At 59.2% G+C, this 57,671-nt stretch carries 41 protein-coding genes, 1 tRNA gene and 2 pseudogenes (2 of these 44 only partly in view); 20 read left to right on the top strand and 24 right to left on the bottom strand.

The window, feature by feature from the left end:
• Together EPB08_RS02815 and EPB08_RS02820 are read right to left on the bottom strand one after the other, a co-directional pair.
• Nucleotides 1–400, bottom strand: the 5' portion of a protein-coding gene (locus EPB08_RS02815) for a M90 family metallopeptidase (protein WP_130617531.1). It extends 368 nt beyond the left edge of the window; the window shows 400 of its 768 coding nt (coding positions 1–400); it begins with the start codon at nucleotides 398–400; its stop codon lies beyond the left edge, outside the window.
• A 12-nt stretch (nucleotides 401–412) separates the two neighbouring features.
• Nucleotides 413–679 carry a hypothetical protein gene (locus EPB08_RS02820; RefSeq protein WP_229238185.1) on the bottom strand — a complete coding sequence of 89 codons (267 nt, stop codon included), beginning with the start codon at nucleotides 677–679 and terminating at the stop codon, nucleotides 413–415.
• 297 nt (nucleotides 680–976) lie between these two features.
• Here EPB08_RS02820 and EPB08_RS02825 point away from each other — a divergent pair, with 297 nt between their 5' ends.
• The 9 genes from EPB08_RS02825 (at nucleotide 977) to EPB08_RS02865 (ending at nucleotide 9,331) form a co-directional block, all read left to right on the top strand.
• Nucleotides 977–1,948 (top strand): biotin--[acetyl-CoA-carboxylase] ligase, encoded by a 972-nt coding sequence (locus EPB08_RS02825; RefSeq protein ID WP_130617532.1) that lies wholly within the window; start codon nucleotides 977–979, stop codon nucleotides 1,946–1,948.
• The gene (locus tag EPB08_RS02830) at nucleotides 1,945–2,703 is read left to right on the top strand and encodes a type III pantothenate kinase (RefSeq protein WP_130617533.1); all 759 of its coding nucleotides are present in this window, start codon (nucleotides 1,945–1,947) and stop codon (nucleotides 2,701–2,703) included. The genes EPB08_RS02825 and EPB08_RS02830 overlap by 4 nt, the downstream gene beginning before the upstream one ends.
• Nucleotides 2,704–2,739: 36 nt before the next feature.
• A complete protein-coding gene (locus EPB08_RS02835) occupies nucleotides 2,740–3,474 on the top strand; it encodes an SPOR domain-containing protein (RefSeq protein ID WP_130617534.1) in 735 nt (244 codons plus the stop codon).
• A gap of 35 nt (nucleotides 3,475–3,509) precedes the next feature.
• Nucleotides 3,510–3,585, top strand: a tRNA-Thr gene (locus EPB08_RS02840).
• Between the two features lie 261 nt (nucleotides 3,586–3,846).
• Entirely contained in the window at nucleotides 3,847–4,422 is a 576-nt protein-coding gene (locus EPB08_RS02845; RefSeq protein WP_130617535.1) for a hypothetical protein, read from the top strand.
• A gap of 399 nt (nucleotides 4,423–4,821) precedes the next feature.
• Nucleotides 4,822–5,385, top strand: a complete 564-nt coding sequence (locus EPB08_RS02850) for a hypothetical protein (RefSeq protein ID WP_130617536.1) — start codon at nucleotides 4,822–4,824, stop codon at nucleotides 5,383–5,385.
• 899 nt (nucleotides 5,386–6,284) lie between these two features.
• Nucleotides 6,285–6,602: a hypothetical protein gene (locus EPB08_RS02855; protein WP_130617537.1), complete on the top strand. Its 318-nt coding sequence runs from the start codon at nucleotides 6,285–6,287 to the stop codon at nucleotides 6,600–6,602.
• Between the two features lie 803 nt (nucleotides 6,603–7,405).
• Nucleotides 7,406–8,770 carry a sterol desaturase family protein gene (locus EPB08_RS02860; RefSeq protein ID WP_229238186.1) on the top strand — a complete coding sequence of 455 codons (1,365 nt, stop codon included), beginning with the start codon at nucleotides 7,406–7,408 and terminating at the stop codon, nucleotides 8,768–8,770.
• A gap of 249 nt (nucleotides 8,771–9,019) precedes the next feature.
• Nucleotides 9,020–9,331 carry a fimbrial protein gene (locus EPB08_RS02865; protein ID WP_130617538.1) on the top strand — a complete coding sequence of 104 codons (312 nt, stop codon included), beginning with the start codon at nucleotides 9,020–9,022 and terminating at the stop codon, nucleotides 9,329–9,331.
• A gap of 444 nt (nucleotides 9,332–9,775) precedes the next feature.
• Here the strand turns inward: EPB08_RS02865 and EPB08_RS02870 are convergent.
• From EPB08_RS02870 to EPB08_RS02895, 6 genes and pseudogenes are all read right to left on the bottom strand, one after another.
• Nucleotides 9,776–10,081: pseudogene (locus EPB08_RS02870) on the bottom strand (integrase core domain-containing protein); the annotation flags it as partial.
• 1,373 nt (nucleotides 10,082–11,454) lie between these two features.
• On the bottom strand, nucleotides 11,455–11,973 hold the full coding sequence (locus EPB08_RS02875) for a tetratricopeptide repeat protein (RefSeq protein ID WP_165418373.1): 519 nt from the start codon (nucleotides 11,971–11,973) through the stop codon (nucleotides 11,455–11,457).
• 593 nt (nucleotides 11,974–12,566) lie between these two features.
• Complete coding sequence (locus EPB08_RS21395; RefSeq protein ID WP_130617540.1) at nucleotides 12,567–12,785, bottom strand: HP1242/YdcH family protein; 219 nt, start codon at nucleotides 12,783–12,785, stop codon at nucleotides 12,567–12,569.
• A gap of 1,430 nt (nucleotides 12,786–14,215) precedes the next feature.
• The gene (locus tag EPB08_RS02885; RefSeq protein ID WP_130617541.1) at nucleotides 14,216–14,551 is read right to left on the bottom strand and encodes a hypothetical protein; all 336 of its coding nucleotides are present in this window, start codon (nucleotides 14,549–14,551) and stop codon (nucleotides 14,216–14,218) included.
• A gap of 52 nt (nucleotides 14,552–14,603) precedes the next feature.
• Complete coding sequence (locus tag EPB08_RS02890) at nucleotides 14,604–14,951, bottom strand: DUF805 domain-containing protein (RefSeq protein WP_130617542.1); 348 nt, start codon at nucleotides 14,949–14,951, stop codon at nucleotides 14,604–14,606.
• Nucleotides 14,952–15,348: 397 nt separating this feature from the next.
• On the bottom strand, nucleotides 15,349–19,659 hold the full coding sequence (locus EPB08_RS02895; protein WP_165418374.1) for an ATP-binding protein: 4,311 nt from the start codon (nucleotides 19,657–19,659) through the stop codon (nucleotides 15,349–15,351).
• A gap of 708 nt (nucleotides 19,660–20,367) precedes the next feature.
• On the opposite strand from EPB08_RS02895, the gene EPB08_RS02900 reads away from it, so the two are divergent.
• The 4 genes from EPB08_RS02900 to EPB08_RS02915 all read left to right on the top strand — a co-directional run bounded on the left by EPB08_RS02900 (nucleotide 20,368) and on the right by EPB08_RS02915 (nucleotide 29,575).
• The gene (locus tag EPB08_RS02900; protein ID WP_130617544.1) at nucleotides 20,368–21,252 is read left to right on the top strand and encodes a hypothetical protein; all 885 of its coding nucleotides are present in this window, start codon (nucleotides 20,368–20,370) and stop codon (nucleotides 21,250–21,252) included.
• Nucleotides 21,253–21,319: 67 nt separating this feature from the next.
• Nucleotides 21,320–27,808, top strand: coding sequence for an ESPR-type extended signal peptide-containing protein (locus EPB08_RS02905; RefSeq protein WP_130617545.1), 6,489 nt, complete (start codon nucleotides 21,320–21,322; stop codon nucleotides 27,806–27,808).
• Nucleotides 27,809–27,907: 99 nt separating this feature from the next.
• Entirely contained in the window at nucleotides 27,908–28,762 is an 855-nt protein-coding gene (locus tag EPB08_RS02910) for an OmpA family protein (protein ID WP_165418375.1), read from the top strand.
• A gap of 174 nt (nucleotides 28,763–28,936) precedes the next feature.
• Nucleotides 28,937–29,575, top strand: coding sequence for a response regulator (locus EPB08_RS02915; protein ID WP_130617547.1), 639 nt, complete (start codon nucleotides 28,937–28,939; stop codon nucleotides 29,573–29,575).
• A gap of 257 nt (nucleotides 29,576–29,832) precedes the next feature.
• On the opposite strand, the gene aqpZ is transcribed toward EPB08_RS02915, so the two are convergent.
• On the bottom strand, nucleotides 29,833–30,528 hold the full coding sequence (gene aqpZ, locus EPB08_RS02920) for an aquaporin Z (RefSeq protein WP_130617548.1): 696 nt from the start codon (nucleotides 30,526–30,528) through the stop codon (nucleotides 29,833–29,835).
• Between the two features lie 812 nt (nucleotides 30,529–31,340).
• Between aqpZ and EPB08_RS02925 the strand changes: the two genes are divergently transcribed.
• The 3 genes from EPB08_RS02925 to EPB08_RS02935 all read left to right on the top strand — a co-directional run bounded on the left by EPB08_RS02925 (nucleotide 31,341) and on the right by EPB08_RS02935 (nucleotide 36,271).
• A complete protein-coding gene (locus EPB08_RS02925) occupies nucleotides 31,341–32,324 on the top strand; it encodes a hypothetical protein (RefSeq protein ID WP_130617549.1) in 984 nt (327 codons plus the stop codon).
• Between the two features lie 390 nt (nucleotides 32,325–32,714).
• On the top strand, nucleotides 32,715–33,491 hold the full coding sequence (locus tag EPB08_RS02930; RefSeq protein WP_130617550.1) for an iron-containing redox enzyme family protein: 777 nt from the start codon (nucleotides 32,715–32,717) through the stop codon (nucleotides 33,489–33,491).
• A 149-nt stretch (nucleotides 33,492–33,640) separates the two neighbouring features.
• Nucleotides 33,641–36,271, top strand: a complete 2,631-nt coding sequence (locus tag EPB08_RS02935; protein WP_229238188.1) for a putative bifunctional diguanylate cyclase/phosphodiesterase — start codon at nucleotides 33,641–33,643, stop codon at nucleotides 36,269–36,271.
• Nucleotides 36,272–36,555: 284 nt separating this feature from the next.
• Here the strand turns inward: EPB08_RS02935 and EPB08_RS02940 are convergent, their stop codons facing one another.
• The 5 genes from EPB08_RS02940 to EPB08_RS02960 form a co-directional block, all read right to left on the bottom strand.
• Nucleotides 36,556–37,290 (bottom strand): hypothetical protein, encoded by a 735-nt coding sequence (locus tag EPB08_RS02940; protein ID WP_130617551.1) that lies wholly within the window; start codon nucleotides 37,288–37,290, stop codon nucleotides 36,556–36,558.
• A 495-nt stretch (nucleotides 37,291–37,785) separates the two neighbouring features.
• Nucleotides 37,786–38,070, bottom strand: a complete 285-nt coding sequence (locus tag EPB08_RS02945; protein ID WP_130617552.1) for a hypothetical protein — start codon at nucleotides 38,068–38,070, stop codon at nucleotides 37,786–37,788.
• 16 nt (nucleotides 38,071–38,086) lie between these two features.
• Entirely contained in the window at nucleotides 38,087–38,290 is a 204-nt protein-coding gene (locus EPB08_RS02950; protein WP_130617553.1) for a hypothetical protein, read from the bottom strand.
• Nucleotides 38,291–38,970: 680 nt separating this feature from the next.
• A complete protein-coding gene (locus EPB08_RS02955) occupies nucleotides 38,971–39,231 on the bottom strand; it encodes a hypothetical protein (protein ID WP_130617554.1) in 261 nt (86 codons plus the stop codon).
• A gap of 2 nt (nucleotides 39,232–39,233) precedes the next feature.
• Nucleotides 39,234–39,572 (bottom strand): hypothetical protein, encoded by a 339-nt coding sequence (locus tag EPB08_RS02960; protein ID WP_130617555.1) that lies wholly within the window; start codon nucleotides 39,570–39,572, stop codon nucleotides 39,234–39,236.
• A gap of 1,812 nt (nucleotides 39,573–41,384) precedes the next feature.
• On the opposite strand from EPB08_RS02960, the gene EPB08_RS02965 reads away from it, so the two are divergent.
• Complete coding sequence (locus EPB08_RS02965) at nucleotides 41,385–41,969, top strand: hypothetical protein (protein WP_130617556.1); 585 nt, start codon at nucleotides 41,385–41,387, stop codon at nucleotides 41,967–41,969.
• A gap of 489 nt (nucleotides 41,970–42,458) precedes the next feature.
• Complete coding sequence (locus tag EPB08_RS02975) at nucleotides 42,459–43,469, top strand: antitoxin Xre/MbcA/ParS toxin-binding domain-containing protein (protein ID WP_267873341.1); 1,011 nt, start codon at nucleotides 42,459–42,461, stop codon at nucleotides 43,467–43,469.
• Nucleotides 43,470–43,722: 253 nt separating this feature from the next.
• On the opposite strand, the gene EPB08_RS20980 is transcribed toward EPB08_RS02975, so the two are convergent.
• On the bottom strand, nucleotides 43,723–43,893 hold the full coding sequence (locus EPB08_RS20980; protein ID WP_165418379.1) for a hypothetical protein: 171 nt from the start codon (nucleotides 43,891–43,893) through the stop codon (nucleotides 43,723–43,725).
• A 333-nt stretch (nucleotides 43,894–44,226) separates the two neighbouring features.
• Between EPB08_RS20980 and EPB08_RS02980 the strand changes: the two genes are divergently transcribed.
• Entirely contained in the window at nucleotides 44,227–45,087 is an 861-nt protein-coding gene (locus EPB08_RS02980; protein WP_205746258.1) for an alpha/beta fold hydrolase, read from the top strand.
• A gap of 1,047 nt (nucleotides 45,088–46,134) precedes the next feature.
• Here EPB08_RS02980 and EPB08_RS02985 read toward each other — a convergent pair.
• The 9 genes and pseudogenes from EPB08_RS02985 to EPB08_RS03025 form a co-directional block, all read right to left on the bottom strand.
• Nucleotides 46,135–46,269: pseudogene (locus EPB08_RS02985) on the bottom strand (transposase); the annotation flags it as partial.
• Between the two features lie 282 nt (nucleotides 46,270–46,551).
• Complete coding sequence (locus tag EPB08_RS02990) at nucleotides 46,552–47,064, bottom strand: fimbrial protein (RefSeq protein ID WP_130617560.1); 513 nt, start codon at nucleotides 47,062–47,064, stop codon at nucleotides 46,552–46,554.
• A gap of 9 nt (nucleotides 47,065–47,073) precedes the next feature.
• Nucleotides 47,074–48,210: a fimbrial protein gene (locus EPB08_RS02995; RefSeq protein ID WP_165418380.1), complete on the bottom strand. Its 1,137-nt coding sequence runs from the start codon at nucleotides 48,208–48,210 to the stop codon at nucleotides 47,074–47,076.
• 256 nt (nucleotides 48,211–48,466) lie between these two features.
• A complete protein-coding gene (locus EPB08_RS03000; RefSeq protein WP_130617562.1) occupies nucleotides 48,467–48,991 on the bottom strand; it encodes a fimbrial protein in 525 nt (174 codons plus the stop codon).
• Between the two features lie 74 nt (nucleotides 48,992–49,065).
• Nucleotides 49,066–49,560, bottom strand: coding sequence for a fimbrial protein (locus EPB08_RS03005; RefSeq protein WP_130617563.1), 495 nt, complete (start codon nucleotides 49,558–49,560; stop codon nucleotides 49,066–49,068).
• A 165-nt stretch (nucleotides 49,561–49,725) separates the two neighbouring features.
• The gene (locus EPB08_RS03010) at nucleotides 49,726–52,626 is read right to left on the bottom strand and encodes a fimbria/pilus outer membrane usher protein (protein ID WP_130617564.1); all 2,901 of its coding nucleotides are present in this window, start codon (nucleotides 52,624–52,626) and stop codon (nucleotides 49,726–49,728) included.
• 28 nt (nucleotides 52,627–52,654) lie between these two features.
• Nucleotides 52,655–53,398, bottom strand: coding sequence for a fimbria/pilus periplasmic chaperone (locus EPB08_RS03015; RefSeq protein ID WP_130617565.1), 744 nt, complete (start codon nucleotides 53,396–53,398; stop codon nucleotides 52,655–52,657).
• Nucleotides 53,399–53,479: 81 nt separating this feature from the next.
• Nucleotides 53,480–54,046 carry a fimbrial protein gene (locus EPB08_RS03020; RefSeq protein WP_130617566.1) on the bottom strand — a complete coding sequence of 189 codons (567 nt, stop codon included), beginning with the start codon at nucleotides 54,044–54,046 and terminating at the stop codon, nucleotides 53,480–53,482.
• Between the two features lie 1,585 nt (nucleotides 54,047–55,631).
• On the bottom strand, nucleotides 55,632–56,684 hold the full coding sequence (locus EPB08_RS03025; RefSeq protein WP_130617567.1) for a site-specific integrase: 1,053 nt from the start codon (nucleotides 56,682–56,684) through the stop codon (nucleotides 55,632–55,634).
• Between the two features lie 422 nt (nucleotides 56,685–57,106).
• Between EPB08_RS03025 and EPB08_RS03030 the strand changes: the two genes are divergently transcribed.
• Nucleotides 57,107–57,671 carry the 5' portion of a polysaccharide deacetylase family protein gene (locus EPB08_RS03030; RefSeq protein ID WP_130617568.1) on the top strand. 416 nt of this gene lie beyond the right edge of the window, so 565 of the gene's 981 nt are visible here — the first part of the coding sequence; the start codon lies at nucleotides 57,107–57,109; its stop codon lies beyond the right edge, outside the window.

The raw sequence follows: 57,671 nt of genomic DNA on the forward strand, positions 1-57,671 counted from the left end.
CCAGCGGGCCGCGTTCCCACGCTTCGCCGATCAGTGCCTCGTCGCCTTCGGTCACCACGCCGCTGTGGTCGTCATGATGGCTGCGGCGAACCTTGAATTCGCCCGGATACACCAGGATCTCGCGCCAGCCGCGCAACGCACGCGGACCTTGCCGCATGGCAGGCAAGCTGGCCTGCATCGCAATCAACGTTTGATGCAACGGCGTCAGTTCTGCTCCGGCCAAGGCATGGAAGCGCTTGCGGGCGAGAAAGACGCAGACCAGCTCGCGCAGTGCGTTCTGACGCGGACGATCCAGTCGCTGCGCCAGCGGACAGGCGTCCATGGCTTCACGCCAGAGCGGGTCAGGGAGCGGAGGAGGGGTCAGGTAGGCGCGGAAGCGCCGCCACCAGGAGTCCGGCACGGGCCAGGAGCTTTATTGGATGGAGCCGGGCAAGAGCGACTGCCAGCCGAGCGTGGCGCGACGATTGCGGGCCGGCGACACCGGATTCGGACCCGGGCAGTTGTCGCTGCTGGACGACGAAGACGAGGAACCGGACGGCGCAGGCGATTCACGCGACAGGCCCAGTGCATCGCCGCCACTGCTGGTTCCCGCACCCTCGTGACTGCTGGCGCTGTTGTCGAGCGAGCGCTGCATCGAGGACAAATCCTGGCCGTCAGCATCCATGGCCGATGCGGACATGACGCCGCCGACACACAGTACGCATCCGAACAAGACTTTCCCGATAGCCACGGCGGCTCAACCCCTTGATCCGCAATCAGAGATCCCGATGCTGGCAGAAACGGGGGGCTGATGCCAGTGCCCCGGAACCCCGTGAAAAATGTCGCGAGTCCCAGAAGTCATGGGACGGAAGCGATCGCGACACCTGCGGCGCCGTCGCAGGGCAGGCTAGAATTCGCCGATGTCTTGCCTCTATTCCTTGTCCCGCCTTGTCTCCGGCAGCGTCGCGCGCGCTCTGCCCGGCATGGATGTGCCCTGATGCAGGCGCAGGAATTGCTCACGGCATTGGCGGACGGCGGGACCGTGTCGGGCGCCCATCTCGCCGAGCGTGCCGGTGTCACGCGCGCCGCGATCTGGAAGCAGGTGGAATCCCTGCGCGCGCGCGGCGTGCCCGTGCAGTCGCAAGGCACAGCGGGTTATCGCCTGCCATGGCCGCTGCAGTTGCTGAGCGCGCAGGCGATTCGCTCCGCCTTGCCTGTGCCGGTGCGCAAGTCGGTAGGAGAGCTGGAGCTTCACTGGGAGATCGACTCAACCTCCAGTGAGATCCAGCGCCGGGCGGCGACGTTGCCCGACCTGAGCATGATCCTTGCCGAGACGCAGAGTGCAGGGCGTGGCCGACGCGGGCGCAGCTGGCTGTCGCCGCCGGGGCTCAACATTTATCTCTCCTGCCTCAAGCGGTTTGACGCAGGCTTCGCTGCGCTGTCCGGGCTCTCGCTCGCGGTCGGTGTCATCGTCATGCGCACGCTGGAAACACTGGGCATCCAGGGAGCTGGCCTCAAGTGGCCCAATGACGTGCTCAGTGACGACGGCAAGGTCGCCGGCATCCTGGTGGAGCTGAGTGGCGAGTACCAGGGGCCGTGCGCCGCGATCATCGGCGTGGGGCTCAATGTCCGCCTCACGCCGGCCTTGCGCGAGCAAGCCGGCCAGCCCGTGAATGATCTCGTGTCGTTGAGCGGCGGCGTGGGCCCGGACCGCAATCGCGTGGCAGCTGCCCTGATCGGCGCACTGGCCGAAGGGTTGATCCAGTTCGAACGCGAAGGGTTCGCTGTCTTCACCGAGGAATATGCCTCACACGATCTGCTGCGCGGCAAGGCACTGCGAGTGCAGGGCGCACAAGGGGCGATGGAAGGCGTGGGCGCGGGCGTGGATGCGCGCGGCGCGTTGTTGCTCCAGGCCAGCGACGGCCTGCACAGCATCGACAGCGCCGATGTCTCGGTGCGCCGCGCATGAGGCTGCTGCTGGATCTCGGCAATACGCGCCTGAAGTGGGCGCTGCGCGAGGGCGCCGGTTGGCACGCGCAGGGTGCGGTCGGCTGGAACGAAGACGTGGTGCTCGCATTGCATGATGTGTGGCGCCATCTGCCCGTACCGAGCGATGTTTTCGGCGCATCGGTGGTCGATGCCGGACGCGAGGCGCAGGTGGCGGCGGTGGTGTCCGCTTGCTTCGGTCACGACACCGAATGGCTGCGTACGCCTGCGGAAGCATGTGGCGTGCGCAATGCCTATCCGGAACCGGGTCGGCTGGGCGTGGATCGTTTCCTCGCCATGGTGGCCGCGCATGCGGATGATCCCGTGTCGTGCGTTCTCGCCGGCGTCGGTACCGCGCTGACGCTCGATGCGCTCACGGCCGATGGCAGGCATCTGGGTGGCTTGATCGCGCCCGGCCCCCAGCTCATGCAGCAGTCGCTGCTTGGCGCCACCTCACGCGTGCAGGTGGAGCGGCCAGGCCAGGTGCTCGAGGCTGCCGACAACACGCCCGACGCCGTGGCTTCCGGCTGCTGGCAGGCCGCGGCTGCGCTGATCGAACGCTTCGTGTCGCATATGTCTTCCCCGCTGGGCGGTGCTCCGCTGCTGATTCTTGGCGGTGGCGATGCCGAGGCCTTGCTGCCTTTGCTGACGCCGCCTGCGCGGCTCAGTTCCGACAGCGTGCTGCGTGGTCTGGCCGTGTGGTCGGATGCACATTCTCCTTTGGCGCCGGCTCTTTAGAATGCCGGCTCGTGTGGTTTGCCTGACGGATCGACGATGTTCCTGCGCCTGCTCTTCGTTCTGCTGATTGCACTCAATATCGCCGTGGGCGCATGGCTGTTGCTGGGCCAGGACGACGTGCACGGGCGCAGTGCCACGGACGCCGGCGTGCCCGAACTGCAGCTGCTGAGCGAACGTCCGGCGCCGCCGGCCGCCAGTGCCTCCGTGGCCCCTGTGGCGTCTGCTTCGGTCGCCGCCGCCCCCGCAGTGTCTTCATCGGCTCCTGCACCTGCTGCTCCGGTACCCGCTGCTCCGGCACCCGCACCGCCGCCGCGCCAGACCTCGTATACGTGCATGGCGCTGGGACCCTTCGCGACCCAGGCCGACATGCGTAGTGCGCGCACGACGCTCAGCAATCAGGCGGCCCGCATGCGCTCGCGCCAGGAACAGACCACGCAGACCAGCGGCTGGTGGGTCTACCTGCCCGGTGGCGGCAACCGCGATCGGGCGCTGGAGCTGGGGCGCCGCCTCAGTGCCGCGAATGTCGGCGAATACTTCATCGTGAGCAGCGGCGACCAGTCCAACACCATCTCGCTGGGCTTGTTCAAGGACCCGGCCAACGCCCGCCGCCGCCGTGACCAGGTCATCTCGGCCGGTTTCCCCGCCCAGATGAGCGAGCGCACGGAAAGCGTTCCCGAGTACTGGCTGGACGTGGTGATCGCCGACAATGGCCGCTCCGACTGGCGCAGCCGCCTGCACGGCGTGGGCTCGCACAGTACCGGATGTTTTTGAGTCGCGCCGATCGCCTGCTAGACTTCCGCTCCCATGCCGGTATAGCTCAGTTGGTAGAGCAACTGATTTGTAATCAGTAGGTCGCGGGTTCGACTCCTGCTGCCGGCACCAGATAAGCTCGTTAAATCAACAATTTGAAACTTTGTTGTTTCATCGCGTAGTTGGTTGCGAGCGGGGATTTTGAAGGGGTATTCCCCCAGAATTCCCCCACCGTGTCACAGCGTATATCAGGACGCATCCCCCGCGGCTCCCCCTCCTCGCCAGCTCTATGGCAATCACGGGACTCAGCCGATGCGTAAATGTGACGACCTTCTCAGCTTCTCGTTGCGTGCACTTGCGGACATAAGTGCTTCAGGGCGCTGCTCATCACCTATGGGCTACGCTGTTAAAACGATGCAGCATTCTTTGAGCCCTTTCTCGACGTTTCGTCAGACCATTTGGCGTCTGATGTCGGAGCGTCATTGTTGGGTTCATCTCATCCAGGAAAAAGCTGCGCGCATTGCGAGCGCATCACACCGGCAGACCAAGCTCGCGGAGCTCAATAAGGTCATCGCTCCGATGATCATAGCCGGCTTGGTCACATTGAACTGTGCCGGAGTCTTGCCCGTGCACTGTCTGCTCAAGTCGCTGGTTTACGCAGCGATCGGTATTGGTGTCGTTGCAGTCGTGGTCCGTCTGCTGACGGCGCAATCGCGCCGTCTCGGTGACTTCCTACGACAGCATTGGCGCCTGGCCTGGCGGCTGGATCACCAGACGGTGATCAGTTTCGAACGGCCGCCGACGCACGCAATGTCCGTACTCGCCTCAGATGCTGCTTCGAGTCGCGCTAGCCTTGTTGAGCGTGACTCTCAGGAGCAGGCCCGTTTGCTCCGTGAACGAGCAGGCCTCATTGCCTTGATGCTATCGCCACGCGTTCTGCCCATCCCGACTCAGATCCGCGGCGCATAGCGCGGGTTTTCGGCCCCGTCCCGCGCGGGCGCCGCGCCCCAAGTAGGGCGCAGAGGGGTTCCTTCGGGAGCCAACCATGTCGGACTTTCTCTCCCTCGCCGAACACGCGGCGAGTTTAAACCTTCCCCTCAACTCCATCCGGAATCTCATCTCGCGTGGGCAATGGCCGGCGCGCACCGTTCTGCTTGGGAACCGCAGACTGGTACCCAAGCTGGAACACGATCGCCTTGTCGCAACGCTGCTGGAGACCGGGAGAGTCCCATTCACCGGTCCTGAAACCCTTGATCGCATTGCGCTGCAAAGCGAAAAAGCTGAAAGGGGCTTGGAGGCAGCATTGCCTTCCCCGAGGCGACGGGGTCGTCCGCGAAAAGCCGTCCCCATGAGCATGGGAGATGTGGCATGACACATCTCCGTTCCCTAAAAGAAAAAAGCTCGATAGCGGCCGACACCGCTACCGAGCTAGATATAGATACGCGCCCTGTTGAGACGGCATCTCGTGACACCATAGCACAGGAGATCGGGCGAGACGGGTTCTCGGAAGAGCTGTACCTACTTTCGCAAAAGCACCCCGAACCGGTCAGGAATAGGTGGCTCCCTCAGAATGGTTTCATTCGAAGCAGCCACTCTGCATCAGCGTACGCGCGTTCACCTCACCAGCGCGCAGGCGGTTCTCGTAGTCGACAAGCTGTCCATGTGACGGAATTGGAGCTCGACGCGGCCTCTACTGCTTGCGTACAGGGCGAGATTTTCTATCCGCTAGCAATGCTGATTGACGCAGAAGAAGCGGAAGAAGCAGGTGATACATCGTCCGACTTGATACTCGAGCTTGCACGCTCTACAGCCGGTCCTGCAAGGGCGATCCATCGCATTCGCCGTCAGGTACAACAACTGGGCGTCCAGCGTAAACGCACTGTTGGTACAGGGCAGTTGGGTTTCGCTGGCTTTGGCTGGGGCCTGATTTAATGAAGTATGCCTCCCTAAAGGCCCTGGAGTCAGCTCCGAGGGCCGCTGAGTCACGCCCCCATGAAAGCCTGAACCGGGCCTTCATTGATCTATTGAAGAGACTAGCCAAAGCCGACATGAGCGGAGCTGCATTTCGCGTTTTTTGCGACATCGCTGCCCGATTCATGGAGGATGGTTGCTATTCGGAAGCGAGGGATCTTGAATGGACAGCGGAACGCCTCGGGATCCACCGAAACACCGCTGGCAACGCCTACAAGCAGCTCACCACGGCCGGCCTTTGCAAGCGCAAGACTGTTTTCGAGCGGGGAGCACCCACACGTACTGAGCTTGCCGGGCCTGGTTTACATCTGTTGACCGTCACTGACGCTTGCCGTGGCATTGCTCTCAAATCCACAAGTGGTGAGTCAGCTGACTCAGGTCGGCACGAAAGCTTTGGAACCTTATGTGGTGAGTCATCTGCCTCACTCTCCAGGGTCGGCGTTGCAGCGGGCGGTGTTCTCGCGCGTACTGATTCAACTGAATCAGTACAGACGCTAGGCGGCCGATCAGTTGGCTCAACCACTCAAACCGATTCAGTTGAATCAAGGCATGCCACCGTGACAGGCGCTCCGTCAGGTGACTCGCTTCGTCAAGTAACAGGCCAAATTACGTTTCATTCAAATCAGCCATTGCATGGCTCAAGTCTCACCTCGCAACGGAGGTCAGGCGAGGAGCGTCGTGCCATCGAGAGCGACCTCTGCGATGACACGTCTCGCCCAGCAAACAAACTCGCGCAGGAAATTCATCAAGCGATAGCCAAGAAAATACCGTTCGAGGCAATGTACCTTGCGCTTCAGGGACTCCTCGCCGAGAAGGACATAGCCCCAACCTGGGGTCTCACAGAACAAGAGCGTGCATGCTTGATCAAGTTCACCAGGGAGAAGGACATCCCGGTCCAAAAAGAGAAGCCCGCCGCCAAGGCCATGCTCACCTGCGCCCCGCCCGCATTGGCAACGCTGCTATGGAACAGCTACCCCCGTCTGGTCAAGCTCTCAGACAACAAACGTGCACACCAACTGCTCGACGAAATCGCTTTCGAGGTGACGCATGGGATGCTCGGCAACGGGGATTACCCTGGCGGCGTTCGCGCGGCTCTGAGCATCGTGGCCAAGGGTACGTGGTCGCCGCCGAGGGGTTTCACGTCGGACTGGCGCGGATCTGTGTTGCGAAGCTTGTAGGCTTGCACTGCAGGCGGGGCGTAGCACCAGAAAACTGGCGATGCACAAAAAAAGGTGCGCTAAAGCAACCGCTCTTTCCTTTAGATCTTTCTATTACAACCAACTTAACCTCTCCGTAGGGCGCATGACCAAATGGGTTGAGTTGGCTGGATGAAAATGGCGAAAGGCTAACGTCAGCCGGGCAAGTAGGGCAGCGGGACGCGAGGGGTGGCCAGGATGAGCTGCAAGGAATCGGGCAAAACCGCTTCGAAGCAGTTCAATTGCGCAGGTCCGTCAGACGGGGGTTGTCCTTGGCGGAGCCATAAGCGGCACCAAGTGAAGGGCGGGGGTGCTAACGATCCGGCCGCGATGAATACGCTGGGTCGCCGTGCTTGCAAAGAAAGGGTGAGGGCAGGGCCCGGCGCCGATTTAATATCCCAAAACGGCAAAAATATTAATTTAATATTGGCCCCCGGAATGCGGCTTTGTGCCTTTTAATAAATAACAAAAGCAATGACTTGCGTAAGTGTGGCCCTTGGTTTCAGCAAACTAGGTCGCGCGTCGCTCCTTTGCTGCTGACCCACGTTTGCCCCAGAGCCAGAGTGGGAGATCGACGCCAGACCACTGGTCATTCGCGTGGCCCTCAGCCTTGTTATATGCCAGTTCGACAACGGATCTGGAACTGGCGCAACGGGCCTTGCAGGCCATATGTATAGCTGCAACGGCTACATCCCTGGAACACATGCTGTAGGAAGGAGAGTGCCGGGTTGACGCTTAGGGGCTGACATTAGATTAACCGTCGACGAGCCGAAGCAGGTGACTCCGTGTTGCTGACCCCCTGCGCGGCCTTCGGATTCGTCCGATGGTGTCCGGCCAGAGACATTTTGATACTGCATGGTCACTTCGTCAGCGGAGGCTTCGCTCTCCTGCGCAGCCCGCGCGCCTTCCGCATGACCCCTAACGAATTGATCCGGGTGCATGACATGTCGAAGAAGCAGTTAGCTCGCAAGACCATCCCTCGAAGCGTCAAGGCTCCTATCGCTGAAACGCGCGATCTTCTTCGGCGTGACGGGGAGCTCAAGCCGGGCATTGGCCAGATCAGCAGTGTGGTCGCGTTGTCGTTGGGTTTCCTCTGTCTGCTCGGCGTGCTCGCCTTCCATTTTCCGCAATACCTGACCACCCCCGACCTACGCCACAAGTACTCGGTCGATATCCTGCGACAGCTGCTGCTTGTGGCGCTGCTGATCGCGGGGGGCATGTCGCTGGCCAACATTGCGCTAAGGCGCCGGCGCAACATTAGCCTGGTCGCGTTCGCGCTCGTGATGACCGCAGCGGCGCTGGGTGGTTCGCGGGTTCCCGTGGGCGATTTTCCCGACCATACACCGTATATCGGTCTGGACTGGTTCATCCTCGATCTACTCGGTTCCACGTTGATGTTCGTCGTGATTGAGAAGTTGTTTCCGCTCTACAAGGGTCAGATGCTGTTTCGAAAAGAATGGCAAACGGACCTCAAGCATTTTGCTGTGAACCACTTCATTGTTGGCCTGGCGTTGCTGGTGGTGAACTTCCTGCTGCACCACTTGTTCGGATGGATCATTCGTGGTGATTTCCAGCTGTCACTGCAGAGCATATGGTTCGTGCCGCAATTGATGTTGTGCATTCTCGTCGCTGACCTCGCGCAATACTGGACGCACCGGTGCTACCACGAGGTGCCCTTCTTGTGGCGCTTCCATGCCGTGCACCACTCAGTGAAAACCATGGATTGGCTGGCCGGGTCACGCCAGCACATGCTGGAGCTTATCGTCACGCGCGTCGCCGTGTTGGCTCCTCTCTACATCCTCGGTTTCAGTGAGGGCGTAATGAATGCCTACATTATCGTGGTCGGCTTCCAGGCCGTCTTTAATCACGCGAACGTGCACTTGCCGTGGGGGCCTCTTAAGTACTTGGTCGTGACACCAGACTTTCATCACTGGCACCATGCTTCGGACAACGAGGCTATCGACAAGAATTACGCGGCTCACTATGCCTTCTTGGACTACCTATTCGGGACGGCGGTGAAGTCGACGAAGAAATTTCCAGACCGCTACGGTGTCGTCGGAGACTATGTGCCGGAAGGGTTCACGGCGCAGCAGTTCTTTCCATTTCGTCGTCAAAGAGATATGCGCGAGAAAAAAGGGGGCGCCCCTTAGGGCTCCTCGGATAGAGGGCCTCCTCGCACGAGTTTGGATCCCTAGTCTGGCCGAGTCACCACTACGGCAGGAGCAAAGAGAGACCCTCCCGGTTTTCATCAACAACGGAACTTGATTAGGCGCCGCTTGACGCGGGTTTTGTTGTGTCCGTACAGCATGATTCAAAGCGCGATGTTGGTCACACCGTCGGTTGATGGGATTAATCGATAGTTTCCCCCGCAGCAATCGCTGCGAAATAGGGGGAATATCATGATTTACCGCAGTAAATTCGCATTATTCATCTTTGGCCTGGTAGTGCTCGCACCGATAGAAGCGGGTACGGCGGGAACGATCCGCTTTACCGGTAGCGTGATCGCTCCCACATGCAGGCCAGACCTGGTTAGTGGCGCATGCGTAGCCTCAGTGGCTGAGCATCGCTTCATGTCCTATGCGTCGCAGACCGCCGCCTTAGAACGGAGCCCGGTGGCCACCAGTGAGGTTGCGACCTACTTTGTGAAGTCAGTTCGTGAGCCAGCAGCTCATCCTGCCAAGGTCATGCTTACGACGTCGACCTTTGACTGATTCGAGGAATCGGCGTTTGAGGTGAGGCTCGCAACTGCTCCACCTCAACCGTCGTCGTGTTTGCATTCCATCATGAAGAAGTTTCCGTGAATCACTCCGGTTGGATGGCTGGGTGAAAGGATAAGTTGGTGACGAACTGACCGAGGTTTCGTGTCGGTGCTTACGCGAATAGATCGGGTCATCCAAAGCATGACAGTCGCAGCGTTCCTCAAAGGGCCGGCGGTCACTCTTTTGCAGCGTTTTAGTCTTTCATGCTTGTTTGCGTGATGCACATCGATTAAGGCTTGCATGTCGCAGCGGTACGGGACGACAGCATGGGAACAGGGCTTTGGCTGCGCGCCGTCTTGCGGCATGACAGCCTTTGTCGCGTTGGCCAGTTCGCGCTATAGGCGAGGGACCCATCTGCTGTAAGCATCGTCCTCCGCCGTTCTGTCATTCCGCTCTCTAGCTGTAGGAGACCAGGACGTTGTTGACGCGAGTTGGAGTTAGTGAGGCAGGTGGATTACCGTTCGCCCCGCTGTGGGGCCGGTGGTAGTTATAGTGCAGGTTCCAGACTGCAAGCGCCTCATGGCGTTGTTTCTCTGAAGCCCATGTGTGGGCGTAGAGGAACTCCTCGGCGAGTATTCGGTTATAGCGCTCGATTTTGCCGTTATGCCTGGGCGTGTATGGCGCGATTCGCTGGTGTCGCGTGCCACGCAGCGCTTCGACAAAGGCTACAGAGCGGTAGTACGCGCCGTTGTCGGTGACGATGCACTCGGAAGTTTCCTATATGACAGATCGTATCTGATCAATACATTGACGTTGTCATTTGACGGTTGCAAATCGATGGCGCCGCACCTTGAGTCGTCAACTGGCGTCTGTCCATAGGCAAGGGCTTTCAGCCATACGAGGCATCATTCTCCTGTCGGAAGTATTTCGCGCCCTTTCCGTAGTTCGGTTCCGCGTGTTCATCCGTAAGTGAGGAGGCCGGACGGATCTCGACAAGGTCGTCGATGTCTCAAACGGTAGCGGCGCCATTGGATGGTCAGGCATGGGTAGACGCTCAACTGGCATGAGGCTTTCGGTCAAAGATCAGAGTGCATATCGCAATTTCAAGGCTTTCTCTTGAGGGCATCTCTAGCGGTGCCGCTGGGGCTACCGCACACATGGAGCGACGTCTGATGTCTGGAGTTACTTCTATCGCTAACCTCACGGCTAGTGCAGCAAAAGCAGCACTAGCTAAACGCCCCAGGCAACGGTTGCTACCTTCTCCTGTTGCTCGAATCGGTAGCAGCAGCACGCGGATCGGAGTGGTAGCCAAAATGGTCGCGATGCTCACGCGGCGGGTAGGTTATACCTCGGTGCTCGTGAATCCCGAAACCGAGGTTTACGTCCTGACGGGCGGTGATGCGCTCCTGGCTGCTACCGCGTATCCCGGCTGGGTTGCGGGATGTTACGACCGGACAGCCGAGGAGACGGATATCTCAAGTGACTTGCGATATCGGGTGGCAGAGGTCTGGCGCAACCCTTAGGGCACGCAAGAAGGCAGATAGCGATCGGCGCATGTGCTGAATGGCTAAATCGATGTCATCCGCGCGCTATCGTCTTGTCCGCGTTGCTTCTGGTCAGCCTGGTCGATTTGCACGCCTTGGCGCGAAAGGTCATTGGAATGGCAGCCTCCTTTCTGGTCGCTGGTATCGCGTTGCTCGCTATTTCCATCGCGTTGCATTGGGAGCACAGGGAGACCTCTCTGGGCTTCGATAGGCGCATGCGCCTGCAGCGGGCCGCTATCGCATCGCGTGGCATTCGTGCTGTTCGGTATTCGCCTTCGGCACACTTGACGGAACCCCATCTGTGGCAAGCATTGGGAGCCTGTCTGCAGCCTGGCACGGTGTATGGCGATCGGCGGGGTCGCTTGGTTGGGCGGCTACTAAGCGAACTGCCGCCTACCAGTGCTCCGGGGCATGCCTGCAGCTAGTGCTATCTAACGAATGACTCGGCGCTGTTGAGTCGAAGTCCGTAAAACTTGGTCTGCGGCATCTCTCCAATGCGGCGAGAAGAAATCGCAGAACCTGGTGACGACCATTTTCATGCTCGATCATGAGCTGGAGGAAGCGCTTTTGAGCCGCCTTCCAAACCGGGTATCACCGAGCCGCTAGGTCAATCTTCGCCAGGGCATCGAGCATCCTCGGCGCACGGTTATCGCCACCGGCTTCGGCAAAATGAAGCCAGGTCTCGGCGAGTACATGATCAGTGGGGACGCCATGGCCACTGGCGTGAATCCACCCAAGGCTGTACTGGCCGGCGGCCAAGCCTTGTGCAGCGGATCGACCACACCACATCAGCGCCGCTTGGACGTCCATGTCGACGCCGTAGCCAAAGAGATACATCAAACCTAGATTATTCTGCGCCGCGGCGTCGCCCTTCACGGCCGCCTTTTTGAACCAGTAAACCGCGGCCGATGAATCTTGGTCCATGGCTGATCCCGCGTGGAACATGACGCCGAGACTGTTCTGGGATTGAACATGTCCTTGCTGCGCACCAAATGCGTACAAATACCAAGCACCGATGACATCTTGAGGCAGTCCGTCACCTGTCTCCAGGCGGGTGGCCAACTCGTAGGATGCAGCAATGTTGCCATTGTTGGCGGCAAGCTGGAGCAACAGAAGCGGTGATGGCCGTTCTTCGCTACCCTTCACTCCGTCCGGGCAGGGTGAGGGAAGCGTGCGGTCCGACGATGTCCGTTGAGCCTTCATTTGGGAGGATATTGGCCGTTGATGATTGTGCGTCGCGACGCGACTACGGGTGGTGGAAGAACCGTGGCGATCAGCCGTCCAACTATGTGCAAGCGTCGAAGCCAAATGTATGCCTGCTTACTCAGGCCGCATATCGGACAAATCCGCTGCCTGCCATGTGCAACGTTACCTTCACAATAAGTGCTTTGAGTTGCATGCGCGATGGTCCGCGGACAAAAGAAAAGGCGGACGTCAGGGGACATCCGCCTTTGCACCCCAGTCCTTGAGCTAAACACACAGCCGTTCAGGGGGTGAAGCCAGTGTGCGAACCGGTGACCGGTTCATTGCTCGGGGCAAGGTGACGATAGGCGAATCACCGCGGTCGTGTACATCGGATTATTCCGGGACGTTGGAGCCATCTTGAAGCCAGATTCCGGTTCGACCAGTCATCCGATGACCGAGTAGGATGCTACGGTGCGCCGCGACGTTATGCGATGTGTACTTGCCTGGGAGGAGGCCGCCTACTCGCGCGGTACTCTGCGCAGGATCGCGTCCATCTGGCTTCGGATTTCGAGCTTCTTTCGGGTGAGCGTTTCGATAAGCGGGGAGTTGTTTGGGTAACCGCTTCTCGTTGCTGTCCGTATTTGTCTATTGATGTCGTGATGCTGATAGAACAGCCGCGCGAAGTGAGGGTCTCGTGCCCGTAGCTCAGCAATGACGAACCTGTATTTCGTAAGCATGCAAATCGATGATCCACGAGTTTTAGGCCAAAATGCGACCGCGTACCTGTTCACAGCGAGCGTCCTCTCTAGTGCGAGCGAGTGTGCGTTGGGGGCGCAAAGTAAAGAGGGCGAGCCTCAAGGCCCGCCCTCTCTTCACTGATAAACAAGCCATCGTCCTGGCATGTCCTTAGCCTTCGCTCCAGCTCCCAGGCTATCAGTGGCCTCCCACCGTTCCTGTCGTACCCGTCGTGCCAGTCGTGCCACCGGTGCCACCGGGCCCATCGTTATGATGGCTTCCATCCCCTGAGAGAGCCCCCGCAATGGTGGCCGCCGCTGCGACAGCGGCTCCGATATACACGGGGGTCAGAGTGCCGTCGGCCGCGGCGCTGGCAGCCTTGGCTCCGCAAGGTGCCACAACGGCGCCATCGCGGCGATCGGAAGAGTCGCCCTCCTTACTCTCCGCGCTCTTCCCGCCGCTCACGCAGTCAACGGCAACTGCACTGGTGCGATCATCACGGGACGCGCTTGGTTCGCTTTGCGCCCAAGCGTGGCCCATGGCCAACATCATGCCCACTACGGCGATAGCTCGCTTCATCTGACACTCCTTGTGTCGCTGTTGATGGCTTGCCATGCTAGGGATCGCGCTTGGAGGTAGATATCGGAACAATCCGATCTGTCATCACCGAGACGACTTTTCGATAGTCTGCTGTCTGAGAAAGTCGAAGAATTTAGGGCTTGGTTGCGTGCGGCAGAGCTCATCAGGCCTGACAGTTAGCACCATTCCCGCGTCGCGAACCGGTAGAGGTAGGGCTGACGCTCTTGCACCCGCTTGAGTGCTGCGTGAAAGCCCCCCTGAAGGGCCCAAAATCTGACCTTGCCCGTCGGAAAGTGGAGTGTGACCCTTATCACGCGATTTGCAGGGCTACGCGATACGCATATGCGCCTGAGGTCTCGCAAGGCGAAAGCTGTATGGCCGATGGCACCAAAAAGGTAGGTCCGATAAATGATGTCGTCCGTCCAAACCAGTCGGATGGACCATGACCACAACAGAAGCGTCGCCGGACTGAGCGTGGCTAGTGCAACGGCTGCGCGACTACCATCTCGCCATACCCCCGCGAGTCCGTAGACGATCGCTACGCACAGCACACCAAACGCCAGAATCGAGAACGCCTTGCGTGAATCGCAGGTGATGGAATGCATGACGGATCTGCTGAATGGGGCTGAGATGGGCGGTACTTGAAATCACCCAAAGCAGTGCGATGGCGGATCGCGCAACGAATGCCGGGTAGCACGCGCCATTGCAATGATTTGCGTGGCGGGCGCTCGATCTGACCCTTGCTCTGGGTCGTTAGGTTTCTTTCAGGGGCCAGGGCGCGGCCTAGGGAACAGTTCGATGCCGCTCGGCCACGAGAGGAGGGCAGATAGCCCTCTTCTCGTGGCGACATTCACTACTCGCAATGAAGCGACGATGCTACTTGCGCGAACTGGTCGCTTGCCGCTTTGCAAGCCGCGCCAAGGGCGTCCTTGTCGGTGATCGTTTTCCATTGTGCAGTGGATTGGTCGATGCCCTGCTGGAAGGCGGCCGCAGAGGAAGCGTCGGCCTTGGCGAAGCACGCCTTCGCGCGCTTGAGATACTCGTCGCAGGCCTTGGGTAGGTCCGACGTGGTAGCGGAAGCATTGGCCGTGGTCGCTGCGGTTGATGCGCTGGCGCCGGCAGCGCTGCCGGCGGTGGAAGCTGATTGGTCGTCGTGGCAGCCAGCCAGCGAGATGCAGCCGATCAGCACGGCGGAAAGAATGTGTTTCCTCACATGAAGCTCCTAATGTTGTGGGTGTAGATCAAATCACTGCCTTCGGGTTGGCGCCATAGCGGTTCGTCCGAGGCTCTGAGTCCTGCGCCAGTAGATAAATCAGGTACAGGCCCACAAGGGGAACAAATCCGATAAGTAGCATCCAGCCGGACTTGCCGATGTCGTGCAGTCGTCTGGCGCCCACGGCAATTCCGGGGACGAGTACCGCCAAGGAGTAGATTGAACTTAGCCAATGCATTTTCATCAGGCCAAATACGAACCCAATGACGAACGCAATGACGATGTTCACAAGCGTAAACATCCAGAACTCCTCGCGTCTCGCGCGCCCATTGAAGTCTGCGTAGTGTTCGCGGATGACGCGCAAATACCATTCCATGCCAGCCCATCGCCTTTTGTTTCGGAGGTTCCGATCTTATTCACGGCGCTGCCGTGCCACTATCGGATTAGTCCTATCAGTTCCGCCAAGCAAGCGGCGATGTGATTGAAGACTTGGCTTGCACGTCATTAGTCATCCTGTGCGGACAAATACACGCGGATGCGTATTGAACGCGGAATTGTCCGACTCCAGGAAGGTGCGGCCTGTCGTAGGCTGAGCGCACGTTCAATCGGGGATGATTCGATGCTGGTGGAGATTGTGGGGTGCGTCGTCGCCGTGGCTGTCGTTCTATATATGGCGCGGAGGTCTGCGAAGGATATCGACCAGGACCCGCCATGAATCAAGTTCACGCCGATGGCGGGATTGTCATCGGCGTGAGAAAGGGCTGGGTCATATCTCAGTCGTGGAGATCGGAGTCGTCCATCTTACGTTCGATTCTGCGAACAAGTACTTCAAGGCGACTCATCCGAGCAACGATAGAGGCTACCCGGTCATCAATGGATGCGTCCGCTGAACTAGGCTCGACGCCATCGATGTCGCCAATGACACCCAGAGAGCCTTCAATCCGGTGAAGCCAATAGCGCTGCCGCGCCTCGTCATTGATCGCTAAAGCACCTTCCAGGTCGGCAAAGTCTTTCCGGCAGATGGAAAGAAGCTCAATCAAAATCGCGCGCAAGTGCGCGGGCTCCCTGTAAAAGTTGATGAGGTGCGCTGCCTGTCTGTCGACATCGCTCTCGTGTGACCTCTGGGTGGAGCGGCCTGGGTGATCCACTATTGAAAGGATCTTGGCTTCAAGATCATGAAGGGTCACCGGTTTGGCCAGGAAACCATCCATGCCCGCGTCCAGGCACTGCTGAACCTGCTCCGGCAGCGCACTGGCGGAAAGGGCGATAATCGGAAGGCGCGGACCGCAACCTTCAGCCCGTCGCAGCTGCCGAGTCAGCTCAAAGCCGTCCATGTTCGGCATGTGGCAATCTGCCAAAAGTAGATCAAAACGCCCCGTGCTGAGTTCTTCCAGTGCCTCCACGCCGTCGCTCACCATCACGTGATCGAATCCAAGCGCATCCAGCTGCCTATGGATGAGCGCCTGGTTGATTGGGTGGTCTTCCGCAATCAGTATGCGAGCGGCATGCGCTCGGGATGATGGGGTAGGGATTGGCTTCGTGTCCGTGTTTTCCAGGTGCATGGCACGACGACATGCGTCAGCCACAGCCGTCCAGAGCACGGGGCCTGTTCGAACAACTTCCGACGTGCCGGATGAAGCCGCCATGGAGGGCGAAATGGAGATGCTGTCACTGACGGCCATCTCCTGCCTGCCTGAATTGCCAGTCTCACCGATATACAAATCAGCGCCATGCTCGAAAGCGCTTTCACGGCGCACGTCAATGCCAAGTGCATGCAGGGCACCATTGATCTCTTCGAATAGAAGCTCATCCGAGATCACCACCGATGCCATTTTCCCTGTGAACTCGGGTGATGTCTCCGCGGCCTCGATCATGTGCATCGGTAGCTCAAGGATGGCATCAGTACCCTTCTTGGGCTGGCTCTTCAGGTAGAGCTTGCCGCCCATCATTTCTGCGAGGCGTTTACTGATAGACAGGCCAAGCCCGGTTCCACCGAACCGTCGGGTGGTTGACTGCTCTGCCTGGGTGAACGGCTGGAACAGACGGGACAGGCTGGCTGGAGAGATGCCGATCCCGGTATCCGACACCATGAAGCGGATCAGCTGGATGCTGTCCGTTGACTCCAGCAGCACGACGCGCAGAGTCACATGGCCGGTATCGGTGAACTTGAGCGCGTTGCTCATCAGGTTGGTGAGAATCTGCCGAATGCGCAGGGCGTCACCCGCAAAAACACGCCCTACGAGGCCATCGTGGATAGCGTGGAGACTCAGCCCCCGATCTGCTGCTCCTACGGAGAAGAGCCCGGCCACACTGTCGACCAGCTGATGGAGGTCAAAGGGGGCCGTCTCTAGGTCGACACGGTCCGCCTCGATACGCGAATAATCGAGGATGTCGTCGAGTATCTGCAGCAGCAGCTTGGCCGAGTCCTGCGCCATCCCCAGCATGGTTGCCTGCTCGGTATCGACATGGGTTCGGGAAAGCAGCTCCACCAGTCCCACCACGCCAGCCATCGGCGTTCTTATCTCATGACTCATCGCCGCCAGGAATGCTCCCTTGGCCGCTACGGCGGTTTCGGCCTGGGCCTTGGCCGCAAGCAATTCCTCAGCCTGTTGGTGGGCTTCCGTTGTGTCGATCCAGTACCCACTCCATTCGGCGGCACCGTCAGGAAGCCTGTGTGCTCGCCCGCCTTCCGTGCGTAGCCATCGCCACTCGCCCCGGACCTTCAGTCGGAAGTCGATGGCGGGCATGGGTTTGAGCGCGTCGGCCGCGTCATGCACATGGTCAAGCAGGCGCACCCTGTCGTCAGGATGAATCCGTCGTGCCAGCTCGGGCTCATCAGCGATGATCTCTTCCGGCGTCAGGTCGAGGAGAGCCTTCGAGTCGCCGCCTACATACGTGAAGGTTCGCCCGGATCCCGCCTTGACCTGGAGCTGGAAGACGACGGATGGCATCGCCTCAGTGATGTCCGAGAGTCGTTGTTCCGTCTCTCGCGCCTTGGCCTCCGCGCTTCGGATATCGCTGACATCAACGATCGTGCCGAGCATGCGGCTTTCCCTGGATGCCGCGCTCACAAAGGGTCGGCGCCAAGCGATATAGCTGTGCACCTGATGGCCGCCTGGGACTGGGGGAAGCGTCACCTCTGAACGCTCGCTTTCGCCACTCTCCAACATCTTCAGGTCCGATTCGTGCTGCTCCTCGGGCGAAAGTGCAGGCGTGTGTCTTGATTCGACAAGAGTCTTTCCAAGGATGTCATTGCGCGAGATTTCAAGCAGCTGCTCGTAGGCCTGATTGACGGCCAGATAGCGGCCTTGGCCGTCCTTGACGAAAACGGGGTAGGGAAGCGTCTCGAGTAGTGCATGCTGGAAGCTCAGCTCGTCGGCAAGCTTGCGTTCCGCGTGTTCCTTGTCGTTCATGGCCTTTCGCAGGCGCCGGTAGGCAAAGCCGCCAAGGCCGAAGAGGACGACCGCCGCTCCTATGCCCGTCACCACCCACGCCCACGGCACGCCGTAGTAATAGTCCGTGGTAAGCCAGCGCGCCCGTATGGCTTGGCGTTGAGCGCCGCCCAGGCCATTCAACTCTCGATTGATATAGGGGAGCAGCGCCGCATCCGACGGCCGTAGCCCGAGTGCGAGATCCAGATCGATGCCGGCGGGGCCAATCACATGAAGTTCCGCCGCATAACGATTGCGGATCAACGAATCGATGGCGGGAAGGGTGCCGATATACGCATCCGCCTTGCCACTGGCCACCATCGCCAAGCCGGCTTCATTGCTCCCCACCGGAACCAGCGTACTTGCGCCAAGCATCGCCTTGGCGCGCGACAGCATGCTTTGTTCCTCGCGGATGGCGACAACCCGTCGTGCCAAATCAGACGGCCCCGCAATGGGTGGTCCCCCGACACGCGTCACGATCACTCCGGGAAACGTTTCGTACGGCTGGCTGAACATCATGTCCTGGCCGGCGAAATCGTTGACGCTACCCGCAGCGATGAGATCTACCTGGTGCGCATCGACGAGTTTCTTTATCTCGGTCCAGTCATTGGCGGGTACGAGCTTGAACCGGAGGCCAAGGTGCTGGCTGAGCAAGTGCAAGTAGTCAGCCGCGATCCCCGAAAATTCACCCTTGTCGTCGAAGCTGTAGGGATAGCGGTCAGTCTCGTAGGCCACGCGTAGTTCGGGAAGATGGCGAAGCCATTCGTTCTGTTCGGCGGTGAGCGGACTGGACGGCGGCGGCAGCGAGTCAACGGTTTTGTCTATGCCCCAGCGCTTGTGCAACTGAAGCAGGTCGTCCTGGCTGATGTGAAGCTCGGCCTTGCGCAAGATGCGCGTCAGGACCTCGCGATTCTTGGGCAGTGCCAACGCGATGGAGTCGGGGGGGATGATGCCCTGGCCGAGAATGCGAAGATCGTCGCGTGGCCTATGCTGCAGAAGTGCTCGCGTGCGAGCGACACCTGTGCCCAGGTAGAGGTCGGCATCCCCTCGGGCCACTATGTCGAGCGCGTCGGCACCATCATTGGCGTATACCGGAATGGCCTTGGGGTAGTACTTGCGAATCTGCTCGTTGTAGCCGATGAGGGGGCGCTCAACAGCAATACGAAGCCCTTCGAGCGTGCTGTCCCTCTGGATGAGCTGGTTGTCCTGCCGCACGACCACCATGGCACCACCCGTCATATAGGGGCGCAGGTAGCTGAAGCGATCGGATGTCGTCGGAAGAATCCCCTGAGCCACCAGAAGATCCACATCAGGCGAAAGTTTCGGCGGGTCCTGCGTATTCGTCCACTCCGTGAACGGATGAAATTCGAGACGCAGGCCAGCATAGGACGCAAGCAGTCGTGCGTAGTCCACGCCGACGCCCTGGGGTTGGCCACCTATCCAACCTTCCAGAGGCATATGGTCGCCGGCATAGACGGCGACCTGTACCACATTGTGTTCGCGTCGCCAGATTTCCTCTTCGGCAGTAAGCCCGCTGGCCGAAGTGTCCTGGAAGGCATCTGCGTGCGCCGGTTTGGAATACGGAAGAGCCAACCAAGCCATCAGCACCAGTGCGATGCGGCAGAGCCATCGAGTGTCGAGCGCCATGTTCATGCCTAATCGACCAAGCAAGGAATGACACATCGGTGGTCGATGCCAAGGCGGGCGTCATGCCCGGAGACTTTGCGACGGCGATGAGTCATCAGGGTTATCGATGCAATCCCCAACAGCAGGACCGAACCCGCGGACAGCGGCGTCCATTAGGCATCCAGGGATGTGAATCCCTGGTGTGAGGGTCTGCCTTGCACAGGGGTGGGGTAGGTAACGCCAAAGTTCGCGGTGAGCGCCGCTCCTGAAGCGGCCGGGAAGGGGAGTTCATAAGGTCAGTGCGGGCGCGCCATAAGCGCGTTTGCAGCTTATCCGTGCGTCTCGGAGACGCGACATCGGACTTTTCCTAGGTGCTGACTGCGCGATTGTGCGTTGTGACACGCGTGTCCGAAAAATCGCTTGCGCTAGGACAAATCCGATTCTTTGGATGTGGCCGTAGTCGCACATTAGCTCCGTCGCCAATGACAGAGATCACGGCAGCTCAAGACAAGAGCGCCGACTGCATCACAGGCGATTTCCTGAAGGCGAAGGAATCGTGATCGTCAGGGTGATGAAAACGTCGCAAGGCCGACGAAGTTCACACCCAAGACGAACAGGAACGAGATCGACATCAGGGCGAATCGTGCGAGCCGTTGGAACAGGCCACGCACATCGCGCAAGTGAATGGATTCGCCCTGAGTTCCGGTTTTCCTTCTGAACGTAGGTGTGATGAAAATGCGATTCGATGCAATTCAAACCAGTCAGGTCTCCAAGCGCGCCCCGCTGATCGCTTCGGCCATCGCGTTGCTGTTCGCTTCGTTTGGCGCCGTGCACGCCGAGGCACCGGCAGCTTCGGTCAAGCCGATGGCGAATGACGCCGCTTCGTGCGAGGCGGCTGCGGCGGTCGCCGCCAAGCCGTCGACCGCGTGCCTGGTGGTTGCGGGCCAACTGGTCGACCAGGCTCACCGCTATTACCTCGCTGGCGACGCCGCCAATGCCCAGCCTTATCTGGAGCGCGCCGCACGCATTGCGCCGGAAGATGCCCGTGTGTCGTTCGAGCAGGCGTTGGTGGACGATGCTTCGGGCCGCCCGCAGGAGGCGCGCAAGCGCTACGACCTCCTCAAGAGCACGCCCATGGCGGCCGCGGCCGCAGTGCCGTCGGCTGTGAATCTGGTGGCACTGGGCCGCTTCGACGACGCGCGTAATGCGTTTGCCTTGCTGGCTGCAAGCCAGGACGCGTACCTCAGTGGGTATGCGCAACTTTGGCAGCTCTGGCTGGACGCACGCAGCTACCGCGGTGACGTCGCCCCGCTGCGCGAAAAGCTGGCGCGGGCCACCGTGGGTGTACGTGCGGCCAATGCTCAGCAGCAGGCGCTACTCAACCTCTATGCGGGCCAGGGCAGTGTCGACGCGGTGTTTGCCGCCATCGACGCCTCCACGCCCGAGAACTCTCTCCAGCGAAAAGACGCGCGCACCGAAGCGGCGCTGTTTGCTGGTGGCTATCTGCAATACGTGCTGCGTGACAAGGCCGCAGCGCAGCGGCTCTACCGCCGCGAGCTTCCCCAATCCGGCGCGTCGGTGGAGCGCCCCTTGATCCAGCAATCCATCGGCTCGTTGTAACTCGATTCAAACCTTTCCTTTCTGAAGACACACATGCCGGGACACGCGTCCGGTACGGAGCACTGTTATGAACAAGATCTATCGCCTTATCTGGAACAAGAGCCTCGGCGCCATGGTGGCCGTGGGTGAACACACCGCTGCGCGCGGTAAGAAAAGCTCCGGCACTAATCGTGCCCAAAGAGCAGTGGTGGGTGCTGTGGCGGCCCTGGCGTTCGTCGCCGGTGGGGCACAAGCTTATGTGGTTAATTCTGGGAGTGTGACGAACGGAGGATCGGTTGCACCTACCGACGGCGGTTCGTCGTCAAACACCGCAATTGGCGGAGGCGCTATTGCGAGGAATTCTTCAAACCCTTCTGACAATGCAGGAATTACAGCAATTGGCTATCAGGCAACTGCTACGGTTGGTAATGCGACCGCCATTGGTGAGGCCTCCGCGGCCAATGCCGGTGGAAGCGTTGCAATCGGGCCCTCTGCGCAAGTTTACAGTGGTTCAGATTTTGGCCTCGCGATTGGCATGTATGCTTATGTGGGCGACAAGATGGTCTCCACTGCTGCGACCGCTGTGGGCCCTGGATCTGAAGCAAATGGAGTCAATGCGGTCTCGATTGGTGGCTCGGCACGAACGTTGGGCGATGGTTCGGTAGGAATTGGCGCCGGAGCTCAAGGTTATGCAAAGGCTGCAACAGCAATTGGCTCAAATTCGCAAGCTACTGGCGTGTATTCGACGGCTATCGGTGCGGCCAAGACAACCGCAGACAGGTCGGTAGCGATCGGTCCCGCTGCGAACTCGTCGGCGCTCTCGGCCGCAGCCATCGGAGACACAGCATCGGCTAGCCAACAGAATGCAGTGGCTATTGGTGCTAACGCATCTGCTTCAATTGCTGGTGGTGTGGCGCTCGGTTCCGGTTCTAGCACCACAGTCGATGCCGGCGTAGCCGGTTACGTGCCGGGCGATGCCTCCAAGAAAATCAGTTCGGTCGACAAGGCCGCCATCGTCGCCACGGTCGCGAAGAACGCTGCCGTTGACGTTGGCAGCCGCCAGATCACGAATGTTGCCGCCGGCACCAACAACGGCGACGCGGTGAACGTCTCTCAGCTGAAGGCGGTGGAAGATCTCGCCAGCTCTGGCTGGAACGTCACGGACGCCACGGGTGGTACTTCGCATACCGCCAACATCGGCCCGCAGGGCACGGTGACCTTCAGCAGCGCCGACAAGAACATGACGGTGACGGCGGGCGGTAAGCAGGATGCCGGCACCGTGCAGGTGCAGCTTGCCGACAACCTGGACCTGACCAAGGACGGCAGCGTCACCATGGGCACCACGGTGCTCAACGCCAAGGGCCTGGACATCAAGAGCACCTCGACCGTCCCGTCCGCTCCGGATGTGAGCATCACGGCCGCGGGCATCAGCGCCGGCATGAACAAGATCACCAACGTTGTCGACGGCGTGGATGCTAACGACGCCGTGAACGTGGAGCAGCTCAATAAGGCCAGCTCGCACTTCTACAGCGTCAACAGCAGCGACGCGACGGCTGCCAACTACAAGAATGATGGTGCTACCGGAGTCAACGCCGTGGCCGCTGGCGTGGGTGCCTCGGCATCGGCCGACCACTCGGTGGCCATGGGCGAGCTTGCCTCCGCCACCACCGCCAACAGCGTGGCACTGGGCGCCAACAGCAGCACGTCCGCTGTCGTGGGCACCGACAGCGTCACGATCGGCAACACCACGTATACGGGCTTTGCCGGCACCAAGCCGGTGGGTACGGTGAGCGTGGGTTCCAACGGTAATGAGCGCACCATCACCAACGTAGCCGCAGGCCAGATCACCGATACCAGCACGGATGCGATCAACGGTTCGCAGCTGTACGCGGTGGCCAAGCAGACCAGCGATCTGTCTGATCGTACGGTGAAGTACGACCTGAACCCGGATGACACGGTGAACTACAACTCGGTCTCGATGACCGGCGACGCGTACGACTCGACGACCAAGTCGGGCGGCACGCGCATCTCCAACGTGGCGGCTGGCGTGAATGGCGGCGACGCGGTGAACGTGGACCAGCTCGATGCCGCCACGACGCACTTCTACAGCGTCAACAGCAGCGACGCGACGGCAGCCAACTACAAGAATGATGGTGCTACCGGCGGCAATGCCATCGCCGCTGGCGTGGGTGCCTCGGCCTCGGCCGACCACTCGGTCGCGATGGGCGAACTGGCCTCCGCGACGACCGCCAACAGCGTGGCGCTGGGTGCCAACAGCAGCACGTCGGATGTGGTGAAGACCACCGACATGACCATCGGTAAGAAGACGTACACCTTCGCCGGCGGCGCGCCGGTAGGCACGGTGAGCGTGGGTTCGAAGGGTAACGAGCGCACCATCACCAACGTGGCCGCAGGCCAGGTGAGCGACACCAGCACCGATGCCATCAACGGCTCGCAGCTGTATGCCGTGACGTCCGATATGGAAGCGTCCAAGACGCATTACTACAGCGTCAACGACAACGATGTGCAGGGTGCCAACTACGACAACGACGGCGCCAAGGGTATCGACTCGCTGGCTGCTGGCGTGGGTGCCTCGGCGACGGGCTTCGCCGCACAGGCCGTGGGTTACAACGCCGTGGCTAGCGGCGACAATTCGGCCGCGTTTGGCCAGAGCGCCAAGGCCTCCGGCCCGGTGAGCGTGGCGATGGGTGCCTATAGCCAGGCCACCAACAATGAAGCGGTTGCCATCGGTGCCTTCGCCAAGGCTGCCGGCAATGGCGCGACGGCGCTGGGCGTGCAGGCGGATGCAGAGGGCGACCAGTCCTTTGCAGTGGGCAATGGCGCCACTTCGACTGGCGCTTACAGCAACGCCCAGGGTTATGGCGCCACCGCCGGTACGCTGGGTTCCGTGGCAATCGGCCCGTTTGCCAATGCGTCGGCCAACAACGGCGACGTGGCGTTGGGCATGAGCTCCAAGACCAGCACGGTGGTGAATACCACCAGCGCGACGGTGGGCGACACCACATACACCGGCTTTGCCGGCACCAACGCGAAGAGCACGGTGAGCGTGGGTTCGGCCGGTAGCGAGCGCACCATCACCAACGTGGCCGCAGGCAAGATCACCGACACCAGCACGGATGCGATCAACGGTTCGCAGCTGTACGCGGTGGCGAAGCAGACCAGCGATCTGTCCGATCGTTCGGTGAAGTACGACCTGAAGGCCGACGGTTCGGTGAACTACGGCACCTCGACGCTGGCTGGCGATGTTTCGACCGACGGCGGCGTGACGGGCGGCACCAAGATCACCAACCTGTCGCAGGGTGACGTGAACGCGACCAGCACGGACGCCATCAACGGTGCGCAGCTGTACGCCATCGCCGGTGACACCAGCAAGCAGTACACCAAGAACTACGGCGTGGGCGTGAAGTATGTGCGCACCAACGACAACGGGCTGACCGAGTCGGATGCGTTTGCACAGGGCCAGGGTTCGACCGCAGTGGGTTACAACGCCACGACGGCCGCCAACGCTCTGAACAGCGTGGCCATGGGCAACACGGCCAACGCAGGCGCTTCGGGCAGCATCGCGATCGGTGCCAGCGCAACGACCAAGGGCATCGAAGGTATCGCCATCGGCCAGGGTGCGAGCGCAAGTGTTGCCTCCGCAGTCTTGGGCTGGGGTGCGAACGGTGGCGCTCTCGCCACGGCCGTGGGTGCACAGGCTTCGGCGGTGGGTTACCAGTCGACGGCGCTGGGTAACGGTGCGACTGCATCGGACGACGACAGCGTCGCTTTGGGTGCCAACAGCAGCACGTCCGCTGCCGTGGGCACGGACAGCGCCACGATCGGCAACACCACCTACACGGGCTTTGCCGGCACCAAGCCGGTGGGTACGGTGAGCGTGGGCACGAAGGGTAACGAGCGCACCATCACCAACGTGGCCGCAGGCCAGATCACCAAGGACAGCACCGACGCCATCAACGGCTCGCAGCTGTACTCGGTGGCGCAGCAGACCAGCGATCTGTCCGATCGTGCGGTGAAGTACGACCTGAACCCGGACAACTCGGTGAACTACAACTCGGTCACGATGGGCGGCGACGCTTATAACTCGGTGACCAAGTCGGGCGGCACGCGCATCTCGAACGTGGCAGCGGGCGTGGACGGCGGCGACGCGGTCAACGTCGACCAGCTCAAGCAGGCGAGCGACGATGTCACCTCCAAGGGCATGAACTTCGCTGGCAACAGCGGCGGCACCGTGCACCGTGACCTGGGCGACACGCTGGCCATCACCGGTGCAGCGACGACGGCCGGTACCTACTCGGGTGCCAACCTGAAGACGGTGACCGATCCGACTACGGGTGCAATCCAGCTGCAGATGGCTGATGCGCCGAAGTTTGGCGGTGTGACCATCAACGACGGCAACACCGGCAAGATCACCGGCCTGACCGCTGGCGTGGACGATAACGACGCGGTGAACGTGAGCCAGTTGCATGGTGTATCCGATCGCTCTGTGAAGTACGACCTCAATGCCGATGGGTCGGTGAACTACAACAGCGTGAGCATGGAGGGCGACAAGTCGACCGACGGCGGCAAGACGGGCGGCACCAAGATCACCAACCTGTCGCAGGGTGACGTGAACGCGATCAGCACGGATGCGATCAACGGTGCACAGCTGTACGCCATCGCCGGTGACACCAGCGACACCTATGTCACCAAGAACGGCAAGGGCGTGAAGTACGTCCGTACCAACGACACGGGCCTGGCCGATGCCGACTCGTATGCGCAGGGCCAAGGCTCGACGGCAGTGGGTTACAACGCCTCGGCGACGGCTGACAGTAGCCTGGCCCTGGGCCGCAACTCCGTCGCCTCGGTGGCCGACGGCATCGCGTTGGGCAGCAACTCGGTAGCCAGCACGAAGGCCGGTATCGCGGGCTGGGATGCCAAGACGGGCCAGGCCTCGACCGACACCAGCGCCACCTGGAAGAGCACGCTGGGTGCACTGAGCATTGGCGATGCCGCCAACGGCCAGACCCGCCAGATCAACGGCGTGGCCGCTGGTTCGTCGGATACCGATGCGGTGAACGTCGCACAGCTGAAGGAAGTGGCGCAAGCCACCAGCGATCTGTCTGATCGTGCGGTGAAGTACGACCTCAAGTCCGACGGCACGGTGAACTACGGTACCGCCACGCTGGCCGGTTCGACCTCGACCGACGGCGGCAAGACCGGTGGTACCAAGATCACCAATCTGTCCCAGGGTGACGTGTCGGAAGACAGCACGGACGCGGTGAATGGCTCGCAACTGTTCGCCATTACCGGTGACACCAGCGACACCTACGTGACCAAGAACGGTCGTGGCATCCTCTACGTGCGTACCAACGACACGGGTTTGGCGGTGGCTGACTCGCATGCGCTGGGCCAGGCGTCGACGGCGGTGGGTTACAACGCCACGGCGAAGGGTGACGGCAGCGTGGCCATCGGGCAGAACGCCCAGGCCAACAATGCCAACGATGTCGCGATCGGTTCGGGTTCCACCACTGGCACGGCCAAGGGCACGGCCGGTGCCACCATTGCCGGTGATCACTATGACTTCGCCGGTGCCAACCCGACGAGCACGGTGAGCGTGGGCTCGCAGGGTGAGGAACGCACCATCACCAACGTGGCGGCCGGCGAACTCTCGGCCGACAGCACGGACGCGGTGAACGGTTCGCAGCTGTATGCGACCAACCAGGCGGTGGACAAGATCAACACCACGGTCAACAACATCGCGGGTGACATCACCAACATCACGCAGGGCCAGGCTGGCATGTTCCAGACCAGCACGGACCAGAAGGCGCCGTCTCCGTCGCCGACCGGTACGAACTCGGCTGCGGGTGGTGCGAACGCTTCGGCGTCCGGCAGCAACAGCCTGGCGGTGGGCAATGGTTCGCAGGCCTCGGGTGACAACAGCACGGCCATCGGTACCAGCGCGAAGGCCACGGCCAGCAACAGCGTGGCGATTGGTGCCAACTCGGTGGCTGACCGCGCCAACTCGGTGTCGGTGGGCTCTGCCGGTGCCGAGCGCCAGGTCACCAACGTGGCGGCCGGCTCACAGGGTACGGATGCGGTGAACGTCAGCCAGTTGAAGGCGGCGCAGGCCGGGTCGGTGCAGTACGACACCAACGTCGACGGCTCCACCAACTACAACTCCGTGACGCTGAACCCGGGCGGTAGCTCTACGACCATCCACAACGTGCAGGCCGGTTCGGCCACCACGGATGCGGTGAACGTGGGTCAGCTGAGCGACGCCATCAACAACACGCAGAACTGGGCCAAGAACTACACGGACAACCAGATCAACCAGATGGGCAAGAAGGCTTACGCCGGTACTGCTGCAGCCCTGGCTGCCGCCAACCTGCCGCAGGCCTACCAGCCGAACCAGAGCAGCGCGGGCGTGGGCATTGGTACCTACCAGGGCCAGAGCGCGATCTCCATCGGTGTGTCGACCATCAGCGAAAGCGGTCGCTACATCTTCAAGGCCAGCGCCACCGGTTCTCAGCAGGGCGGCGTGGGCGTGGGTGTCGGCGCGGGCATGGTCTGGTAAGCGATTGGCATGACTCCCTCCACCCTCGTGGTGGAGGGAGCACCAACAACATTTCTGCATTCATCGGTCGATCTGACCAACGATCAAAGGTTTAAAATCATGCGTACCAACTTCAAAATCTTCATGGCTGCCCCGCTGCTTCTCGCAGCGGCTGCCGCCCTCACGGGCTGCGGCAATGTCAGCCGCAATGTCGCCAAGGACGGCAAGTCCGCCGACATGGTGTGGCCGAAGGTGACGGACACCACCCCGATGCACAAGGGTGGCACCTTCCCGAGCCGCGACAACCTCATTCGCGTCCATGCTGGCCTGAACAAGCAGCAGATCTCGGATCTCATCGGTTTCCCGCACTTCAGCGAAGGCGTGTGGGGCGTCCGCGAGTGGAACTACGTGCTGAACTTCCGTGAGCCGGCCAACAGCGAGAACGTGGTGACCTGCGAGTTCAAGGTCCTGTTCGACGAGAACAAGATCGCGCGCAGCTTCTACTGGAATCCGTCGCCGTGTGCCCGCTTCCAGCAGCCCGAGCCGGTGGCCGCCGTCCAGGCTCCGGTGACCACGGAGCGGTTCACCTTCTCGGCTGACGCGCTGTTCGCGTTCGACCGTTCGTCGGTGTCCGACATCACCGGCAGCGGTCGTGCGCAGCTCGACCAGCTGGCCAGCAACATCGAGGCCCATGGCCGCAACGTGCAGAGCATCCGCGTGATCGGCTACACCGATCGCATCGGTGGCGACGCCTACAACAACGATCTCTCGCAGAAACGCGCGAACACGGTAAAGAGCTACCTGGTCAGCCACGGTACCGCACCCTCGCTGGTCCAGGCGGAAGGTCGTGGCAAGGCCGATCCGGTGACGGATTGCTCCGATCGTAGCCGTGACAAGCTGATCGCGTGCCTGGCGCCGAACCGCCGCGTGGTCATCCTGATCAACTCGGTCCGGACGGCAGAAGCCTCGAACTGACGCGAGTGCAAGGGCGACCGGCTGCGATGGAGCGCAGCCGGTCGCCTTTTTTTTGGCCGCTATTGGGCCATGGACGCTGCGATACACTTGCCGTGCTGTTCGGGATGAATGCTCACGGAACCTTCACTTTTTGTTGGATCCCATCGTGCGGTGGGTCAACTTCAGGGCACATCTATGCGCATCGTTATTGCCGATGATCATCCCGTCGTACTCATGGGGCTGCGCGTCGCACTCCAAAACCAGAGCAGTCGATTCGAGGTCGTCGGTGAGGCGACCAATGGCAACGAGCTACTCAAAGTGCTTTCAGCCACCTCGTGTGATCTGCTGATCACCGATTTTTCGATGAACGAAGAACTGGAGCCGACCGCCGACTCCGAAGACGGATTGGCGCTGATTACACACATTCACGAGGCCCATCCCAAGGTACCTATCATCGTCCTGAGTCGGTTGAACAATCCCGCCTTGGTGCAAGGCATGTTGACGATCGGTGTGAGGGGTGTCGTTGACAAGATGTCCATGACCAAGGAGTTGATGATTGCCATCAATTCAGTGGTATCGGGGCGCATTTATCTGAGTGATCACACGCGCAAGCAGTTGCTAGAGCTTGCCTCGGGCGGTGGTCGTCAGCTGTCGGCGAAAGAGGCGGACGTTGTTCGACTGTTCGCCCAGGGGCTTTCGGTAACCGAGATTGCCCGGCGAACGGGAAGGTCGGTGCGGACCATTAGCCAGCAGAAACGAGATGCGATGCGGAAGCTTGGTATTGCCGCTGACAAACAGCTGCATGAATACGCAAGGTCCATGGGGCTGTTCTGATCAATCGATGACTACCGATATCTATGGGTCATGGTCGACGACCATGCAAAAAAAGGGCAGGCTATCCGGCCTGCCCAACAAATCGAACATCACTGCGTCTGAAGCCCCTCATTCGTCTCGCCAGTGACGTCCTTAGTAACTGGCAACGGTGGCGCCGCGTCACCGCGGGGCGCGAGCGCAATGCTCGCAGGCTTCGATAGGAATGCTAGCTATGGTCGACGAGCAGGTGAATCGGACTAGTCCGCTCGTCATGCCAGTCATGCAGACTTGTTAGTCATGAGAAGACGGGAGATCAGGCCGCCCACTAATGCGCCGGCCAATGGTGCGACCCAGAACAACCACAGTTGGTCAATCGCCCAACCACCCTGGATCACGGCCACTGCGGTACTTCTGGCGGGATTGACCGACGTATTGGTCACGGGAATGCTGATCAGATGGATCAGCGTCAGCGCCAGGCCAATGGCGATGGGGGCAAAGCCTGCCGGAGCCGTACGAACCGTAGCGCCATGAATGACGATCAGAAATCCGGCGGTAAGGATGAACTCGGCGGCGAAACAGGCAAGGAGGCTATAGCCGCCAGGCGAGTTGACGCCATAGCCATTCGTTGCGAATCCTGCGGTGACGTCAAAGCCTGGCTTACCCGAGGCAATGGCATACAAGCTAAGCGCACCCAGCAGGCCGCCCAGCACTTGGGCAACGATGTAGGCGGGGGCGTCCTTCATCGAGAATCGACCGCCCACGACCAGGCCTATCGTCACTGCAGGGTTGAAGTGACCGCCTGAAATGGGGCCAACGGCATACGCCATGGTCAGTACCGTCAGGCCGAAAGCGAGAGAAACGCCGAGAAGACCTATGCCAAGCGACGGAAAGGCCGCGGCTATCACCGCACTCCCACAACCGCCAAGGACTAGCCAGTAAGTGCCGATCAACTCGGCAGCGATGCGTTTGAACATGGTTTGCACTAGATAACTCCGTGACGTGATGACATGGAAAGACACCAAAGCGCGCGGCTTTGGTTAAGACGAACGTGGGGGAGTGAGCATCGGCTAGTAGCCCGGACGGCTCGCCGGTTATTCGTCCTCGGACGAGGGTGGCTTTTCCGAATCCACAAGGACTACGCGAGCCTCGTGCTTATGCAGATTTGACTCTCGCTCGGCAAGTTGATTGGCGAAGTCAATGGCATCAAGGATGCTGTTCGTGGAGCCTACAAAGTGCCCCAGTCGTGTGATCGACCATCCGTGATCAGCGCGTCTCGTGATTACATAGTCGATTCGCTTGCCCACCTGATGTCCTTACCTTACGCGCGAGAGACGGTGAGATTAAGAGTGATCGACATCACGCGTGAATCAGACGACTCCTAGCTCGCGGTTCCAGTGCGCGAAATCTTCAAATGAAAAACGTACGTCCTAAGAATGGTCTACGCACGAACGTACGCGAAGGGAATTGATTAAGGGTTTGCGTGCAACGGTGCCGTCGCCGAGCTTGAGTCGCTTCTTTAAGTGTCGTCTTTATGGCCGGTCGTGTCGCTACCGACGATCCATGACAGGTCGGATTTGTCCGATATCTTTCTCGTGGCATGACTGGGCACTCTAGATCCATAGGATTGATGACAGGAAGACGTCGTATTTCGACGTGAGGTCCGCTCTGTGAAGTGGCCTGGACCGCGTGATCGAGCCTGTCGGCCACGCGCAGGCATCTATGCGATCTCTCGATGCGAAGCGCTTGGATCCGGCCTGCCATAGCGCCCGTATCGAAGAGGTTGTCGATGAACATCACCGAAATTTTCCAGGACCATTCGATGTCGGCTGATGAGCGGAAGCGGCGGCTCGTGGAAATTCTCGAAGCCATTCAGGGCCAGAATGTTTCCCTCGACTCATCCGACAGATCGACGATCGCGAGCATCGTTGACGGTCTCCTTAGAGAGGGTCTGAAGGAGGCGGCTTCAGAGGTCGTTGGTAGGCTCGTTAACCACGATGTCGATTCGCACTGCCCATCGCTCATCAATGCGGAGCGATGGGCAGACGAAGGGTTCTCGGGAATCTACGGAAAGACGCTTAGGCGCGTCCTCTCTGAACGGCTGGATAGCGCGTTGAGTTCGTCGGTGAGTTGGGTTCCGATCGAAATGCGGCTTAACCAAATTTCGGAATGCATTCACTACCTGACCGAGCTCGGAGAGTGGATGACAACGCTCCAGCGCGACGCGGTGGTGGCGGTGGCGGAGTCGTGCTTTGTGCACGACGGTGTTGCTGACGGCATGGAGATGGCAAGCAATGCTTCCCTGAGGGCGGCCAGCAGCCTTGCGCGTGTGCTGGCTTCGAATGACCCCGTGTACGCGGAAAACCCGTTTGTGATCGAGCGCCTGAAGCGCTCCTATGAAAGTGAACGATCGTATCTCAGTCGCATGCGCGAGAGGGGTATGGAACGGTCCAGGCAGTCCGCGATGGAAGTTCATGAGCTTCCAGACGAGCGAACTCAAGGTGGAGAACAGTCGAAGATGGTCGCCTTTGGTATCGAGGACATGACGTTGGCTGAGCGAGTCGCGGAGAGCCTGGGGGCCAAGCAGATGCCGGAGCCGCGTTGGATTCAGAACATCCCCGAGCTCCACGCGGCCTTTGGTCGTGGTATCGAGCTGTGTCGGGTCATCGAAGAAGGTCTGCAGGGTGTCAATCTTTCAGAGCAACAGAGAGAGTTGATTTTCTCCGATATGCAGCGCGCTCTTTCGTACGTGATGAAGCGGTCATCACACTGAGCCAGGTAGTGCTTATCTCACATGTATGTCATGTGGCTGTGGTTTGTGACCCCGAAAAAAGAAAAAGGCAGACATCGAAATGTCCGCCTTGCCCAGCACCGATGCCGGCTGCTTCCATCAGGGGGTGAAAAAGTTCGCGCGACTCGGTGCGATCCAGTCAATGGGCAGTGCCATGCTAGGCCAGGTATCAGCTGGCGAAAATCAGAGGACTCCTATGCTTTGGACGGCGCAATGATCGCGCTCGCCGTTTGATCGCGAAACCTGGGAACTCTTCGGCTCTGTGACGCCGTTTGTACTTTGGTCGGAGCGCGTCGGACATATCCGATTGTTTGCATATTGACCCCGCACCTAGGCTCTCCCGACCTGAATGTCATCAACGGGAGGCAAGGAATGGCTGACAAGTTCAAGTTGAATGGATCGTTGACCAAGCTGTCGAGTTACCCTCAATGGGCGCAAACGATGGTTGAGTCTTGCGAGCCGTCGCGCAAGCGCGTTCGCGATCATGCGGTGTGGGACATGATGTGTGACGCCACGATTGACAACCATACGATGCGCAACTTCATGCTTGGTACGTGGCCACTGATTGAGCGGTTTCCGTCCTACATGGCAAATAGCCTGATGAAGACTCGCTACGGGCGATCGCCCGGCGACGATTTGGCTCGTCGTTGGTTGGTGCGAAATATTCGTGTCGAACAGAACCACGCCGAATACTGGCTTGACTGGGCGGATGGTGCAGGTGTCGATCGACAGGACGTGCTGACGAGTACTCCGCCTCAAGGTACCCAACTCGCAGCAGACTGGTGCGAGGAAGTGTGCGAATCGGACTCTCTGGTCGCTGGCATGGCAGCGACGAACTACGCCATCGAAGGCGTGACGGGAGAGTGGTCCCAGAAGGTCTACGAGAGCGCCGCTTACGCTGCGAGTGTTTCTCCCAGTGGGCGAAAGGCCACTCTCCGTTGGCTCCAGATGCATGCGGCTTACGATGACACCCACCCATGGGAGGCGCTGGAGATCATCTGCGCGTTGATGGGAAATGCCCCCGACCCCGGCGAGATTGAGCATGTCCGCGAATGCATCGAACGAAGCTATGTGAGTCTCTATTACGGCCTTGAGCGCTGTCTTGTTCATTCACGCGAGCATGAGCCACGCGACGCCGCATGCATGTAAAGCGCGCTGGGCTGTCGTTGAATCGCATCTGGGCGAATGGCCGGCGGGACCGGTCCGGAATCACGCCCGAGTTTCGCTATCGGTACTTCGCGACATCACCGAACAGGTACCTTCGACCGCTAGCCTGCTGGTTGGCGGTCGTCATTGGCTTGATCCTGATTTTGACCTGGGGATCCATCCAGATTCAGGTCACGCTTTCAGGGTTCCTGAACGGCGAGAGTGCCTGGAGCAAAGCCCAGAAGCAGGCCGTTGTCGATTTGACGGCCTATGCGGAGACGGGTGAGCCACTCCAGCTGGAGCGCTTTCGCGCCAATTATCAGCTCCTTCTATCTGACGGAGCTGCTCGAGACGCCATTGCGGATGGAAGATACGACCCCACCCAGGTCAGGGTGGCCATGGAAAGGGGGCGCATCATGCCGGAGGCAACCTCCGGCATCCTCCTGATGTTGCGTTGCTGCACCAATGCACCGTACATGCGCGAGGCTATCAGGGCCTGGAGGGCTGCTGACTCGGTGCTTCGCGAGCTCGACCCCATTGCTCACGAGCTTCAGCAGGCCTACGCCACTGGGTCGCCGGATATTGCGTGGATATCGCATCAAGTGACGCGGATCTACGCGGTGAACGAAAGGATCGATCCACTGACTCACCGTTTTCCCGTCGCAGTTGCAGAAGGGGCTGATCGACTAGGCCGAGCACTATTCTGCTGCGTTTTGCTGGCAGCAAGCATTGCGCTCGCACTTTGGCTTCGGATGGCCACTCGCGCCTTGCAGCGCATTCGCGGCACTGAAGAGCGCTTCAGTCTCCTCTTCGATAGCGCGGCTGATGCGATCATCATGACCGATGATTCAGGGCTGATACTCGGGGCAAACCAGACCGCACAGCAATGGACGGGGCTGCCTCTTCTGGTGCTGGATGGCGTGGCCATGTCGAGACTATTTGTGCCGATCGTGCATCGGTCGGATGGCGCCATCGTCGGTCAGTTACTTGGAGCCAACGGCATCTCGCGAATCGTGGAAATGCGGGAAAGCAGCGCCCGATGGGGCGCTCAGCGCGTTGTCCAGTCCATTCTTCGAGATATCACCGAGCGAGTTACATTGGAAAAGCAACAACGGATCGCCTCAGAAGCCCTGGCGGGCATTGCCGAGGGCGTCATCTTCAGTGATGCCAAGAGATACGTGACCCGCGTCAACACAGCACACATCCACATGACGGGATTTACCGCGAAGGCTTTGGAGGGTGTCCGCTTCGACGAGATTCGTGCCTTGCCTGATGGATCGCCCATACCCGATTCTGTTTGGGCAACCCTCGATCAGCGAGGCAACTGGTCGGGCGAGGTTGTTAGTCGTCGGCACGACGGATCACGCTATCCGGAGTTGCTGAGCATAAGCATCATCCGTGATGCTGAAGGAAACGTCGAACATTACGTAGCCATCATCAATGATGTGAGTGAAGCCAAGGCGCATGAACGGGCACTTCGTCACCTGGCTACCCATGATTCATTGACCGATCTCATAAATAGGAAAGAGTTCGAACGCTGCTGTGAGCAGGCCATATCGGCCGCAAAGGGCCGGAACAGCATGTTCGCGGTCCTGTTTATAGATTTGGATGCGTTCAAGGCGGTTAATGACAGCTACACACATGCGGTTGGGGACCGTTTGCTTGTCAGTGTGGCAAGCCGGATCAGGAGTGAAGTGGGTGGTCGAGGCATCGTCGGTCGTATCGGTGGCGACGAGTTCACCGTACTGCTCCCGGATCTCTATTCCCGTGAAGCGACCAGCCGGATCGCCAATCGCCTCTTGGCAGCATTGGCCAAGCCAATCCAGATTGATGAGCATGAACTGGCGTTGGGTGCCAGCATAGGCATTGCATGCTACCCGCTGGATGGTTCCGATGTTCCAACACTCATTACGAACGCAGACGCGGCGATGTATGCGGCGAAGACAGAAGAGCGTAACGCTTACCGTTTCTTCGGGCCGCGTATGCAGGCCGATGTCCGAAGACGGGCCGCTTTCGCCGCCGAGTTGCGTAACGCCATTGCAAATGACGAGTTCTACCTGGCATATCAACCAACGGTTGATATGCGGACGGAGAACATCATCGGCGTGGAAGCCCTGGTTCGCTGGAAGCATCCCTTGCGCGGTGTTGTGTCTCCGGTTGATTTCATTCCGATGGCAGAGAGAATCGGCCTGATCCGGCGTATAGATCAGTGGGTACTTCGGACCGCCCTTAAGCAACTGCGCGCGTGGGACATCGCTGGCCTTCCATCCATTCGTCTGGCCGTGAACGTGTCGGCCAGCTGGTTCGGGCAACCAAAATTCATGGACGAAATTCGGATTCTTCTCACGGAGTTCCGAGTGGCGCCAGGCCGGTTGATGCTTGAGATCACGGAAGGGACGATACTGCGTCTTGGCGACGACATGGAACGCGCGCTTCACCAGCTCCACAATCTCGGTGTTCGATTGGCCATCGATGACTTTGGTACGGGCTATTCATCGCTTAGCTATTTGAAGCTTCAGTCCATCAGTCACCTGAAAATCGATAAGAGCTTTATCGCCGGACTGGCCACGGACAAGGCGGACTACGCCATTGTGCAGGCCGCGTTGGCGTTGTGTAAGCAGCTTGGTCTTCAGCCAGTGGCGGAGGGCATTGAGACTCGGGAGCAGCACGGCGTGCTTCTCGGCTCAGGCTGTGTTGAGGGGCAGGGCTATCTCTATTCGCGTCCTGTTGAACCTCAGGTCATTGAGGGCATGTTGCTCCCGGACATCCAGGTGAATTCTTGACCTGATAGTGATGCGCTGGCCCTTGTGAGCCTTGGCTTCCCCGGGGTTCCGCAGGTTGAGCTGTAAAGCGCCATAGGTACTCGGAAATCGCTCCGCGTGCGCGATCGGGGCTCACTCGCTGGCTGAGTGTGGCGAGGTGATGTCGCACGGATCCTTATAACTACACCCCTCCGTGCGCTGAAACGAGGAGAATTCCTCTTATCAGGCTAAATCTTGATCTACCCATCGCACCGAAACCGCGCGGTGGTGCGGTTTCGGTGCGAATCGGATCTGTGGGGTAACCGTCACCCCTTGTCGGCAAGCGTGCGCAGGCTTTGGTCGACGCGGCCGACGGCCAGCATCTGCAGAACAAGCAAAAGAAGCAACAGTGGACCGCCGATACGAGCAAGGCGCAATTGGCCCTGTTCGCGCTTGTCGGCCGAATCCTTGGTGGGCCAGCGCGTTTTGGCAACTTGCGCGTCGAACTTCTCCGAATAGTTCGAGTTCAAGTCGGTCACGAGCTGCACGATGGCTCCATTGTCGACACTGCGCTTCTCTTCAGTGCTCGAAGGTTTTTGATCAGCCTCGGCTTTTCGGATCACGGTACCCACACGGTCATCTTGCAGGGCCTGCTCAAACACGTTCGCCACGCCACTGACGTAAGCGCCCGAAAGCGCTGTGGTGTCCTGACTATCGGCCGACGTTTGGACCGCTTCCACCAGATCATCGATTGGAAGTTCATCCGGGGACACTTGGTACTTCGCTCCGAAGGCCTCAATGGCCTTCTTGATGCGGTCGTATGCGGGGTTCTTGACGTTGTTGGCTGCGCCCGCTTCATCGCCCGAGACAACGGCCTTGACGATGTCGTCAGTCGCGATTTTCGGCGCTTCCACATCGGCGAGTTTCGGGGCAGGCGCCGTGAGGTCAAACCAGCTGGATCCCATGACTAAGGCGCAGCCAAGTAGTGCGATGGTCAGGAGGATCGAGAGCAGGCGTGTCAGCCCGTAAAAATAGCGCTCAGTAGTGCTAAGCAGTCCCATCGTAGTAATCCAAAGTTGAGAGGACCCGCGATGTTATGTGGCGTCACGGTAGGAAGCACTCAGAACAATCCGATACACGAACGGATGTCGCTATCGTCACCACGGCGGTTCCCTGTCGATGCAATGACTCCATCAATGGAGACCGGAAAGATCCGATGGAGATGCGATCTGCTTGCGCGCACTCTTTCACTGCCCCGGGGAATCGTGAACGGCCTGATCCATTTGGTGGCGCCCATGCAGGGGCTAGACGCAAGGAGACCGGGGTCACTGGAAGAGGGGTAGGAGGCGGGTGAGAAATCATCCGTCTCTTTTTTTATCTCGATCTGTCACCAGCCGAACAAGGGCTTCTGCTCGACGTCGCCCGGTGCTCAGATGGTGCGTCCACCATCGCGAGATGCCCGCCTTCAATCGAGAATGTTGCTTCAACGACTGAAAGCCCCAAACGGGACTTTCAGGGTTGGCTTGCGTTGCGGTCAATGCATACGTAAGTGAGGATCAGGGTTGGCAAATTTTGTTGTGCGAGGCGTGGAAACCCTTGGTCTTGGCGTCTGCCTCACTCATGTACTCCCCCTTCTTCGTCTTGCCGAAATACTTGTCACCAGGGCAGTGATAGACCTTCGATGTTTCGTTGACCCAAACCATGCCGGCGTGGTCGCTTGTCGGACTGGTGACAGGGGACGGAGTCGGCGTGGTTCTGTTGGGTGTGGTGGACTCTTTGGCAACGGACTGACCGGCGGCGATCCCACATATCAGCGCGGCAATGGTGCATATACGCTTCATCAAAGTGGCGGTCCTTTCAGTTCGACTCAGCTACGTTGCCATCCGATGCCGGGGTAGCCTCTGTGCCGTGGGCCAGATCCTCGAGCTTCTCGACCCCCTTGAAGCCAGCAACGGCGGCAAGGCCTTTGGTAAGTATCGACGCATTGGGTTCGAGTTTCTCTGTGGCTTCCACGGCAGCGACGGCGCCGCCGACTTTGGCTAGTGTTTCCAGAATACTCATCGTTCCTCCTATGGTGGTGACTAAACACGCCAGGCGCTTGCGCTTGGCGTCGGCACGATAGGAGGGAGTGCTGAGTCGTTGGAATCGGAGAAGTCTTAAGCTGTTAACGTAAGGCGCGCCAGAAGGCGACATCAAAGGCGAGGCGAACCCAACATCCATTCCGTACAAGGACAGGGATTCGCATTTAAGGTCGTAACGCTGAGTGACATCGTGGCTAGTGATCGCCGCGATGTAGGTGAGCGCGTGAGGGTCGCGTTGACCGGTCGCAGCTTCTTCGAGGCGAGAGGTGTCAGGACGGGCAAAGGGATGGACGCCTCCTCGATACCGACAATCCAACCCGAAAAGTCCGATTATCAGAGCACGGTGGTTTCCATAAAATCTCGAACCGAAGATCCTCGGTGGGACGGATTCCGCCGCGCCCCGCGGTGACGCGCTGCAGCGACTCCAGGGAAAAATGTATCGAGTCCCCGGTCGTCGAATGGATCTTTAGCCACGGCAGTGTGAGAGGTGGCGGGTGGCCCTAACGGGCCACCCGTGACTTTCCGGGCTTGGTGAGAATGATCGTCCATATGTCGAATTCACCCCCAGTGTCGCGATGACGCTGTGCCTTAGCGAGATCAGCAAAGGACGAGAACTGCTTGCCTGTGCAAAAAGTTGCCGAATCTCTTCGTAAGGCTTGCTCAGATCATTGACTCAAGGTCAGCCACGATTCGAGTAATTCCAAGCCGTTTGGCGTGGCGCGCCAGCGCATCAAGCGTGACAAAGGTTCGCGCTTCGGAAGCGTCATACATCCGCAGCGTGCGGTCTTTCCCTCCCACCTGTACCCGCATCTGCCATCCATCCTGACAGGGCATGGCTTCGGCAACAGTCACTACGCCGACAGAAGTGAAATCGCGCACTGAGTTTGGAGTGATCAGATCACCGCCGGGCGACGTATTCACCATCAGATCCAGCCGGTGCCAAGAGCAACCACGAATGCCGATGGTGCGGCCGCGATTGGAAACAATGCGTACGTTACGGCAGTTGCTGCCCAGCGCCCGATCTTCGGGGCAAGTGCCTCCTCCATAGCGTCGCAATACAGGAGAACAGCGACGATGCCACCGATGGGCACCAATAGGATCAAAAGTGCAATAGGCCAGGCAAAGACGATCGGTGTTGTCTGAGTGAGGAGGGTGAGCATGCGTGGTTTGGGCACAGTGGGGACGGAACCCGAATCGCTGCCAAACGAGAAAAGTGGCGAAAAAACGGGGCAGTGGTCGCCCTTTATAGAGAAGGCGGCCATTTGCCTCCATCGGAAAGATCCGATGGCGAGCTGCAAAACGGGGGGCGACCCAGCATGAGTCAGTTGACTCACGGTGCACCCAATCCTTACCGCTCATTGCCATGAACACCCTGGGCTTCCGTTCGTTGGCGGCCTCCTGAACAGGGATTGCCTTCAAGCAAGGTGCGAGGCATGCGCCGAGGGTGGCTGACGGCAAGCATGAAAGCGTCCTCGAAAGGAATGGCGTTGGACGTTCATCGTTTATGAGCACCATGCACCAAGCACCAAGCACCAAGCACCAAGCACCAAGCACCAAGCACCAAGCACCAAGCACCAAGCACCAAGCACCAAGCACCAAGCACCAAGCGCCAAGCGCCAAGCACCAGTATCCGTGTGGCACGTTGGCGAGCCCGATCAAAAGGGGGCATTGGGAGGTCGACGTTCGCACCATGTGCTATAGCGCCGAGTGCCTCACAGAGAGTAATTGGTCGTTTGCTCTGTTCGACAAAAGATACTAGTCGCAAAAAAGTCGGTCTCAGCTTGACTTTTATGTCGCGAGAAATCAATTTCAGGATCTCTTCGATCTGCCAGCGAGGCTTCATAGGTCAGGAGAAAGGTCGTTGGTTAGGGCGGGTCAGCTACGCATGCAAGTTGCCAGGGAACTTCGCTCTGGTGGCTGTCGTTGAAGATCAAGATTGCCCCTGCCGTCCCTTAGATTAGCGGTGGCTTCGATTTGGATTTCGAGACAGTTTGGGCTTCCGCGCCTTCGGCGCTGGCAACCTCAGCAATGGCCGAAGTCGAGCCGACGAAGTCGCCCTGTCTGCAAACGGTGCAGGTCACCCGGGCGCGTCACGCTTCGCGCGTCGCACCTAGTCCTGTTGCCTGGTCCCGGTATAGAAGGACCCCGGCGATAGGTCGATACGTGAGGGCCTCTGGTTGCGTCCACCGCATGGGGAGTAGCCGCTCGCTCTTCCGTAACATCTTCACTTCGACGCGCTTGTCAGCGAGCACCGCTCGGCTGTCTGGTCGATTCTCCATTTGGCGAATGGCCAGCGAGCTGCCCATTCGCCTCCCCTGGCTTTCCCGTGATCCGTGCTCGACTCACGGAGCATTGGCCTGCACCGGTTGCAGCTAACGCTTCCTATCTTCGCTTCGCTCACACTGTGGTTGCACACACACGCTTCATTGCCTCTGCAATGGGCGGTTAGCCAGAACCTGAAAAGGCTCGTCGCTTCGCTCCTCCCTCCGTATCCGTCCCGGCGCTCTGGCTTTTTCGGGCTCTGAAGGCTCTTGAGCTGCCTGCGCGGGTAAGGAGACACGCAGGGAAGGGGAGGCAGGCAGCCGCGTCCTGCTCTATGGTTTTTCGAGCACCGCGCAGTTCGAAGGGGGCTGAGCTAGTTCATGACCTTGTGGCCTCGGACGCGAAGCGGAAGCAGCGACCGATCGAGTTCGCCTCAGGGGCGAACTAACGACCCACATCCAACGGGATCCACCGTAAACAAACAAAATAGGCCGATCCATGAACACTTTCGATCAGATGCCGCGACCGCATTATTGACTCGCGTCTGCAGAAAGCCGCACACGACATTATCGAACGTAGCGAGCGTTGGATTCAGCCTGCAGGGTTCTTTGGGGTTGGCCGACAGAATGCCCCGATGATCCACCGGTAAGTAGCAACAATCGGAGAAAAGTAAGCTCTGGGAGTTTCCCGAACGGATTTCCAGGCTTCGTCAAGGACGACTCTGACAATCTGATTCATGGCCGCCTCAACAAAGTGGAAGGCCCTACGATCGCTGTTGGAGTGTATCTTTCCGCCCATTGAGGAGAAAGGCGATGATGACGGTTGAACGGTTGCAGGAGCCGCAAGCGCTCCGCCTTGCCATGGGCGAACTCAATGCCAGTGAATTGCGAATTGCCCAGGCTGCAGTGCGATTCGCTCACTTCCATCTCACGCGCGCAGTCACACAGCTTCTCGCGCACAAAGTTGTCGGTTCGAGCGGTGATAGAACTACCTTGCTGAGCCGTGAAGAAGCGGGGGCCCAGCATCGTGCAAGGTTACTTGGGAACGAGACTTGGCTGACCGAGAGTCAGGTCGACGAGCTATTGTCACGAACTCGGCGGCGCCGTTCCGGAGAACAGTTGCGGATCGGGCGCAAATTGGCAGGGGTTCCGATCGGGGACGTTTACCTTTACCCGATCGTGCAATTTGACATGGCGGCGGGCGATGTTCTTTCCGTGATGGAAGAACTTCTTGCGGTGATCCCGCCCGATACAGGTGAGTGGGCCACTATTAACTGGCTCTTTGAAGGGAGGCGATCGCTGGACGGGAAGTGCCCGGCAGACTTCCTGTCGAGCGCGCCGACGCTGTCAGTCAAAGCAGCGCGTGAAGACTTTATGCCGTCGGAGGCAGATTGGTAGTCGGGGGCCGCAGATGAACCCGAGATTGGCAGCCATTGAGGCCCGGAACGAACTGCTGCGTCTTCACTGGCCAGATTCGGTAAGTGTTGCTCGGCACAATGGCATTGAAGCGGGTGGTGAGGCTCAATGGGCGCGGGAAAGGCGGCGCGCCGGCGAATTGCTTGGTGTGTGGTCCGCTCCGGCGCGTGACTTCGTGCATCCGGACTTTCAGTTTGACCAGTATGGGCGATTACGGCATCCCGAAGTTCACGCACTGCTTGCGGTATTGGCGCTCTGTGAGGATTTTAAGCAGGCGGTAGACCGGGGCGGCTGGAGGCGAGCATTTTGGCTATATGGGAAGAGCCCAATGCTGTTGGATGGGGCCGGTGTGATGCAGGCGCCCGCAGAACGTTTTGCCACTGACCCAGCAACTGTAATTGCGCTGGCTCGCGAGGTAGCTGGCCCGGGGAAGGGAGATGCGTGGTGGTGAATTCTGCACCAATCATTTCAATGGAAGGCTTGGATCCGCTGGGCTTCACGCAAGACGGAGTCCCTCGGCGTGACCGAGTACTTAATTGGTTCGGCCTATCCGCAGAGGCTCTCGCCGAGGCTGTCCAACAGACCCGAGGGTCCGGCTCCCCCTCCGAGACTACCGACCACTTCGTTGTGCAACTGGCGCACCTTGCCAATGCGGTGACCATTGGCTTGGAAAGGGATACCGCGAAAGCGGCGAAGTGGTTTCGTGCCCCTAACCCAATGCTTGGGGGATGTTCGGCCATGGATATGATCCAGAAAGGGAGGATCCATCGCCTTCAGGTATTTATTGAAAGTGCGCTTCAGGCTTCGGTTGAATATCCGGATCGGGTCAATCTAGCCGGCCCGGGGCAAGCTGAGTCAGTTGACTCACCAGGTAGGCGGTTCGACATGCGTGAGTCAGCTGACTCACCAGGCTCACCAGGCAACGGGTTCGGCCTGAGTGATTCAGTTGAATCACCTCGCACCGAGCCAGGTCGAGCCGCGGAACGCAAGATCGAGGCGATCGCAGAGCGGATCGCTGACCACGTCACCTATCGTCTTACGGTATCGCTTGGCCTACCGGCACGTCTGGTATGTCCATCGGACGAGGCGGAGCAAGCAGTCGTTGACGCGGTGGCTCGGGTGGCGACGGTGCGGGAAATTCTCGTGGAAGTCATCGACCTGCGACCGGCGCCCGCCGAGCGACTGGATGCTGTCACAGCGCGCCTTGATGGATGGGAGAGCAGGGCAGCTAAGAACGCCCTCGACCCAATGCGGACGCTGCTTATCCCGCGTGGTTTCGACGTCTTCGGCGACGACGCGCACGACGGGCCGATTTATCCGTTCCGGTTCAAATTTCAGTTTGACCGGAAGTTCCTGTGGCTATTCGTTGGCCAAGACGCATCACGAATGCGGTTCTTGTTTGACAGCGGCCAACGGCCGCTGTATCGAGCGGCCGGCGATATCACTCCCGAAGACTGGCAGCAGGAAAGCCGCCGTCTATAGCTTCTAGGGTTGGCGGCAACTGTAAGCGTTACACAGTTCTAGGGCCTGTCCAGCTGAGAAACGTCACTTTGGCTGGAAAACTTAGAGGTCATGATAAGAAAAGTTATCATGACCGCAAGTCGGGCAAGGGCATCCGTCGGACCGTCATCTTGGCCCTCGCGCGGCTTGTGCGTTGGCAACGCTTTTTGACCTGTATCACTAGCAGTGCCGCGGCGCTGGGTTGCCGCATCAGACGCACCCGAAGCATGGCCGGTTATGGCACCGGATGACGCCCCAGCCCTCCCTCTTTGGGGCAGTTGGGCGCGATGAGCGCTTCCAGCGCCGACCATGTGATGACCTTCTCCACCTGTGCCAGGAAGACCTCGCGGCGCGTGCGCTTCTTCTTCGCATCAAAAATCATCGAAGCGGATGAGCGCAGCTTCATGAGTGACTACCAGACAGGAAGCGAGGCCCCGTCCTCGCGCCTCTATCGCCAAGCGTTTTAAAGATTCGTCCGATGGCCCGGCCTGGGGCGCTGATCTATGCTCGCTGCTGTTGTGATGAGAAACCCTCAGGGATCAACACTAGGCCGTGAAATCACCGAGCCTGAAGCCATGACAAGCGATCTTTGGAACTACCCTGCACGAATCGTTCTTGACCGCTTGGGTAACACAGATAGCGGCCTGCACCTACGATGATTCGGTAATTTATAGGCCAGACCGGTGTTCGCGACCTCCGGTCGATCGCCCATGGGCAAATGCGCAGAGATTCAGCAAAGATGACCGCACTGACCGTGAACATAGCGACACGAGATGGTGCACAGCTTGCGCTGACGCGCGTTGGCCGTGAAGTCGGTGCGCCGGTCGTGCTCACGCACGGCACCTTCTCGAACCACCGAACATGTATGGCGCTTGCGGAGTATCTGGCACGACGCGGGTTCGCCTGCTGGGTCTTCGATTGGCGCGGGCACGGCTTCAGTGCGAAGGCGCCGACGTCCTATACGTTCGACACGGTCGCACGCGAAGATGTAGAGGCCGTCATCAATGCTGTTGGTGCGAAAAGCGGAATGCAGCGAATTTATTGGGTCGGACACAGCGGCGGTGGGCTCGTCGCGGCGATGTGGATGGCGCGCAATCCGGTGCGCGCGGCAAGCGAATTCGGAGGGCTCGTGCTATTGGCGAGCCAAGCGACGGCTGCGGCGCTCACCTGGCGTAATCGCATCCTAGTGCAGGTGATGACCGGCTGGATCGCCTGCGGCGGCCGCCTCCCGGGCTGGCTCCTGCGCGTCGGCCCGGAAGGCGAGGAGCGTCGGCTGATGCAGCAATGGTGCCGATGGAGCCTCTCGCGCACGTTCACCGGCGAGGACGGCTTCGACTACCAGCGTGCACTCGGCTTGGTCAAAGTGCCCGTACTCGCGCTCGCGGGTAGTGGCGACACGTTTATCGCACCAGCGCAAGGCTGCGCGACGCTGGTCAGCGGCTTCGCTGGTACAGACCATACGTATCGGCTTTGCGGCCGGGATCAAGGTTTCCGCGAGGACTACACGCACGATCGCTTGATTCTCTCGCGCAATGCGGCGCGCGAAACGTGGCCACTCGTCGAGCAATGGCTTGCCGTGCGCGGGGCGTTGCCAGCATAGCCGAGGCGGTCCCGCAGCGACCGCGGATCTCATTGAGGGGTCGAGAGCAACGGCCACCGGCCCAAAGAAGCTTCAGTCTCTGCAAAATTCACGCTTTCTCCCTTTACAAGCATCCCCATCCTGCATTGGCCAGCAGTGATTGGCACGCCATCCACAGATGCTCTGACCGGCCTGCATTGATTGGTCGCGCGGCAGCCGCGGATTTGGTTGAGGGTGGTTGGTCAGCAGCTTCGGACTCGCATCCAATTGTGCAGAGGGTCCGGAGGGAAGTTACTCGATCGGCCGCATCATATCCAAGGTGGTGCTATGGACAACTGAAACAGTGATAGTTGTGAAGCGACGCTCGTTGTCGAAGTGAGAGCGTGCTTATTGAGTGATTGCCTGAGCTCCATTAGCTCATTTCGTTATTGCCAAGCGTTTACGCGATGCCGGTTTCCACGTTCGTGACACTGTCGCCGATCTTTGTTTGAGCACTGGACAAACGCATGCAACGGCCACTTAGAAGCATGCTGCTCAATGACGTACGGTCTGGAGGCATTCATTCCAGGTGACGATGGGCATGGACAACCTGATTGCCAACCAATGGACGGGGTGTGACTTGGAGCAAAAAAGGCGCCGCCAGCAAGACTGGCGGTGTGGGAAAACCCCAGTAAGTTCCATGCTGCCACGGGAGGTGATACAGCATGGAGTTCGGCCTATCGGCCGGGCTTTGTCAACGGCTTAGAGGTCGTAGGAAACAGCGATCCTGCCGTAGCGTGGTGTCGTCTGGTACAAAGACGCCCCATAGGTATTGGATACGGTATACGGCGCCATCTTATGCGTCGCATCCAGGGCCGTCGGGCCATGCTGAGGCGCCGCCAAATGAAACGACAGAAGAGTTAGACGTTTAGCCACTGAAGTAGCCATACCTTGTACGACGCCTGGCGCCAGAAGGGCGATGGCTTCTGCACTGTGGGCCAACGGCAACTGCGCAAGGTTGTTGAGAGGTGATGACGGTGCGCGAGTCAGCAGACGTCACATCGATGGCGGGCAGCGCATTTGCTGTAAGTAATGGCTCTTCCACTGGTAGTAGGTAGCCACGTTGATGCTTCCTTGCCGGAAGATGTCTTTCATTGGAATGCCGGCGACCGTTTGCTTCAGAATCGATACGATCTGTGTCTCGGTGAATTTTGACTTCGTCAGAGGACCTCCTGGCTAAAGAGCGATGCCAGAAAGCACTACTACTACTTGCGCGTTTACGGTTTGGGCGAGCTTACGTATCCGGCCCGAATCAGCGAATACGCTAAACGTGACGCCAGAGAAAACTGTCTAGTTGAGCTTTTCGACTGGGCGGTGAAAGGTCACATGACGAACCTGTCAAACCCAGCGTTGTTATAGGTGAACTCCCTGTGCGCACGATGGCATCATCCACCACATCCATTGCCAAGTGTCACGAAAAGACGAGAACACTTCATCGTTTCTAATTTAGTTGTAAGTAAATTGGGCATTAACAAAAACGCGCCCAACCCCTGGCGTGACGGTACTTGTTGTTTGAATAAAGCTAGCCAATATCGTTATCGATGGATTGACGACAGGCGAGTCCCAATTTAAGGCTGTCGAGGGTGCGCCTGGAAGTATCTTCGTTCCGTCAGCTTTTGCTAAATACACTGCAACGCCCGAAATGTTTCCAGACACCGAGGTTACCTTAAAATTATTACCACCAGAGACTGTTCCATCGGCTACCCCACTAAACAGCACGCTAGCGACCGACACATGACTACAGTTCGTCGCTTTAAGGGTGACGACTTTCGCAGGCGTCCTCATAAGCACCCCCGTGAAGTCCGACACGCTATAAGTTCCGAGATCAACATCGTCTATCGAGACGGCACAAGAAGGGACAAAAAAATCTCCTGTAAAATGAACCGTTAGGTCTTGTGCTACGCTGGCTAAGGGCATTATTGTCAAAAGACCTAACGCGATTAAACTCTTCAGTCCCATAGAGATATCTCAAAGGTAAATTAGGGTAATGGTGGCCGCACCGTTGGCTTGACCTGCCGCCGTAGTGGAATTCGTTTGGATATAACGGGCACTCATGTTTATAGAGTAATTTTGTGGCGTAGCTGTAACGCTCACGGAACCCAGCGGATACGCGTTTTGATTGATAACGTTAGCGCCATTCGAACCCATCGCCAGTTGTATGCCTATACCGGTCGCAGTTGGGTGAACGCCGTCAGGCTGCAATAGAAGTACACCCAGGTCGGCCCCGGCGGACCAGCCAGCCACCGCCTGAATGGTGAAGTTGATGGCGTTGCTTGCGAGGCTGGAGGCGGTGCTTGTGCCCGCGAACGGATACACACGATATTGGTTATATCCGAAGAAGGCCGGACAGTTGGTGAGTTGCGCGCTGAAGTTAACCCACGCGGTTCCTGTACGAATGCCCGTCAATTCGCTTACGGCATGGGAGCCCATATCTACATACACGTCTGGTGTCGTACATGTTCCCGCCACCACCACGACAGATCCAGCCACAGCGTTAGACTGCAAATAGGGAAACCTATTTGTGCTATTAAAATAATATTTGACGGTAGGAAAGTCAGCTGACGTTAGTGTCCCCGTGCCCACAGTGTTGCTGATCTTTACAACATTTAGCACGAACGAGGTCATGGTGGCGTTGCCAGTCGGATCCATGAAACCAGTTACACCACCGCCTGCCAATGAGAAGCCAGAACCTGTCCAAGGAATTCCACCGCCAGTGTTACCGGGAGTTTCATTCGAAGCGTAAACACCAATGCCTGCAATATGCGTCAAATACACCTTGGCGCCATTGGGAGCAACCCAAGTAGATAGGCCATACGAAGGAGCGGTGTTGATTTCATAGGATAGGTAGCCCGTACCGCCGACATCGCATTTATAGGCGGGAATAGCCGCACTTCCCCAGTAAGTCGACTTATATAATATCGTTCCGATGGGAATATCACGACCCACGGTAATAGAACCCTGTATGACGGGGGAGGCAACGACAGGGCTCATCGGCTGCAGAGTGGAGCCATTTACCAAAGAGCAAGTCGATGCTTGCGCAGGGGGCGCCATCAAGCTGACCACCATCAGCAAGACAAGTGAAAGCGTGTGCACAAATTTAAGCATGCTATGTCCGGTCGAACGACCCCATAAGCTGCCAGCGGAAATGAGCGATATATGCATAATGTTCCTTTAACCCTCAAAGGCACCTGTGACTTACAGGGCTAAAAAAATTGTGATACTCGTAACGTCGGTCAACATGCCGTTCTGCCATAGAACCCACGAAAGCACTGTGTTTATGCTGTCGAAGCATGTTGATCATCAGGCGCTTTTCGCCATGCTTGCGCTTACACCGAAACTAGTTATTCATCATGGGCCAGGCTTACAGATAGCTCATGGTGACTAGGGTGCTGGAAAGCACGGAGCCCGTGGTGGCAAGTACGCTAGGCAACTTCCAATAGGCAACGCGTAGATCAAGCGTGGCCTGGCCTGCGGAAATGGGGACGGTGCGTGTATTGTTGGTGTTGTTTGCGCCTATGGTCGCGCCATCAGCGGACTCCAATTCCACCGCCACTCCCGTGGCGGCGCCGGTGTTTTTGTAACGCGCAAGATCGGTCGCGTCGGACGTACCAGTGAAAGCAAACGTGGCTTGGGTAAGGCCTGCACTACAACTATTCACCGTGAGCTGAAACGGCTTGTAGCCCGTCGCGCCCACGGCGGGCAGCGCGGAAACGGAAATGGGGTCCAGCGCCACAGTGCTGTCGCTACCACCCGACAGCGTCCACTGGCAGGTGCCGTTGACAATAGTGCCGGTCATATTGAAGGTGGTCTGTGCGCTTGCATTCACGCTGGCGAATGCCAACGCAAAAGGCAGCAGAACGCCGATCCATACAGTGACGCGCTTCATCACAAAGATTTCCCTGGGCAAGGCTGGCTTTTGCCGGCGCTACATCGGGTGATGCAACGCCGAACTGTTGCCGCTTAGTTATACGTGGCGTTAAGCGTCACCGGCGTGTGCGCCGTGCCAGCCGCGACCGTGGCTGCCGACTGGTGAAAACGCGCCTGGTAGTGGTAGGTGGTAGCGGCGGTTGAGGCCACAAAGTCCACCGATGTGCCTGCCGGCAGGATCGGTGTTGCATCAGACGTACGCTGCAACTCAATACCGATGCCGCTTACACCGGTGAACAAGTTAGAGTTGTTGAGGTCCGCGCCACCGCTAAGTTTTATGTGCACCGTGGTCACCAGTGGATCGCACGCACTGGACTGCACCGGGACGTCCTTCCAAGACGTGGTATAGGCACCCGTAAAGGCGGTCGCCGGGTAAGTGCCAAGGTCAACGTCAGCCACGGTAAGCGCGCAGGTACCGGCCTGAATGGTGCCAGTGATGTTGAAGAGGACGGTGCTTGTTTGAGCGTAAGCGCTAGAAACGGCACTTAGCAAAGCGACAGTAAGGGCAGCAGAGGCGAACTTGTTCATAGGTCAGTACTCAGTGGTAAGTGGGGTGGGTGAGGATAAATGCATCGGCACGAGTCCCCGGCGTGGTTGGCTAGGTTTGAACCAGCGAGGTATTGAGCATGGCGGTCGATCCAACGGTCTTTGGCGCTAAAGGCGCTTAGTGGCGGCTTACTCACGAAGAAACATTTACAAGAGACGGGTGTACGGTTGCGTCAGCAGTGGACTGTGATAGCTTTCCGTTGCACTCACGGATGGCATAGGCGCTTGTAGATACACAGCGCTGCCAAGCGATGCTTGCGTATTAGTTGCATGAGGCAAGGTGGATGCTGTGTCGACGCGACCGCAAGCAAGCTTAAGCATGTCGTAATCGTCGCCACCCTTCTTTGCCTTGGAGGGTAGACGGATATCGATCTTGCAACTCTCGTCCGCGTGGTCACCCCATCGCACGGTAACCGCGCCAGAATTCTTGAGGCCGTTGATAAACAGACGGCTCGCCTGTCCCGCGACGCCTACCTTGTTTCCTTGGCTGTCCAGCACGTCGGCACCAAAGGGCACCGGGCGACCATCGGGCAGCGAGGTATCGACCAAGATCGCATGCCCACTCGCGGTGTTGAACTTCAAAAGCACCACGGAACCGGCGCGTGGCGCCACGCTGTGCATGTTGTCGTTGAAGGTCACGCCAGCACCGGCACCCTTGGGATCCACGGTGACCGCGTTCAGCTCATAGGGCATGAGGTACGGAACGGCCGCGTAGCCGTTGATATCAACGACGGAGCCGCGAGAGTTTTGGATGGTGGCGCCACGTGCATCGGGCGCGTACACCAGGCCGACGGTATCGCCCAGCGGAGGCGACCACACCGCACCGTTGCGATGAACGATGACGCCACCGGACATACCCGCACTAAATTGGTGATAGCCACTACCCTGGCTATAGCCGCCCGTGATATTGCCCGAGCTACTAGCGTATTGACTGTTGATGCTAAACGTATTGTCGCTCGGCGCGTGTGACGCCGAAGCGCCGTAGGTAAGGCGGCTGTCTTTATCGACACTGCCGCTGACACTCACTTGCTCGGTATTACCACTTTGCTGCGAATGGCTCAGCAGTGTGTTGAACATAGGAGCACGGGCACTCTTACCCAACGGCACGCTTACCGTCAGATAAATGCGCGTGTCGCGCCGCGTGACGGCGGCGGACGGGATATAGCTATCGGGCTCGCCAGGAATCTGGTTGACCAGACCCGCCGTCTGCATGCTTTGTACACTGTCACGCGTGCGTTGCGCAGAAAGGTTATAGCTGATGCCATGCCACTGGTTGCTATAGCCTGCCGAGAAATCGACCTGCTTTCCGCCCTGGTTCCAATAGTTGCTAACGGAACCGGTGAGAAAGAGTTGGCCAGTCCGCTCGCCCAGCGTCTGGTTGATACTGATATCCGCGCGGCTGCGTTGACGCAGAATGCCGCTAGGGTTTTGATTTTGCGCGACCGCATTGCGAAGTTGCGTAGCGGTTAGCAAGTCAACGTAGCCGGGGGTGGAGTAGCGGTAGGCGGCGACGGCGAAATTGGTGCCTGTATCAACAAAATTCTTGTTGTATCCCAGGCGCGTACTTAAGCCGCTCGTCGCCGCCTGGCCTGGCACTTGGTCGCGGGCCTCGGTGATGTCCATGGAGAACGCGCCCACATCCGTATTGAGCGCACCACCCACCAAGGCGGAGCGATAACCGGTAGCGAGCGTGGCGCCCGCGTAACCGGTCATCAAATTGGTCAAGCCGCGCTGATACGTGCCCTGTACCAGATTGGGCTGATCGACGAAATTCATCTCATCGACTTTGCCCGCCGTAATGCTCCAGCGCGAAAGCCCCGGACGCAGTAGCTGGGTAACCGCCGAATAAGGCACGCTAAACTGCTTGGTGCGACCATCGGCCTCGATGACTTGAACGTCGAGGTCACCACCGTAACCGGTGGGATAGAGATCATCGATCGAGAAAGGTCCGGGCGCGACGTTGATTTCGTAGATGATATATCCGCGCTGACGGACAATGATGTGTGCATTGGTTTCGGCCAAGCCATGCACTACCGGTGCGTAGCCGCGAAGCGACTGCGGCAGCATGCGGTCGTCGCTATAAAGCCGCACACCACGTACACGGACACTGTCGAACATATCGCCCGGCGTAAAGGTATCGCCTGCAACAAACTGTGCGCCTAACGACGGAATGTCATGCTGTATGTACGTCGCGGCATTTTGGTAACGGCTGTGACCGCCCTCGGTGAACGACAGCGACGACAACTGATTAAGATGCCACGAGCCAAAGTTGACCGAGGCATTGAGGCCCAGGTAGCCATTGGCGTCGCTGCCTGTCCTGTTATGGGTGCTGTAGGCGTTGGCGTTGTAATTGAGGACGGTTGAATTGATGCCCGGGTCCCACTGGGAGGGGTCGACCCAACCGCGCGCACTGTGCGACAGGTAGATTTGCGGTACGGTGAATGTGATGGATTGCGATTCCGCATCAAAACTGGCCGAGGCGCCCGGAATATAGTCGCCAAGATTGCCGCAAAATGAGCCAGAGGCCGCCGCCATTTTAGGCGGGTGATCCGCGTCCTTCGCCACCTTGCCCATGTCGATGCCATAACTGAGCAACGTCTTGGTATCAAAGCAGGGAACCGTCGATTTATCATCGGCCGTATTGGCATACACAATGTCCGCGTGGGCGCGCCATTCCTTGTTGACGACGATGTCGCCGTGGTACGTGCCGGGCGCAACATAACCGCTTTTTTCAAAGCGCGAAAGGTCAACTTTGGGAGCCATGCCCGCGGGGAAGAAGGCGGCATCAAAGTTAACCGACCCACCGGAAGGCGCGGGGTCAACCGCCGCCGCTGCCGGGTCAACCACCACTGCCGGAAGCTCGGCCGCCACGGCATGACTCGTGAACAGGCCGGCAATGGCAACGCTCAAGAGCGCCGGTCGCAGCAGGCTCCGCTGGTGAAGCGAATAACGATGGGCAGAGCTATCGGACATGCGCACGTTCTCGTAAATCCCGGCAAATGGAAGATGTCGCCCGCGAGAAAAAGCGGACTTTTTGTTGGAGTACAAAGTGCGCTTTGGGCAGCTACTTAGACCGTTAGCGCGTCACTGCATGCGTCATGCTGCTAATGGCGCCGAAGTCGCTGATCACATCGAAAGCGGCCTGAGCATCGCTAGCGGGTGAACCAACATCCTTCAGGGGAAAGGTGGTGTTGCCGCCCGGCGCGACCATGCCGCCGCCTTCATCACCCACAATCTTGTCGCCCGTCTTGATGCCGACGTGCGCAAAGCTGATGAAATAAGGGGTGGGGTTATTCACTTGAAGCGCCCAACCTTTGTCCGCAGGCACCAGTTTCCAGCTCAATTTTTCGGGTGCCGTTGCGATATCGCCCTGCAGGCCCGCGGGGCGAAAGAACACTTTGATGCGGGTGCGGAAGGCAAACTGAAGCAGATTGCGGCCTTCGCTGTCGGCAGGCTTGGGCGGCACCTCCAACATGTTCAGCCAGAACAGGGTTTCCTTGTCCGTAGGCAATGGCTCTTTGGTGTAAAGCACGCGAATGGCAAGCCCCTTGGTGGGGTCGATACGCGAAATGGGCGGTGTGATGGTGAAGGGTACCTTGGCGGTGTCGGGCGTCGACTTCTCATCGCCGTTATCCAGCCACACCTGGACCAACGCCGGTTTGGTACCTTGATTGGTCAGCTTGACCGTGACCTCTTTTTCTTGAGAGGGATACACCACACGTGTGCCTCCGATGACCACACTGGCGTGGCTGCTTTGTGCAGCGATGAAGCCCACCACTGCGAGCGCGCCAGTCATGGCATAGCGCAATACGTTGGACATAAATGACCTAAGAAAGAGAGAAAGTGTTCGTGATGACCCCTGGCGCCAAAACGGCGCCAGGGGTGGGAGCCACTACAACGATTAGTTGTAGGTCACCGCGTAGATGACGCTGGTGCTGACCAGGCCCGGCGTGGCGGCGCCGGTGGCAAAGTACTGCGCGCCAAAGTCGATGGTGGCCGTGTTGTTGGCGATGGCCGGGCTGTTGACGCTCCAGGTGCCAGTGTTCAGAGCAATGGCCGTGCCGGTCGCATCGAGCACCTGCACCTGGGTATTGGTGGCCTGGCCGGTGAGGGCGTTATCGAGGTTGCCGTTGGGGTTGACGCGCGGGCTGGAAGCCAGGAACGACATGGTGGCGACCTTACCGTCCTGGCAGGAGCCCTGACCCTGACCACCGATGATGACCTGGAACGGCTTCTTGTTAGCGAACGAGCCAGCCGACGGCAGCTTGGACGCCGCCACCGGATCCAGTGCGACCGTGAAGTTGCCGGTGCCGCCATCCGTGCCAGCGCCGCCGGTGACGGTGCAGGTTTCGTCGGTTACCGCGCCGGTGAAGGTGATGGTGCCGCCGTTGGACGAAGCATGCGCAGCAGAACCGATTGCAACAAAACCCAGGGCAAACAGCGCCGTGGCGAGCTTGACGTTCTTCATTTGATTCTTCCTTTGAATAAATTGGTGTTTGTGAAGTCCGCCACGGTGATCTCGGCCAAATATTTGGCCATAGCCAATTTATGTATGCCCCAGTGAAGGAGCACACAGTCCATTGAAGAAGCAATACGTGTGCGGTGCCGGCAGTCTTACAGCCCGTCTTTTAGCCGGCGGTGAGACTGTAAGATCTCGTAGCCATGTATCGGAATCGGATTTTTCCGGGAACTACAGGCGTCTTCACTTTCATGCATCTATCCAGATGGCGACGTTTTCCGACATCGCGGTATGGCAGGTAGCCAATTGCTCACTTAAGGTCAAAGCTTGTTCCGTGAGAAGGGCAACGGGTGCGATCCATCTGGAGATCGAAGGCTTTCTGATTCACCTGCGACGCTTTTAATAGCGCGCTAGGACGTTGCGATCGGGCCGTGAGATCGTCATCGGAGATCGCCGATCCCGCGTGAGATTTTGTTCGCACATCCGTTCACGCGCGTAACCGTGTCGCAACGGCCAATCCGCACAAGGTTCACAAGTCGCAACGTCAGCGTGATATGCGAAGTCTGTGTGTGCGCACGTCGATCGAGGTACTCGGACGATGGTCGGTGCTGACAGCGCGCCGGCTGCGGGGCGGCCTTCCTAGGGTGGAAGAGCGTGGTTAGGCCTTGTCGTTCGAAACTACCAAGTGCAGGGCGTTCGGTCGCTGTGAGGTTGAGGGCGCTGGTGTCTCTGGCGCCTGGGGCGCCGGACGACATTCTTCCAGGCGCAACCGGCCGAGGATGTGTCCTTGCTTGTCGAGATAGACCTTGCCCGGTTGAAGGCAGGCCTCAAGCGCTTCCCACAGGTGCGGTTCGGTGATGTGTTGGGTGGGGACGTAGGAAACCGTGCGGATGCCATGCGACCGAAGGACCGCGCGATGGATCCTCAGTTCTTGCCGCTGATGCCGGGCCGTTACACGGCGCACTAACCACCATGCGAGAACGGTGACCGTACTTCCGATCACCAAGCCTTGAATGAATACTTCCAAGCCGAAGTGTCCCATGCTGCGGAGTACGATCTGGGCTAGCTGATTTGCGCAAGCCCTCTGCAGCAAGTGCACCGCATGAAGCGCGACATGTACATCGGAACATTCCGGGCGACATTCGGTGCTGTATAAACAAAGAGAGGGGCACCAGGTGTGCGGTGACGTGGTGACCGCGTGTCGCCTATGGCGCCTGCCACTGGATGGTCGGCCAAGTCGATGCTATTCGGGGCTTGTAGGAGCCGGCGAAATATCCGCAGATCTAGGGCAGAAATCTGAATGAGGATCTTGAACATGATCTTACCGAGGACGTTGCCCCGTCTCGGTCGCGGGAGCTAAGTGGCGTACGTCCGCGCCGTCCCGAGTTCACGGCTCGACGAAAGATCTATCACCTGACCTCAACCGCTCGGCTGTGGGGCGCGCTTATCGTTGGTCCCACCGTGAACCTTTCCAGGCGCGCCGGAAGAAACGTTTCAGATCGAGCATCCGGGCGCTGTTCGATCGAGACCAGTTGGGTGCGAGACCCCAAAATTACGGATCTTGTAAAGCTCCGGCAATTTCCATCCGGATGAGCTAGCCGAGCTTCTCGGCCAGCCTCGCGGCATCGACATGCGTGTAGCGTTTCAGCATGCTGAGACTTTTGTGCCCGGTCATGCTGGCTACCTCCATGATGCCCAGACCGCGTTCGAAGAGGCGACTTGTGGCCTCGTGGCGCAGGTCGTGAAAGCGCAAATCGTTGAGAAATGCCGGGTCTGGGACTGAGCCTGCCTCTGTACATTCCTCGAGGTACCGTGCAAGGGCGTTTTTCCGGCAGCTGGCCCATGCCTTTTCCAGGGCGAATTTGGTCCCCCAATTGGTAAACACGCGACCCCGCCGGTTCCTCGGTGGGGCTAACGCGTACAAGGAGGCCGCCGCTACGGACGAAAGGGCGACGGTTCTACTTTCGCCATTCTTGGTGTCCGGAAGGTGCGCGGTCCTGGCGGTTAGGTCCACATGCCGCCATTCCAGGTGAAGAATCTCACTGAGGCGCATGCTTGTTTCTACGGCAAGTTCGATCGCCTGTCTGATGCCTGCGGCGCGCGAGCGATCGGCGGCCTGGAGTAATGCCGGGAGCTCGCCCGGCAAAAGTCTCCGATCCCGGCCCTTGGACGGACTGGGTTTCCGTACGGCGCTCACGGGGTTCCCTCCTGGCAGGGTCACGGACAGTTCCTGCTGGGCAAACGTTAGGACCGTGGAGAGCACTGACAGGCAGTAGGAGACGGATCGAGGCGACATCCCCTCCCGGAGAAGGGCATCCCTCCATGTTGCAACCTCGGCATTACGAATCGCCGTTACGAAGCTGGGGCCAAACCGGCCACGCGCCTTCTGCAGGAACAGCTCGGATGTCTTCCGTGAGCGCAGGGCGATAAGCGGGCCGGCGGCGTACTTGTCCGCGCACTGGTCAAAAGTCAGCTTGGTTGCGGCCGTATCCACCACGGCGAGGTTGCCGCGCCGAATCTCTCGCTCAATCTCGGCTGCCCAAGCCTCGGCATCTTTCCTTAGATCAAAGGTTCGGCTAATACTCTTGGCACCTTTGCGCCGAACTTGGGCTCGCCAACCACCTGGACGCTTCTCAAAAGTCGCCATTGAACGGATTCCCCCTGGATTCCCCCAAATGGGGAAAAATATTCACCGAAGTATAGGCCCCATGCGCTTCGCTTGGGTTTTTAATTCTGATTTGTAATCAGTAGGTCGCGGGTTCGACTCCTGCTGCCGGCACCATCCTCGTCGTACTCCCTCGTTTTCATCGAAGCTGCATCAGCGGCACGGGCGGTTGTACCCAGCGTTTGCTGGCGGATTACCGCTGCTGGCACCTGGTGCTTCGTGAGCCTGTACGAGCCCCTACCTGGGCCGCAGGTGCCTCAGCCGCCCTTCACGATTGGGGCCGAACAATCCTTGCGTCCGCCTGACCAAAGCTGAATGTTTGAGGGTTGGACATGGGTGCCGATTGCCGGCTGGATAGCTCAGTAGGGGGCTGACATACGGATCAATGGGATGGGTACGACCTCATGCCTGGCATATTTACCGTCTCACTGGATTTTGAGCTCTATTGGGGCGTTCGCGATAAGCGCAGCATCCAGGACTACGAAGAAAACCTGCGCGGCGAACGACAGGCGATACGCGAGATGCTCGCGTCGTTCGATGCCCATGGGGTGCATGCCACCTGGGCGACCCTGGGCTTCATCTTTTTCGAGGGCGTAGCCGAGCTGCGCTCGAAGCTGCCGCACGATACGCCGGCCTACAACAACGCCGAGCTGTCGCCGTATCCCTATATCGACGAGCATGCGTGGGGCAGCGACGACGAGTATCACTTCGCGCCTGAAGTGATCGACCTGATTCGCCGCTATCCCGGCCAGGAAATCGGCACGCACACGTTCTCGCACTATTACTGCCTGGAGCCCGGGCAGACCGCCGACGCCTTCAGGGCGGACCTGGTGGCGGCGATCGAAGCAGCCAGGGCGCGCGGCATCGAAGTGCACAGCCTGGTATTTCCACGCAACCAGGGAAATCCGGATTACCTATCGGTGTTGGAGGAGCTGGGCATTCGCTGCTATCGCGGCAACGAGTACGCGC

It is taken from the genome of Dyella amyloliquefaciens, from assembly GCF_004296575.1.
GTDB lineage: Bacteria > Pseudomonadota > Gammaproteobacteria > Xanthomonadales > Rhodanobacteraceae > Dyella > Dyella amyloliquefaciens.

Bases quoted from the DNA above. Each gene is read 5' to 3' on its own strand.
- EPB08_RS03015 (WP_130617565.1), bottom strand. From the start codon at position 53,398: ATGTCCAACGTATTGCGCTATGCCATGACTGGCGCGCTCGCAGTGGTG.
- EPB08_RS02895 (WP_165418374.1), bottom strand. From the start codon at position 19,659: ATGAACATGGCGCTCGACACTCGATGGCTCTGCCGCATCGCACTGGTG.
- aqpZ (WP_130617548.1), bottom strand. From the start codon at position 30,528: ATGTTCAAACGCATCGCTGCCGAGTTGATCGGCACTTACTGGCTAGTC.
- EPB08_RS02915 (WP_130617547.1), top strand. From the start codon at position 28,937: ATGCGCATCGTTATTGCCGATGATCATCCCGTCGTACTCATGGGGCTG.
- EPB08_RS02850 (WP_130617536.1), top strand. From the start codon at position 4,822: ATGACACATCTCCGTTCCCTAAAAGAAAAAAGCTCGATAGCGGCCGAC.
- EPB08_RS03000 (WP_130617562.1), bottom strand. From the start codon at position 48,991: ATGAAGCGCGTCACTGTATGGATCGGCGTTCTGCTGCCTTTTGCGTTG.
- EPB08_RS02945 (WP_130617552.1), bottom strand. From the start codon at position 38,070: ATGAAGCGTATATGCACCATTGCCGCGCTGATATGTGGGATCGCCGCC.
- EPB08_RS02845 (WP_130617535.1), top strand. From the start codon at position 3,847: ATGGGCTACGCTGTTAAAACGATGCAGCATTCTTTGAGCCCTTTCTCG.
- EPB08_RS02995 (WP_165418380.1), bottom strand. From the start codon at position 48,210: ATGCTTAAATTTGTGCACACGCTTTCACTTGTCTTGCTGATGGTGGTC.
- EPB08_RS02980 (WP_205746258.1), top strand. From the start codon at position 44,227: ATGACCGCACTGACCGTGAACATAGCGACACGAGATGGTGCACAGCTT.
- EPB08_RS02990 (WP_130617560.1), bottom strand. From the start codon at position 47,064: ATGGGACTGAAGAGTTTAATCGCGTTAGGTCTTTTGACAATAATGCCC.
- EPB08_RS03020 (WP_130617566.1), bottom strand. From the start codon at position 54,046: ATGAAGAACGTCAAGCTCGCCACGGCGCTGTTTGCCCTGGGTTTTGTT.
- EPB08_RS02940 (WP_130617551.1), bottom strand. From the start codon at position 37,290: ATGGGACTGCTTAGCACTACTGAGCGCTATTTTTACGGGCTGACACGC.
- EPB08_RS20980 (WP_165418379.1), bottom strand. From the start codon at position 43,893: ATGAAGCTGCGCTCATCCGCTTCGATGATTTTTGATGCGAAGAAGAAG.
- EPB08_RS02910 (WP_165418375.1), top strand. From the start codon at position 27,908: ATGCGTACCAACTTCAAAATCTTCATGGCTGCCCCGCTGCTTCTCGCA.
- EPB08_RS02960 (WP_130617555.1), bottom strand. From the start codon at position 39,572: ATGGCCGCCTTCTCTATAAAGGGCGACCACTGCCCCGTTTTTTCGCCA.
- EPB08_RS02950 (WP_130617553.1), bottom strand. From the start codon at position 38,290: ATGAGTATTCTGGAAACACTAGCCAAAGTCGGCGGCGCCGTCGCTGCC.
- EPB08_RS02930 (WP_130617550.1), top strand. From the start codon at position 32,715: ATGGCTGACAAGTTCAAGTTGAATGGATCGTTGACCAAGCTGTCGAGT.
- EPB08_RS02825 (WP_130617532.1), top strand. From the start codon at position 977: ATGCAGGCGCAGGAATTGCTCACGGCATTGGCGGACGGCGGGACCGTG.
- EPB08_RS02905 (WP_130617545.1), top strand. From the start codon at position 21,320: ATGAACAAGATCTATCGCCTTATCTGGAACAAGAGCCTCGGCGCCATG.
- EPB08_RS02890 (WP_130617542.1), bottom strand. From the start codon at position 14,951: ATGGAATGGTATTTGCGCGTCATCCGCGAACACTACGCAGACTTCAAT.
- EPB08_RS03005 (WP_130617563.1), bottom strand. From the start codon at position 49,560: ATGAACAAGTTCGCCTCTGCTGCCCTTACTGTCGCTTTGCTAAGTGCC.
- EPB08_RS02900 (WP_130617544.1), top strand. From the start codon at position 20,368: ATGCGATTCGATGCAATTCAAACCAGTCAGGTCTCCAAGCGCGCCCCG.
- EPB08_RS02965 (WP_130617556.1), top strand. From the start codon at position 41,385: ATGATGACGGTTGAACGGTTGCAGGAGCCGCAAGCGCTCCGCCTTGCC.
- EPB08_RS02820 (WP_229238185.1), bottom strand. From the start codon at position 679: ATGTCCGCATCGGCCATGGATGCTGACGGCCAGGATTTGTCCTCGATG.
- EPB08_RS03025 (WP_130617567.1), bottom strand. From the start codon at position 56,684: ATGGCGACTTTTGAGAAGCGTCCAGGTGGTTGGCGAGCCCAAGTTCGG.
- EPB08_RS21395 (WP_130617540.1), bottom strand. From the start codon at position 12,785: ATGCTTACGAAATACAGGTTCGTCATTGCTGAGCTACGGGCACGAGAC.
- EPB08_RS02830 (WP_130617533.1), top strand. From the start codon at position 1,945: ATGAGGCTGCTGCTGGATCTCGGCAATACGCGCCTGAAGTGGGCGCTG.
- EPB08_RS02865 (WP_130617538.1), top strand. From the start codon at position 9,020: ATGATTTACCGCAGTAAATTCGCATTATTCATCTTTGGCCTGGTAGTG.
- EPB08_RS02975 (WP_267873341.1), top strand. From the start codon at position 42,459: ATGGAAGGCTTGGATCCGCTGGGCTTCACGCAAGACGGAGTCCCTCGG.
- EPB08_RS02925 (WP_130617549.1), top strand. From the start codon at position 31,341: ATGAACATCACCGAAATTTTCCAGGACCATTCGATGTCGGCTGATGAG.
- EPB08_RS02835 (WP_130617534.1), top strand. From the start codon at position 2,740: ATGTTCCTGCGCCTGCTCTTCGTTCTGCTGATTGCACTCAATATCGCC.